The following is a 57,671-nucleotide window of genomic DNA, read 5'->3' as shown; positions in this document are numbered from 1 at the left end:
GGCGAGTTCGCGCAGGCGGGCGATGTCCTCCGCGTCGAACGGCCCGGCCCGCCAGGTGTCGTACCCGGCCGGGGACACCCCGGGCAGCAGCCGCTCACGGGCGGTCAGGTGCAGCGCGCACGCCAGGACGGCCCCCCAGTACGCGGCAGCGGGATGCACGGCCCGCCCGTGCGCGGGCGAGCGCGCAGGTGTCCCGTCGCCGGTGGGCGCCTCGGGGGCGGCGGTGGCAGGGGCGGCGATGGCGCTGGCGGTGGCGCTGGCGGTGGCGCTGGCGGGGTACAGGCGGCGGGCGAGGGCCAGCACGGGCAGGGCCTCGGTGAGGGTGAGGCGCAGGACGGGCCGTGTGCGCAGGGCCACCCCGCCTTCGTGGCGGACGACCAGGCGGGCCTCGCCCCGCTCGCCGCAGGGCACATCGGGCGGTGCGTCACCGGCCGGATCCCAGAAGACGATCCGGCCCGTGCGGGCCGGATCACCCGGTTCGAACACGGCGGCACACCGCGTCAGCGGCGCCGCCTGCTCCGGCGTCATCCACACCATGCGTTCCCGACTCTCCCTCACCTGGTCGCGGGTACACCCCGGTCGATCATCCCGGACGCCACCCGTCCCGTGGTCGACAACCGCTCGAGAACGGCTCGAGGCACGCAGTCGGCGGCGCGGGTACGCGGGCGGACACCGCCCCGGGGCCGTGCGCCGCGCTCGAGCCCGGCTGGGGAGCCGGTCGTGACGGGGCGGACGCCCCGTCGAGACCGGGTCCACGAGCGGCCCCGTTCGCCGCCGCCGCTGGCACAGTCACCACCCGGCGGCTGACCGGACGACAGTTGAGGAGAGGGCATGAGCGAGACGGAGAAGGACCAGCGGATCGCGCTCGTGACGGGTGGCACGAGCGGCATCGGCCTGGAGATCGTACGGCGGCTGGCCGGCGCCGGTGTCCCGGTGCACCTGTGCGGCCGCCACGACGACACCGTGAACGGCACGGTGAAGGAGCTGGCGGACGAGGGACTGCCGGTCACCGGCAGCGTGTGCGACGTGCGGGACCCGGGGCAGATCCACGACCTGGTGCGTACGGTCGTCGAGCAGCACGGCCCGGTGCGCATCCTGGTGAACAACGCGGGCCGCAACGGCGGCGGCACCACCGCCGAGCTCGACGACGAGCTGTGGACGGACGTCATCGAGACCAACCTGACGAGCGTCTTCCGTGTGACCAAGGAGGTCCTGACGACGGGCGGCATGCGCGCGGCGGGACACGGCCGGATCGTCAACATCGCCTCGACGGGCGGCAAGCAGGGCGTGGTCCTCGCCGCCCCCTACTCCGCGTCCAAGCACGGCGTGGTGGGCTTCTCCAAGGCGCTCGGGCTGGAGCTGGCCAAGACCGGCATCACCGTCAACGCGGTCTGCCCCGGCTTCGTGGAGACGCCGATGGCACAGCGGGTCCGCGAGGGCTACGCCGCCGCGTGGGGGGTCACTGAGCAGGAGGCGTTCGATCGGATCACCACCCGGGTGCCGATGGGCCGGTACGTGACCGTGCGGGAGGTCGCCGCGATGGTCGAGTACCTGGTGAGCGACGACGCGGCAGCAGTCACCGCCCAGGCCCTGAACGTCTGCGGCGGCCTCGGCAACTACTGACCCGAGGCCGTGCCGATCTGGCGCGGCGCCCGGACCCGGGTGACGGCACCGGCCCGAGCGGCGGCGCCCGGACCCGGATGACGGCACCGGCCCGAGCGGCGGCGGCCGGACCCGGATGACGGCACCGGCCCGAGCGGCAGCGCCGAGCCGGACCGACGGCGCCGAGCGGCCGTGCCGGGCACCCACAGGGCCGCCCCGTGGTCACTCGGCCCACGGGGCGGCCCCATGGCCGCTCGCCCGCAAGGCGGGACCCTGACCGCCCGGCCCGCCAGGCGGGCCCGTGGCCGCTCGGCCCTGACCGAGGGCGAGGACCCGGCCGCTCGGGCCGCAGGCAGAGCCGATGGCCCCGCCCGCAGGGCCGACCGTAGCCGCTCGTCCGCAGGGCAGAGCCGTAACCCCCCGACCGCAAGGCAGAGCCATGGCGCTCGGTCCTGGAGTCGGCCCAGTGGGGCTCGACTCCGCTTCCACTTCGTTGGCGCAGGGTCGGGGGGTGCGCGTGGGCGCCGTGTCGCCGGTGGCGCGGGTCCGCGACCGAACAGACCCCAGCCGTGACCCGGGAGGCCCCGTGACCAGCCCAGCAGTGACCAGCGCGCCGACGCCCGCCCTCGCCGGGATCTATCCGCGCGTCCAGCAGTTCTACGCCGCCCAGGTGCGCCACCTCGACGGCTTCCGCGCCGAGGAGTTCGCCGCCACCTTCACCGAGGACGGCGTCTTCGACCACCGGCCGGGCACCGAGCCGCTGGTGGGCCGGGAGGCGATCGCCGGGGCGGTCCTCGGGTACCAGCGGACCCGGCACGCCGCCGACCCCGTGCAGCGCCGCCACTGGTTCAACATGCTCGAGGTCTTCCCGCAGGACGACGGCACCCTCCGTACGGAGTACTACGCACTCGTGCTGCACACCCGGCCCGGGACGCCCGAGCCGCAGATCGGCCCCAGTTGCTTCGTCACCGACATCCTGACCGTCACGGACGAGGACGGTGAACCCCGGCTGCTCACGAAGTTCCGCCGGGTGCGCCAGGACCACCTCGTCTGACGTCCGCGTACGGCACCACCCCACGCCGCACGGGGCGACGGCTCACGGACACCGAGCCGCCGCCCCGTGCGGCGTCGGCGTTCACGCCAGGCAGCAGGGCAGCCCGCCGTGGTGCCGGATCATCTCCTGAAGGGCGGTCTCCATGACCGCGTACGGCAGCGGGTCCGCCGCCGGGGTGCCGTTCAGTTCGGCGTAGGCCCGGTGCAGGTTGGGCACGAGCCGCTCGGGGTCGGTCAGGCCGGCGTGGCGTCCGAGGTCCGCGCCGACGGCTGCCTGAGCCGGCGTCAGTCCCGCGCGCAGCCCCTCCTCGGCCAGCCGCAGTACCGTGCGCAGATAGTCCTCGACGGCGTCGAACACCTCCGGTCCGCACACCGGCCCGTGCCCGGGTACGACGGTGGTGGCGCCGAAGGCGCGCAGCCGCTCCAGGGCCTTCAGGGACCCGGTGACGGAGCCCATCAGACAGAACGGCGTCACCCCGTTCATCACCAGGTCGCCGGTGAACAGCACGCGCTGGGCGGGCAGCCACACCACGGTGTCGTTGGAGGTGTGAGCGGGCCCGATGTGCTCCAGTTCCGCCCGGATCGACCCGACGTGCAGCGTGAGCGCGTCACGGAACGTCAGCGTGGGCGGCGCGAGTTCGATGTGGCCCCACTCGACGTCGGGCCACAGCCCGGTCAGGTGCAGCCCCGCCGAGATCATCTCCGTACGGGTGGCCTCGTGGCCCACGACGACCGCCTCGGGGAACTCGTGGTTGCCGAAGACGTGGTCGCCGTGGAAATGGGTGCTGACGATCGTGCGAGGGGCCGCACCCGGGTTCAGGCGCAGCGCGGTGCGGCGCAGGTGGCGTGCGCGGGACTGGGTCGCGGCGGTGTCGACAAGAGCGCTCTCTCCGCCGGAGACGATGACGCCGGCGTTGTTCAGACACCATCCGCCCGGGGCCTGGACGTAGGCGTGGACGCCGGGGGCGATCTCGGTCACCTCGGCGAACGGCGCGGGCGCCTGGGCGCGGACGGCGGGGATGGACGGCACGGACGTTCTCCTCGCGGCAGGGTTCAGGGCGCGAACGAGTCAAGCGGCGCCGCCTCGCGGCCCGGTCGAAGGCCCGCGGAACACGGCGCGCACGACCCGTTGGGGGAGGTTCTCGAGCCGTCCTCGACCCGGCGTCAGCCGGTCGTCGACCGGGTGGCCGGAGCGTGGAGCGCCACGACTGTCCCCGAGCGCCAAGGAGCAGGGATGACCGAAAGCCCGCCGCCGCGCGCGTCCGAGCCGGTGCGAGCCCGTGCCCGGCGCGCCCCGCACCTCGCCCCCACCGGGCGCCGCCGCACGAGCGGTGCGCCCGTCGCGGCCACGGCCGCGCACCCGCCGGCGCGGGGGATGTGACATGGCGTCCCTCGGCCCGTGGCGGGTGCGGCGACTGCGCCGGATGATGGTCCTCTATGTGCTGGGCCCGCTGTGGCGGGGCCTGGTCGAGTTCGGCTCCGTGCACTTGACGGGGGAGGCGGCCCGTGCGGACGCGGGACGGCCGGCGGGCGGGACGTCCACCCGCCGTCGGCTTCTGCAGCAACCGCCCGCCGGCCATCCGGAGCGGCTACGCCCGGAAGTCCCCCTGACCGCACTGGAGCTGGCCCTCCTCAGCGACCTGAAAACCGGCCGCTGACCCGGCGAGCGACTCGCGGTGCCGGCCCCACGCCGTCCCTCCCCGGCCGCTGCCCCGGCGAGCGGCCTGGGCGGCAGCCGGCGCCAGCCCGCCCCGGCGACTGACCCGGCGGACCGCTTGCGGTCCCAATCCCGCACCGGCCCCCGGCCACTGACCCAGCGGGCGGCCGTGGTCACAGCCAGCGCCGGCCCACTCCGGTGACTGCCCCGGCGGACGGCTTGCGATGCCAACCCCGCACCGGCCTCGCGGCCACTGACCGCCGCGGCCGCCCGTCGTGGCAGCCGCGGCGGTCAGTGGCCGTCGCGGCGGTCAGTGGCCGTCGCGGCTGTCGGCTGCCGCGGCTGTCGGCTGCCGTAGCTGTCGACCTCGGGCCCGCCCTCCCCGCGCCCGGGCCAGGAAGGTCAGCCCGGGTGGGCGGGCAGGGGCGTGTCCCTGGTGAACAGGTCGGTGCGCACCGGTGGGGGCCTGCGCCCCTCGGCGACGCGTGCGGTGACGCGCGCGCCGAGCGGTGTGCGCATCACCAGGCCGGCCGCACCGGCACGGGCCAGGTCGGCGGCCCGCCCGCCGGTCCCGAAGAACGCCTTGGCCTGCACGCGCTGCATGCGTGTGACCGCGTCGGAGACGGGTTGGCGCAGCCGTTGGAAGGGCAGCAGCCGGGCACGGGAGAAGTCGCCGTGCTCCAGCGCTCCGACCAGGACGGGGTGCAGCGCGGCGGCGTCCTGAAGGGCGAGGTTGATGCCCTGGGCGCCGAGCGGACCGTGGGTGTGGGCGGCGTCGCCCAGCAGGACCAGGCCGTCGCGCACCCACTCCGGCGCCCGGGCGGCGAAGGTGTCCAGCAGCCGCAACTGGGAGGCGGTGCGCAGCCCGTCGTGGATGAGGTCGGCGAACTCGGGCACCGCGTCGGCGAGTTCGGTACGGACGGCGTCGATGCCGCGGGCCGCGACCGCGGCGCGGGCGCGGGCGCGGTGCGGCAGCGTCCAGCCGATCCTGAGCCGGTCGGGGTGCCGGTCGTGGACCAGTACGGCCGTGCCGGCGGCCCGGTGGACGGTGACCCGCCCGGGGCCGCGGCCGTGTGCGGGCAGCGAGATCCACACCACGTCGTGGTCGAAGGCCTCGGTGCGGCCGGCGTCGATCCCGGCGAGGGCGCGGACGCGGGAGAAACGGCCGTCCGCGCCGACGACGACAGGGGCCCGTACGGTGGTGCGGCGGCCGTCGGGACCGGTCGCCGTCACCCCGGAGCACCGGCCGTGCTCGTGCGTCAGCGCGTCCGCGCGATGACCGGGCAGTGAACGGAAGCCGGGCAGCCGCCCGCAGGCTTCGGTGAGTTGCTCGAGCAGGTGCTGCTGGGGCAGCGCGAGAAGGTGGTCGTAGGGGGCGGGCAGCCGGCGGTAGTCGATGTCCAGCAGGACCCGGCCGCGGTCCAGTACCCGGAAGCCGTCGAGGACACGGGCGCCGCGCTCCCGGGCCGCGTGCAGTACGCCGAGCCGGTCCAGCACCCGCTGGCCACCGGGCTGGAGGATCTCTCCGTGGAAGTCGCGCCGGTAGGAGGTGGACTTCTCCAGCAGCGTCACGCGCACACCGGAGCGCAGCAGCATCAGGGTCAGTGCGAGGCCGGCGGGGCCGGCGCCGACGACCGCGACGTCGGTGCGCAGCACGGTGGCGGGCTGGGTGCGGCCCGCCCCGGCCTCAGGCGGCGGCGCCGACGGCGAGGGCACGGTTGACCAGCGCCAGGTAGGCGCCCGGCGTCTCGGCCTCGTCGAGGGCCTCCTCGTCGAGGGCGATGTCGTAGTCGCGCTCGATGCGTCCGGTGGTCTGCAGAATGGCGAGGGAGTCGTAGCCGAGCTCGGCGAACGGCACGTCCATGACGTCACCGTCGAGGTCGACACCCTCCTCCTGACCCGCGCACTCGCGCAGCAGTGCCTTGAGGTCGTCCAGTTCGAACTGTCGCATGATGCTCTCCGTCTCTCTTCGGCCTGCGCGCGGGCTGCGGGAGGCCCGCAGCCGCGTGACGGGCCGCCGCCGGCGACGCGCCGGCGTACGGCCGCGTGTCAGGGCGAGCCTCGGCCAGTCGGCTCGAGAACCACTCGACATGGGCACGACCGGCCGCCGCGGGGCCCGCTCACGGCGGGCCGAGGGGCGCGGGCCGTCAGGCGGCGTACAGGTCGAACGTGGACGTACGGCGGGGGCCGGCCATGACGTCGAGTTGCGGGTCGACGGCGAGCATGGCCTGGTGCAGCCGCTGCAACTGCGGTGAGGGCTCCACACCGAGTTCGTCGACCAGGCGCCGGCGCAGCCGGTGGAAGACGTCGAGGGCGGCGGCCTGCCGTCCGGACCGGTAGAGCGCGACCATGGCCTGCGAGTGCAGGCCCTCGTGCTCGGGATGGCGGGCGATCAGGTCCATCAGCTCGGCGGTCACTTCCGCGTGCCGGCCGAGGCGCAGGTCGGCGTCGATGCGTCGCTCGCGCGTCACCAGCCGGCTCTCCTCCAGCCGCATCGCCTCGATCTCCAGGATCGGACCGACGCGCACGTCGACGAGGGCGGGTCCCTGCCACAGGTCCAGTGCCTCGCGGTAGGTGCGGGCCGCCCGTTCGTCGTGGCCCTCCTCGAAGGCCTGCTGGGCCTCGGAGACCAGTCGCTCGTACTCGTGCACGTCCACCGCCTCGGCCGGTATCTGCAGCAGGTAGCCGCCGTGCCGGGTGGCGAGCACCCCCTTCGCGGCGCCCGGTGCGCCCGGTCCCATGGCGGTCCCGAGCCGCCGCCGCAGCTGGAGGATGTACGTCTGGAGCGTGGTGAGAGCACTCTGGGGAAGCTCCGTGCCCCAGATCTCCTCCATGAGTGTGGGCACGGGCATGACCCGGCCCGGGTAGAGCGCGAGCAGGGCCAGGATCTGCCGTGGCTTTCCGGCCGTCGGAACGATCGACATGCCGTTGACGTCAGCGCTCAGTGGACCCAGAACACGAATCTTCATGGTTTCCTCCCCGTACCTCGACGGCTGAACTCGGCCGAGCCGGTGGGCGAATCGGTATCCGAGGCTCGTCGATGTTGCGCCACGCGGGGATCCGCTGTCCTTACCCCACGATGCGTGCACGAGGCGCACCGTATCCCGGCCCAGTCTTTCCCACCGTAATTCTCGAGTCATCATCGAGCACTTCTCGGCCCCCTGTGGTCTGACACGGCTCTGACACACGGCTGACCATCCGGAAAGGGAACCGTTGACCGTCTTCCGCGCGATTACGGCCGCTGTTAGTTTCCCGGCATGGAGACCAGCGAAAGCACCGAGCGGGACCCGAGGTTGCACGTGCCGCCGGACGCGGACCCGGTGACCCGGCAGCTGCTGCGGCAGATGGTCGCGCGCTGCATGCGGCTGGCGGAGTCCGAACTCCCGGGGGACGACGACGATCTCGTGGACCACGGGCTGGATTCGATCACCGCGATGGAGCTCATCTCCGCCTGGCACCGGCGCGGTGTCGAGGTCGGCTTTCCCGAGCTGATGGCGCGTCCCACGCTCGGCCACTGGTGGCAGCTCATTTCCCGCCGGGACGCGGCGAACGCCGCCTGACGGCAGCTCAAGGCTTCACGGACGGCCGCTGGAACACCGCTCGCGCGGACCGCGGTCCTTCGCGCAAACCGTCTATGGTCCGATCGCCGAGGAATTCAGCACCTTGGTTTTCCGGCGAGCCGGAATCGGATCACCAGACGGAGCCACCATGGAATTCGGCGTGAACTTCTTTCCGGTCATCGATCCGGAACGCAAGAGCGCGAGCACCTACTACGACGAGAGCCTGCGCCTGGCCGAACTGGCCGAGGCGCTGGGTTTTGAACATGTGCAGACGGTCGAGCACTACGGGTCCCCCTACGGCGGCTACAGCCCGGACCCGGTGGTCTTCCTGACGGCCGTGGCGGCGCGCACCAGCCGCATACGTCTGGTGACCGGCGCCGTGATCGCCGCGTTCGCCCACCCGGTGCAGCTCGCCGCCCGGCTCGCGCAGCTGGACAACCTCTCGCACGGCCGGCTGGACGTGGGCTTCGGACGCGGTTTCCTGCCCGACGAGTTCGAGCTGTTCGGTGTGGACATGGCCGAGAGCCGTACCCGGTTCGACGAGGTCGTCGACGCCTGCCTCGCCCTGTGGAGCGGCGAGGAGGTCCGCTTCGAGGGTCAGGTGCACCGGTTCGGCCCGGTGACCGGCTTCCCCCGCCCCCACCAGCGTCCGCATCCGCCGGTGTTCGTGGCCGCGGCGACCAGCCCCGACTCCTGTGCGCGCGCCGGTGAGCGCGGCCACCATCTGCAGGTCGTGCCGTCCGTCACCAGCCGCGAGCAGCTCACGGAGATGGTGGCGGCCTACCGCGCCGCGCGCGCTGCCGCCGGACACCAGGGGCCGGGGCGTGTGCAGATCAAGTACACGTGCTACGTGGGCGAGGACCGCGCGAGCACCCTGGCCGACGCCCGCGCCCAGGAGCAGAACTACGTGACGACGATGGCCGGCGCCGTCGCCTCCTGGGCCCGGGCCCGTTCCGGGCAGTACCCGGGCTACGAGGCGTTCGTGGACAAGGTGCGCCGCTACGACTTCGACCGGGCGCTCGCCGATCACAAGGTGCTGGCCGGCACACCCGAGGAGGTGGCCGCGCAGATCGACACCGTCCGCGGCTGGTACGGCGACGACCTGTGCCTCAGTCTCCAGTTCAACCCGGGCCACCTGCCCTACGGGCGCGCCGAGCGGGCCATGGAGCTGTTCGCCGCCGAGGTGGCCCCCGCCGTCACCGGCGGCCTGGCCACGGCCGCGTGAGCGCGGGGCCACAGGAGGGAGCAACGATGTACGGCACCTCGGGAGGGCTGCGGCTCTTCGTCTTCCACCACGCGGGTGGTTCGCACCTGCTCTACCGCTCCTGGCCCGGGCTGCTGCCCGCCGACTGGGACGTACGGCTGCTGGACGCGCCCGGCCGCGGGCGGCTGTCGGGCGAGCCCCCGCTGGACGACGCGCGCCGGCTGGCCCGCTTCTTCCTGCACCGCCTGGAGGGGGAACTGAGCGGCCCGTTCGCGTTCTTCGGGCACAGCATGGGCGCCCTGGTCTCCTACGAGCTGACCCGGCTGCTGGCCGCCGAGGGCCGCGACCTTCCGGCGTGGCTGGGCCTTTCGGCGCGGGGCGCGCCCCGCCCGCAGGGCGACGGCACGCGGCGCCACGCACTGCCCGACGACGAACTGCGCGCCCACCTCGCGGCGATGGGCGGCACCCCGCTGGAAGTCCTCCAGGACGCCGATCTGTGGGCCATGTTCGCCCCGGCGATCCGCAACGACCTGCGTCTGGTGGAGAACTGGCGTCCGCTGCCGGGTCTGGCTCCGCTGCCTGTGCCGACGGCCGTGTACGGCGGCACCCAGGACGTGGTGGTCGCTCCGCCCCGGCTGGCGCAGTGGGCGGAGCACACCGAGCGTTACCAGGGGCTGCATCTGTTCGACGGCGGGCACTTCTACTTCCAGCCCGACCCCGTGCCGTTGCTGCGGCTGGTCACCCGCCACGCGACGGCCGCGCTCGAGGAGGCGTCCGCGGTGAGGCCGTCGTGACCGGGACCGACGCGGACGTGGTGGTCGTGGGGCTGGGCGCCTGGGGCGCCGCCGCGCTGTGGCAGCTGGCCCGGCGCGGTGTGCGGGCCGCCGGCGTCGAGCAGTACGGCCTGGCCCACGACCTCGGTTCGTCGTACGGCGAGAGCCGGATGTTCCGCACGGCCTGTCTGGAACACCCCGGCCTGGTGCCGCTGGCCCGGCGCTCGCGCGAGCTGTGGCGGCAGTTGGAGACCGAGACGGGCACGCATCTGCTGGATCCGACCGGGGCGATGCTGATCGGCCCGCGGGACGGCAGGATCGTGGGCGGCGCGCTGCGGGCCGCCCGGGAGCACGGACTCGAGGTGCGGGTTCTCGACCGGGACGCGCTGCACCGCAGGGCACCCGCCCATGCCGGTCTGGCCGACGGCCATGTCGCCGTCGTCGAGCCGGAGGGCGGGCTGACCCTGCCCGAGCGGACCATCGAGGCCGCGGTCGGCGCGGCGCGCGCCGCCGGTGCCGTGGTGCTGACCGGCACCCGGGTGACGGCGGTGGAGCGCACCGGCGGCGGGGTCGCGGTGCACACGGCCGAGGCAGGGGTGCTGCGGGCCGGCCAGGCGGTCGTCACGGCGGGGCCGTGGCTGGCCGACTTGGTGCCCGACCTGCCGCTGGAGGTGGTGCGGATGCCGGTCACCTGGTTCACGCCCACGGCGCACGACGAACGGTTCGGCCTCGGCCGCCTGCCCGTGTTCATGCGGGAGCTCGACGGCGGGGACGTGATCTGGGGACACGGCGCGCTGCCCGGCCGCACGGACGTGAAACTCGGCCTGGAGGACGGGGGCCGCGGTCATTTCGCGACCGTGGACCCCGCGACGATGGACCGGTCGGTCGCACCGGCCGACTGGGCCGTCCTCGCCGAGCATCTGGCCCGGGCGGTACCGGGTCTGGGCGAGGCACCCTCACGCGCCACCGCGAGCCCGTACGCGCGCACGCCGGACGGCCAGTTCCTCATCGGGCGGCCGCGGCGCGATCCGGCGGTGCTGATCGCGGGCGCCTGCGGCAGCCACGGCTTCAAGCACTCCCTCGGCATCGGGGAGGTCCTGGCCGATCTGGTGCAGGGCAAGGAACCGGCGATGCCGCTGGATTTCACCGACCCCGACCGCTTCTGAGTGACATGCGAGGAAGAGATGCAATTCCGCATCCTCGGTCCCGTGGAGGTCCACGACGAGCGGACCGGACTCAGGATCCTGCCCACGGGTGCCAAACAGCGCGCCCTGCTCGGCGCACTGGTGGTGAAGTCGGGGCAGATCGTCTCCGTCCACCGGCTCATCGACGAGCTGTGGGGGGAGCAACCGCCCGCGAACGCCACCAACGCCCTGCAGGCGCACGTGGCCCGGCTGCGCCGGCTGCTGCCGGTGCCGCCGGCCGCCGCCGGCGAACCGGACCACGAGTGGATCATGACCCGGTCACTCGGTTACGTGCTGCGGCTGGGTCCGGCGACGACCGACGCCGAGCGCTTCCACCGGCTGGCGGCGCAGGGCCGGGCGGCCACCGTGAACGATCCGCAGCACGCGGCCGACCTGCTGCGCCAGGCGCTGGCGCTGTGGCGCGGCCCGGCGCTGGAGGGCAGTGTGCGCGGCGACATCTGCGCGGCCGAGGCGGCCCAGCTGGAGGAGAACCGGCTGATCACCCTGGAGGCGCTGTACGACGCGTGCCTGCGCGCCTGCCGGCACGACGAGATCACCGGTGAGCTGGAGGAACTGACCACCGACCACCCGATGCGGGAACGTTTCTACGACCTGCTGATGGTGGCCCTGTACCGGTGCGGCCGCCAGGCGGAGGCGCTCGGCGTGTACGAGCGGGCCCGCAAGCGGCTGGTGCACGAACTGGGGGTCGAGCCGGGGCCGGCGCTGCGCAGCAGGATGGAGGCGATCCTCAGCCATGATCCCGGTCTGGCCGTCCCCGGGGCGGCCGAGCCGTCCTCCTCCCTGCACCTTCCGCCGCCGCCCGGGCCGGTGGACGTCACCGGCGAGGACGGGGACGCGACGGTGCTGAGCCTCACCGACGAGATCGCGCGCCTGCGCCGCCGCGTGGAACGCCTCTCGCTCGAGCAGGAGGCCCTGATACGCCGCTTCGACCGGCTCACGGCCGAGGCCACCGCCCGCTGACCGCCCGGCCCGCGATCTCGGCCGGCGGCCTCGGGGGCCGCCGTCAGGCCGGTGCGGGCGGCGCGGCGACGGGGGTGTGGAACGCGCGGCGGTACCACAGCAGGGGGGCGCCGGCGGGGTCGCCGGTGCGGGTCTCGAGCACGGTGCCGAGGACGAGGTCGTGGTCACCGGCGCGTACGACGTCCGCGGTGCGGCAGCGCAGCAGGACCGTGGCCCGGGGCAGGAAGGGCGTCCCCGTCCCGTCCCAGGCGGCGAAACCGCCCTGTGCGAACCGGTCGATGCCGTGCGTGGCGAAGCGCCGCGCGACGTCCCGGTGTTCCTCCCCGAGCACGTTCACGACGAACTCCCGCGCCCCGGTCAGCACCGCGTGACAGCTGGAGCTCAGACCCACTCCCACCAGCACCAACGGCGGGTCCAGGGACACCGAGGTCACCGAGCTGGCGGTGAAGCCCCGGCGGCGCCCCGCCTCGTCCAGCACGGTGACGACGGTGAGCGGCGCGGCCAGCAGCGCCATCGCGTCCCGGAACGCCTGGGCCTGCGTGCCCGGCTGTTCGTCGCCCGGCGGGGTACCGGGCCCCGCCATCGTCCGTAGCGCCTGTCCCGTCACTGTCTCCTCCTCGTTCTCGGCTCAGCGCCCGGCACCGGCCGGCACCGGAAGGTCCGGATGTGCCTGGGGCAGCGGCAGTTCGCGGGGCCTGGCCCGGCCCCAGGGGAACCCGTCGTGCACGAGCAGCCGTGACGGCGCCGGGGTGCCGCCGGTGCCTTGTTCCAGCGCCAGGGACACCAGCACCTGCGGCCGGGGCTCCAGTTCGGCGAAGACCCAGCGCCCCTCCGTGTCGCCCTCGGGCGGGCGGAAGCCCAGCACGCCGCGGTCCTCGGCCAGTTCGAAGGAGAACGAGTCGAAGGGCAGGCCCAGACCCAGGCCGCGGGCCTTGGCGTACGCCTCCTTCAGCGTCCACAGCCGCAGCGTGGCCCGGTCGCGCTGGCGGCCCGGCGGCAGCGTGGCGAGGTAGGCCCGCTCCTCGGGGGCGTAGCTGCTGACGATCCATTCGAGCCCGCGCTCGTCGGCCCGGTCCAGCCGCTCGATGTCGACGCCGACGCGCCGGCCGTGGCCGACGGCGACGACGTTGCATCCGTGGGTGTGCGACAGGTTGAAGTCCAGCGAGGGCCGCGTCGGCGCGCCGCTGGGCACCTGGAGGAAGGGGCGCCCGCGTGCGGAGCGCCAGATCGTCGCCTCCGCCTCGGGCACCCCCGTGACCAGGCTGAGCACCCGCCGCACCAGGATGTGGGCGACCAGGTACTGGCGCCGGTCGCGGGGGAAGACGAAGCGGCGGGCGACGTCGTGTTCCTGCTCGTCGAGCCAGTGCTCGGCGAGCATGTCACCCGTCGCCTCGTCCAGTGCCTCGTTGGGACAGAACCACAGGTGGACGGTACCGGGGTCCGGCCCGGCGGTGGCCGCGCTCATCGTGAGCCCGCCGTGGCCACCGCCGCGCCCCGCTCGCGCCGGATCTGACGCAGCATGCCGGTCAGGACGGTGCCGGTGCCGATCTCGGTGAATTCGGGCTCGGGGCCGTAACGGCCGTCCAGGATCGCCTGGACGGTCTCGTTCCAGCGCACCGGCTGGTGGATCTGCTGCAGCAGCAGGTCACCGATGCGGCCGCTTTCGTAGGGGCGGGCGGTGGCGTTGGCGATGACGGGGAAGGCGAGCGGGCCGAAGCCGGTGCCGGCGACGACCGGGTAGAGCCGTTCCGCGGCCGGCGCCATGTACCGGGAGTGGAAGGGCCCGCTGACGGCGAGGCGCCGTACCGCGCGGGCTCCCGCGTCCTCCAGGATCGGCCCGGCCTCCTCCAGGTCCTCGACGGGGCCGGCCAGCACGATCTGACCGGGTGTGTTGAGGTTGGCCAGGTCGAGCGAGCCGAAACCGGCCCGCATCAGCAGGAAGCGGAGCTGGGCCTCGGGCAGGCCGATGACGGCGCTCATGCCGCCGCCGCCCGTGCCGGCCATGGCCTCCGCACGGGCCGCGACGAGCCGCAGGCCGTCGGTGAAGCCGAAGGCGCCCGCGGCCTGGAGGGCGTTGTACTCCCCGAGGCTGTGGCCGATGGCGAGATCGGGGCGCTCGCCGCCGTCCTCGAGGTGGGCGCGCAGGGCGAGGGCGTTGACGGCGAACATGGCGGGCTGGGTGTAGCGCGTGTTGCCGAGCTGCCCCTCGGGGTCCTCCACGCACAGCCGGCGCAGGCTGTATCCGAGTACGTCGCTGGCCTCCCGCTCCAGTTCGGGGAAGCGCTCGAACAGCTCCCGGCCCATGCCGACGTGCTGGGCGCCCTGTCCGGGGAACATGAAGATCCGGGTCATGGTGATCACTGCCTGTCAGACGGTGGTGGCGGTCGGGTGGGCGGGATAGGCCGCCTCGGCGAGAGCCCCGAGGTCGGCCGCGGTGAACAGGACCTCCAGGGGGAGTTCACGGCCGCCGTCGGCGGCGACGCGCGCGGCGATGCGCAGCAGTTGCTTGCTGGTGGCGCCGAGCTGGAACAGATCGTGGTCCGGTGCCAGCCCCGCGGGGTCCGCCCCGGTCTCCGCCGCGACGACCACCGCGAGCCGCCGGAACGCGGAGTCGTGCACGGGGACGGAGTCCGGTGCGGGCGCGGAGTGGTGCGCGGGTGCGGAGTCCGGTGCGGGCGTGGAGTCCTGCGCGGGTGCGGAGTGGTGTGGAGTTACGGCCTCCGGTGCGGGCGCGGGCGCGGCGTGCGGTGCGTGCGCCGGGTGCGGTGCGGGCGTGGCCTGCGGGGCGGGGGTCGGGTGCGGGTCGGGCAGTGGATGCGGGTCGGGGGTCAGGCCCCAGACCCGCTCGAGCCGGGCGGACAGCCCCGCAGGGCCCGGCCCGTCCGGCCGGGGCGTCGCCGTCCCGGCCGCGTCGCCGCCGGGTACCGGTGCGGGCCCGTACGGCGTCCGGGGCGCCGGGAGCGGGAGGGTCACGCGGGTCAGCGGGGTGGGCGGCAGGCAGGCGCGGGGGGTGTCCAGGGGCGGCCAGGTTGCGGCGGCTCCGGCCAGCCACGGGGTGACCGGGGAGAGTTCCGTCGCCGGGGCGGCGGCGGTGACCTCGATGATGCCCGCGCCCTCGTCCCGCACCCGCTCGGCGAGGGCGCGCAGGCCGGCCACCGCCCGCCGGCGGTCCGTGACCAGGACGGCGCGCGCCGGGCGGTCGGGGCGGCCCTCGCGCAGGGCACGGGCCACCGGGCCGATACCGGGCGCCGGATCGCGTTCGAGGGCGTCGGCGAGGAGGCCGGCGAGCGCGGCCAGGTTCGCGGGCGTGTCCGCGGACAGCGGCAGGGCGTGCACCGCCTCCCCCTCCGGGTCCGTCACCGCCGCCGGGGGCTCCTCGACGACCAGGCTGCCGTACGAGCCACCGCCCGCGAAGCCGTTGACGAGGACGCGCCGGGGGCGTCCGGGCGCGGTGCGCCAGTCGTCGGCGCCCGGCCCGGCCAGGGCCACCGCACCGGACGAACGGGCCAGCGCCGGGTTCACCGCCGAGGTGAGCAGCGTCGGGTACAGCTTCTCGCGCCGGAACTGCGCGACGACCTTGGCCAGTTGTGCGAAGACCGAGGCGGCCTCCAGGTGACCGGTGTTCGGCTTCACGGTGCCCACCGGCACCGGCCCGGCGGCGTCGGCGGCAGCGGTGTCCTCACCGAAGAGTCTGCCGAGCGCCGTGTACTCCAGGGCGTCGGCGAGCGCGGCGCCCGCCGCGGCGGCCTCCACGTAACCGATGTCCGCGGGTTCGAGGCCGGCGTCCGCGAGCGCGGCGCGCATCGTCTGCTCCTGCCGCTGCGGGTCCGGGATGCCGAACTGCCGTGTCGTGCCGGAGTGCTGGAGCGCACCGCCGCGCAGTACCGCGTGCACGGGGTCGCCGTCGGCGAGCGCCCTGTCCAACGGCTTGAGCAGGACCGCTCCGACGCCCTCGCCGACCAGCCAGCCGCTGGCCCGGTCGGTGAAGGCGCAGGACGCGGCGTCCTCGGCGACGAGCCCCATCTCGGACAGCACGTCGAGGTGGTCGGGGTGCAGGACCAGGTTGGTGGCGGCGGCGAGCGCGGCCGGGCAGCGGCCGTCGGCGACCGCGCGGTAGGCGGCCTCCACGGCGGCGAGGCCGGACACGCACCCGCTGTCGAGGAGCACGCTCGGCCCGGTCAGTCCGAAGGCGTGCGAGGTCCGGTGGGCGAGGCCGCCACGGGTGGCGTGGGTGCTCCCGCCCGCGTCGTCCCCGGCCCGGGCCGCGACACCGTACAGGGCGTGGTCGTGCCACATCGAGCCGACGAACACTCCCACCGGGCCCTGGGCGGCCAGCCGCGCCGGGGTGACGGCGGCGTCCTCGAGGCAGCGGCGGACCACGGACAGCAGCAGCCGCTCCTGCGGGTCGACGGCCGCGTCCAGGCCGAACTCGTCGCGCTCGGCGGCCAGGACGTCGTCCAGGTAGCCGCCGACGGCCGCCCCGGCGCGCTGTGCCCGGGAGCGCAGCGGTGCCCACCGCTCCGCCGGGACCGGCCCGGTCGCGGTGCCGGCCCGCGCCAGCAGCGCGTCGAACTCCGCCGGTGTGCGCGCCCCGGGCAGGTCGGCGGCGAACCCGACGACCGCGACGGCCCGCTGCGCGCCGTCCCGCTTCGCGGCCGCCCGCTTCGAGGCGGCCCGCGGGGTGTCCTCCGGTTCGGCGGGTGCCGGTGACGGGCCGGCGGTCATGAGGGAAGCGCGGCGGGCGCGCGCTTCGGCGGTGAGGCCACCGCCCCACAGGGACAGCAGCAGCTCCTGGTCGCCGTCGAGCCCGAAGTCCCCGCGGATGGCGTCGAAGTCCATCTCGCCGACCGCGCACAGTCCAAGACCCCGCTCCGGGGCGCCGGTCAGCAGCAGCTGCGCGATGTGCCCGGCCTCGACGGTGGAGAAGCGGGCGGCGTTGCGCTCACCGTAGGCCGGGGCGATGGCGGCCGGGGTGGAGACGAGGAAGACACCGAACGCCGAGCCCGAGACGAGGGCCCGGTTGTGGAAGACGTGCAGGTCGGTGCCGTAGCGGGCCTCTGGCGCGAGCGCTATCAGGGCGCGCTCGGCCGGGTGCAGGTAGTACAGGCCGGGGTCGGTGCCGTCGACGGCACCGGGCGCGATGTAGACGTACACCTGCACCGGGTAGAAGCCGCCGCCGGACGGGTAGCGCCGCTTGGCGCGGCCGTCGAGGTCGCCCCAGGTGACGGTGGAGAGCAGGCCGAGCAGATCCGCCGCGGGCAGCGGCCCCTCGGCGAACTCCCGGAACGAGGAGGCGTCGAAGAGGGCGCGTGCCTCACCGGGCCCGGCGGCCGGAACGGGTACCCGCGCCAGCGTGGCGGGCAGCCGGCGCTCGGCGATTTTCGCCTCCTTGAAGGCGGCCTTGGCCGCCGGATCGAGCGCGATACGCACATCGGTCGCACCGGCCGGGGCGGGACCGGGGGCCGCGGCCGGGTCGGGGGTGAGACTCTCCGCCACGGCCCGCGGGGTCGGGGTCTGGACGAGGACGTCCACGGGAACGGGCCGTCCGGTGGCCGCCTCGATCTCCTGGGCCAGCCGGATCATGCTGAAGGAGGTCGCGCCCAGGTCGAACAGGTCGGCGTCCGGGTCGACTTCGGTCAGGTTCAGGATCCGTGCCGCCGTACGGGCGACGTCCGCGGCGGTCAGCCGCCCGCTCCCGTGCGGCGCGGGCGCGTCCGAGGGGGCCGACGCCGCCGAGGGCTCGGCCGGCGGGCCTGCCGTCGCCGGTGCCGCGGCCGCGGTGAGCGCGCCGAGGGTCGGGTGGGTGATGAGCGCGTCGACGGGCAGCGCGGTTCCGGTGATGCGCTCGATCTCCTGCGCGATCCGGATCATGCTGAAGGAGGTCGCGCCCAGGTCGAACAGGTCGGCGTTCTCGTCGAGACCGGCCGCGTCGGCCACCCCCAGCACCTCGGCGACAGCCGCACGGATCGCGGGGGCGTGGCCGAGGGACGCCTCCTTCCCCGCGTCGCTCACCGCCTCCTCGCGGACCGCCCCGGGAGTGTCGCGGACGGCCTCGGGAGTGAAGAGGGCCGCCGCGGCGGCACGGTCCAGCTTGCCGTTGGTCGTCAGAGGCAGCCGGTCGACGAAGTGGAAGCGGCTGGGGACCAGGTAGGGCGGGAGGACCTCGCCGAGCGCGCGGCGCAGCTCCGCGACGCCCGGGACCGGCTCGCCCTCGCGGGCCACGCACACCGCGGCCAGCGCCTGCTCGCCGGAGGGCTCCTCACGCACCGGCAGCACCCGGGCTTCCGCCACGGCGGGCAGAGTGGTGAGCGCGGCCTCGATCTCCTCCGGCTCGATGCGCAGCCCGCGCAGCTTGAACTGGGAGTCGATCCGGCCGAGATAGCGGATCTCGCCGTCCTCCCCCAGCTGCCCGAGGTCGCCGGTGCGGTACAGCCTCGGGGACGGGTCCAGTTCGGGGAACGGGGAGGGCACGAACCGCTCGGCGGTCAGCTCCGGGCGGGCGTGGTAGCCCAGGGCCACCTGACGGCCGCCGATGACGATCTCACCCGGTGTGCCGGGCGGCACGGGGCGCAGTGCCTCGTCGACGAGGTGGATGCTGGTGTGGGCCACGGGCCGTCCGATCGGTACCGTCGGCTCGTCCCAGTCCGGGCGGCACGCCCAGTGCGTGACGTCGACGGCGGCCTCGGTGGGCCCGTAGAGGTTGTGCAGTTCGGGGGCGCCGCGACCGGTGCCGTACACCTCGTAGAAGTGGCGCATGGCCGCCACGGGCAGGGCCTCTCCGCTGGCGAAGACGTAGCGCAGGGCGTCGCAGCCGGAGGCCGCCGGGTGGCGCAGGAACATGCTGAGCACCGACGGGACGAAGTGGGTGACCGTCACCGACTCCTCGCGCAGCCAACGCGCCAGGTAGCCGGGGTCGGTGTGACCGCCGGGCCGGGCGACGACGACGCATGCCCCGGCGACGACCGGCCAGAAGAACTCCCACACGGAGACGTCGAAGCCGTACGGCGTCTTCTGCGCGACCCGGTCGGACGGGCCGAGGGGGAACCGTTCCTGCATCCACAGCAGACGGTTGGCCACACCCTGCTGGGTGTTGCGGCAGCCCTTGGGCTTCCCGGTGGTCCCGGAGGTGTAGATCGTGTACGCGGGGTCGTCCGGACCCACGGCCGGGGCGGGCGGTGTGGTCGGGTACGCGGCCAGCGCCCGCCAGTCCTCGGCCCGGTCGGGGCACACGACGAGCGCCCCCGTCCCGGCCGGTACGGCGGCGCGGGCCGCGTCGGCGACGACGACACGGGCGCCGCTGTCCCGCAGCAGGTAGCGGACCCGCTCGGGCGGGTTGGCGGGGTCGACGGGGACGTAGACGGCCCCGGCGCGGACGATGGCGACGAGTGCGGCGACCAGGTCGTCGGAGCGGTCCATGTGCACGGCGACGTGGTCGCCGGGCCGGACACCGACGGCGTGCAGATGGTGGGCGAGGCGGGCGGTGCGGTCGGCGAGCTCACGGTAGGTGACGGTGCGCCCGGCGAACCGTACGGCGGGCCGGTCACCGCGCCCGGCGAGCCCGGCCTCGACGAGCGAGGCGAGCGTGACGGCCGCCCCACGCCCCTCGGCGGCGCGGTCGCCCGCGCCGGAGCCGGAGCCGACGCCGGCGGCGTCGTGGCCGTGGTCGTGGTCGTGGTCGTGGTCAACGGGAAGCCCCCCGGCCGGGCGGACATCCGCCGGCCGGGCCTCCACCACGCCGGCATACGCCGACCGGCCCTCCCCCGGACGGGACTCCACCGCGCGGGAATCCGCCGGCCGGTCCTCGGCCGGTCGGGCGCCCGCCGGACGGGCCGCCGCCACGCCGGCATCCGTCGCGCGGACCTCCGCCGGACGGGCATCCGCCGCGCGGACCTCCGCCGGACGGCCCTCCGCCGCGCCGTCATGCGTCGGCGTCGCGTCGTCGCGCGCCGGCACGGCGTCGTGCATCAGTTGGCCGGTGCCGGCCAGGACGTCGCGCACCCGGCGGGCGTAGCGGTCGAACATCGTGTCCAGGCGGGCGGGCTCGACGGCGCCGTCGGCCGCGTCCCACTGGCCCCTCAGGTCGTCGCCGACCAGCAACGGCACGTGGTCGAGCGCGACCTGGGCGGTCTGCGACTGACTGGTGCGCAGCCGTACCCCGCTCGGGTGCAGCCGCGGATCGATCTCGGGCACCCGGGTGAACACCACCGGCAGACGCAGCGCCCCGCCGGAGCGGAACACCCGCGTGCGCAGCTCGGTGAGCCCGGGGCAGCGCTGGGCGCGCTCCAGGTCGGCCCGGACCCGGGCCCACAGTTCCCGGGCGCGGGGCGCGAAGTCGGCGGGCAGCCCGTCGTCGACGACCACCCAGGCGAGCTGGGTGAAGTCGGCGACCATTCCGGCCGCACCGGGCAGATCCGCCGGCCGGTCCCAGGACACCACGGTGACCGTGAACGGCCCCTGGCCGCCGTACTCGGCGCGCAGTTCGTCGGTGTACGCGGTGAGCAGCACCATGTCGGCGGGGACGCCGATCTGCGCGGCGCGGTCGGTGAGCGCGCGCCAGGAACCGAGCGCGGCCGAGCGGTGCACCCGTGGTGCGCCGGGCGCGGGCTCGGGCAGCCCGGGCCCGGACGGCAGCGCCGCGAACTTCTCCCGCCAGGCCGCCCGCGCCTGCTCGCTCGCTTCGCCGCGCTTCCGCTCGGCGAGGCCGCGCAGATGGGGCAGGGGGTCGGCGGAGCCCGTCAGGACCCCGTCGTCACCGTCGTGCAGGGCGAACAGCTGACCGAACAGCAGCGCGAAGCTGCGGGCGTCGGCGAGGAGCGCGTCGAGTAGGACGTGCAGCACGGCGGTGCCGTCGGGCAGGGTGCTGGCCTCCAGCGCGTACATCGGCCGGGTGCCGAGGGGGAAGGTCCGGGCCCGCATCCTCGCTGCGACCGCGGCGAGTTCCGCCTCGGTCTCGCGCCCGCCGGTCAGGTCGTGGCGGGCGATGCGGTAGGGGGGCGTGTCCGCGGGCGCGGCGACGGTGAGGGTCCCGTTCTCGTGCACGGCGGCCCGCAGGACGGGGTGGTGTGCGACGAGCCGGTTCCAGCACCGCTCCAGCCGGTCGAGGTCGTGCCGCTCCAGCAGGAACTCCTGGTACACGCGGGTCTCGGCCTCCCCGCCGAGTCCGCCGACCCGGCCGACGAGGTAGGCGGACTGCACCTCGGTGAGCGGCACGGCCTCGGCGGGGTCCACGGGCGGCACCGGCCGGGCACCGGACGGCAGCGGGCCGGCCAGGGCCCGGTCGCCGTCCCGGGCGATCTCCTCGAGCAGGGCGCGCAGCGCCTCGAAGGCCGCCTCGGTGCGCGAGGCGTCGAGCACGGCCGGCGCGAAGTCCCAGGACACCAGCAGCGCGCCCGCGCGTTCCTGTACGCAGATCTCCAGCTGGACGCCGGAGGTGAGCGTCGCCGACCCGGCCAGGTCCACGTGCGCCGCCCAGTGGGCATCATCGTCGGCGGCCGCGGAGGGCAGCGCCGCAAGGCTGCCGAGCAGACTGGTGAAGACCGTCGGGACGGCCCGCCGACGGCGGTCGGAGCGTTCCCTGGCGTACTCGCGCAGGGCGCGCACTCCGCTGACCGCGGCGTGCTCCAGGTCCTGCCACAGCCGTCCGCGCACCTGCTCGACACGGGCTTGGAGCGTGCCCTCGCACGGCGGTGCCACGAACACGGAGGTGGAGATGAACGGGCCCACCAGGCGCGCCACTTCGGGGTGCACGGGGCGCCGGTTGTACGTCGTGAGCACCACCGGCAGCGGCTCGCTGTCCCCTGCCTGCACGACGGCCGTGCACAGGGCGAGCAGCAGCGCGGTGGGGGTGGCCCGGGCCTTGCTCGCCACCGCCTTCACCCGTTCCCAGCGGTCGGGCTCGAGGCGCAGGGTGAGCCGGCGGTGGGCGGGTGCGGCGGAGTCGGGCCGGGCCGCGGCGAGCGGCAGGGGACGTTCGAGGTCGAGCCCGGCGAGTTGCTCGCGCCAGTAGGCCAGGGAGGCGTCGGGCACCTCGGCGGTCGCCGTGGCGGCGGTGTACTCGCGGAAGGAGATGCCGGGCGGGCGCGGAACCTCGCCGTGGGCGTAGGCCGCGTACCACTGCTGGAGCAGCAGGGACACGCTGGGGCCGTCGGCGATGAGCTCGTCCACGGTGAACAGCACCCGCGACCGCCCGCCGGGCAGCTGGGCCACCCGCACGGCGAACAGCGGCCAGCGGTGCGGGTCGAAACCGCTCAGCGCCTCCTCGCGCAGGCGTTCGAGGCGGGCGTCGGCCTCGGCGGGCGGCAGGGCGGTGAGATCGGCCGTGACGATGTCGTAGCGCGGGACCTCTCGCCGTACCGCCTGGCGGCCGTCCGGCAGGAGGTGGGCGCGCAGCATGTCCGTGGCGGCGACGACGTCGTTCCAGGCGGCCTGCGCGCGTTCGGCGTCGAGGCCGTCCGTCTCGAACTCGAGGTGGATCTGCGTCCCGGCACCGGTGCCGCCACCGAGTGTGCGGCCGACGTAGAACGATTCCTGGACTTCGGTGAGCCCGAAGGGCTCGTACCGGGCGGCGGGGTCGGTCTGCGGCATGGCTGAAGGTCTCCGGTTCCCTCTACAGGGCGGACAGGTGGGCGACGAGTTCGTCGACGGTGGACTCGCTGAGCTGCTGGAGCGGGAGGGTCTGGCCGAAGCGTTCGGCGATCTCGAAGCGCAGGTTCATCGCGCCGATGGAGTCCACGCCGAGTTCGACCAGGGTGCGCCCGGTGTCGACGGCGCCCGCGGCACCGTCTCCGGCGGCGAGTTCGCCGATGAAGTCCACCAGCCGCCCGATCCGTTCGTCGTCGGGCAGGGCGGGCCGCGTGACGGGCTCGTTCGCGGGGACCGACGGTGTGGCGGCCGGTTGCGCGGGCGGCGAGGCGGGCACGGCGGCGACGGGGTCGGGGTCGGGGAGCCAGTGACGCGTACGGCACAGGGGGGTGGGCGGCAGCGGTACGACGCCGCCCGCGGCCTCGTCCCGCGCGATGCGGTCGAAGCGCCGTCCGGCCGCCCACAGGTCGGCGAGCTCCTCCAGCCGTCCCGCGCGCCACAGAGCGGCGACGAGTTCCTCGCTCTGGGACGCGTCGCGTGACGTGTCGGCGGTACCGGTGCGCAGTGCGGCGGAGTCCTGGCCGTCACGGGCGAAGCGCTCCAGCTCGGCGGCGAGTTCGCCCGTGCTGGCGGCGACGACGGCGAGGCGGCCGGGGAAGACCGCACGCCCGGTGCGCAGCGTACGGGCGAGATCGGCGAGCGGCGTGGTGCGGCCGGGGCCGGCCAGCCACTCGGCCAGGCGCCCGGCGAGCGCGCGGAGGTGATCCCGGGTCGGCGCGGAGACCAGGACGAGCTGCGGTGCCTGCGCCGCGACGCCGCCAGGGGTGTCGGTGACGGGGGCGGGGGCGAGGGCGGTGCCGGCGGGGGTCGCGGTGCCGGCGGCGGTCGCGGCGGCGGTGCCGGCGGCGGCACCGGTGACGGTCTCGGTGGCCGTGGCGGTGACGGTCGCGGTGGCCGTGGCGGGGGCGGTCGCGGTGGCCGTGGCGGGGGCGGTGCCCGTGAGGTGTTCCTCCACGATCGCGTGGGCGTTGACGCCGCCCGCCCCGAACGAGCTGACGCCGGCCCGGCGCGGCTGCGGCCGTCCGTCCGCGTCGCGCAGCCGGGGCCACGCCCCTGCCTCGTGCTGGAGCGTGAAGCGGCTGCCCTCGATGCCGAGGCCCGGGTTGACCGGGTCGGCATGCAGGGTCGGCGCGAGCGTGGCGTGGCGCAGTTGCAGCACCACCTTGGTCAGGGCCGCGATGCCCGCGGCCGACTCCCCGTGTCCGATGGCCGACTTGACCGAGCCGAGGGAGCACGGCACGGCGGCCGCGGCGCCTTCGCCGTAGACCTCCTTCAGGGCCGCCACTTCGACCGGGTCGCCCAGTTCGGTGCCCGTGCCGTGGGCCTCGACGACGTTCACGGTCGCCGCGTCCACGCCGGCCCGCTCCAGCGCCGCGCGCAGCACCCGGGCCTGGGCGCGGGGACTGGGCGCGGTGAAACCGTTGGTGCGGCCGCCGTGGGAGACGGCGGTGCCGCGGATGAGGGCATGCACGGTGTCACCGTCGGCGAGCGCCCTCGAGAACGGCTTGACGACCAGTGCCCCGGCGCCCTCGCCCGGTCCGAACCCGGTGCCGGAGGTGCCGAAGCTGCGGCACCGGCCGTCCTCGGCGAGGAAGCCGGAGCGGCGCAGCATGCGGAACCGGGACGGGTGGAGGTAGAGGTTGACGCCGCCGACCAGGGCCGCCGCGCACTCGCCGGCGCGCAGCGACTCGACGGCCAGGTGCAGGGCGACGAGGGAGGAGGAGCAGGCGGTGTCCACGGCCTGGCTGGGGCCCCGCAGGTCCAGCAGGTACGACAGGCGGTTGGGCGGTGACCAGTGATGGCCGGAGGGCGTGTCCCGGTGGCCGGCGGCCCAGCGTTCCGCGCCCAGCAGGGCGTAGTCGGCGGAGGTGATCCCCGCGAACACGCCGACGCTGCGCGGGACACCGTCGCGTGCGGTGAGCGCGTCGAGCCGGACCCCGGTCAGGCCGGCGTCCTCCAGTGCCTCCCAGGCGACCTCCAGGAAGAGCCGCTCCTGGGGGTCGATGTAGGCGGCCTCGTGGGCGGACATCCCGAAGAAGACGGGGTCGAAGGCGTCGACGTCGTCGAGGAAGTGGCCCCGGGCGCGGACGCCGCCGGTGTCGTGCCAGCGGTGCGCGGGCAGGTCGCCGACGGTGTCCTTGCCGACGAGGAGGTTCTCCCAGAAGGCGTCGAGGGTGTCGGCCCCCGGGTAGCGCCCGCTGATCCCGACGATGGCGAAGACCTCGTCGTCGGCGGGGGTGGAGGACCGTCCGACGGCCACGGCGCGCTCCCCGGCCACGGCGCCCGGGCCGACCCCCGCAGGCTCGACTCCGCGCTCGTCGGCCCCCGCGGGCTCGACTCCGCGCTCCCCGGTCACCGCGGGCTCGACGACGCGCGCCTCGGCCCCCGCCGCCTCCGTCACGCGCGGCCCGGCCTCCGCCGCCCCTGGTGCCGGTGTCGGCGCCGGGACGTGCTGTTCGGGCAGCAACCGCTTCAGGTGGTCGGTGAGTTCGGTGAGGTCGCGCAGGCCGAAGAGCATCTCCGGTCCGACGGGGGCGATGCGGCTGCTGAGCCGGGCGGCGAGCGTCCGCATCATCACCGAGTCCAGGCCCAGGGCCTCCAGCGAGGTGCCGGGCCCGATGGTGGCCGGGTCGTGCCCGAGCGTCGCGGCGACCGTACGGCAGACCAGGTCGAGCAGGGCGTCCGGGGCGTCGGCGCGCGCGGGCTCCTGGACGGGCGCCTGCGCGCCGGCGGGTTCGGGCGTCCGCGCGCCGGCGGGTTCGGGCCTGCGCGCGGTCGCGGGCGGGTCGTCCGTCGACGCGGCGGGCGCGTCGTCCGTCGCGGCGGCGGGCAGCAGTTCCAGCTCGCCCAGATGGTGCCGCCAGGCCCCGGCGCGGCCGTGGAACAGGGAGACGACCTCGGTGTCGCCGCCCAGCAGCCGTTCCAGCGCGCCGATGCCGAGCCCGGCGGGCAGCGGACGCATGCCGACGCGTTCCTCGACCACCTGGCGGACCGGTTCGGGGATGGTCATCCCCGGCACGTCCCACAGCGGCCACTGCACCGACAGGGTGCGTCCGTGCCGCTCCCCCGCCGCGATGAGGGCCGCGCGCCGGTGGGCGAGGCCGTCCAGCAGGCCGTTGGCGTAGGCGTAGTCCGCCTGGCCCAGGTTCCCGGTGACGGCGGCCACCGAGGAGAACAGTACGAAGACGTCGAGGGGCAGCCGGGCCGTGGCGTCGTCCAGAGCCGTCGCGCCCAGGGCCTTGGGCGCGAGGACGGATGCCACGTCGGCGGCGCTCTTGCGCAGCAGGTACGCGTCCTTGACCACTCCGGCCGCGTGGAAGACGCCGTGCAGGGCGCCCTCGTGGCCGAGGATGTCGCCGATCAGGCCGGCCGCGCCGCCGGGGGCCGCGACGTCGGCCCGCACGTAGCGCACCCGTCCGGAGCCGTCGGCCGGGGGCCGCACGGCGGGGTCGAGGTCCTCCCAGGGGGTGCGCCCGCACACGACGACGCGGACACCGGGCGTTTCCCGCAGGTGCCGCACGAGCGCGCGCCCGATGCCGCCCATGCCGCCGGTGACCAGGTACACCCCGTCCGGGCGCGGTGTGAACCGGGTCCCGGGCATCGGGGCCGGCCGCAGCACGCGCCGTGTCCTGCGCTGCCCGCGCATATCCGCCAGGTGCCCGAACTCCGCCTCGGGTGCGGCCAGTTCGCGGCGGACCTGGGCGGCCGCCGGGGCACCGTCGTCGGTGACCAGCAGTGCGCGCCCGGACAGCCGCGGATTCTCCTGGCGCAGGGTCTGCACCAGGGCGCGTGCGGCGTCGGCGCGCAGCGGATCGGCGGTGACGGCGAGCACGGTCAGCGGCTGGGTGCGGTGGGCGGCGAGCACCTGCCGAACGGCGTCCACGGCGGCCACGTCGGCGTCCACGGCCCCGGTCAGCCGCAGTACCAGCGCGGCGGCCGGGGGCTGTGCCGCGGTGGCGGCGTCCTCGGGCGCCGTGCCGCCGAGCGCTGCGGCGAGGTCTCCGGGCCCGTCGTGCACGTAGAGCGCGGTGCCGGGCTCGAGGACCCGGTCCGGCAGCGGGCAGTCCTCCCAGTCCGGGGTGTGCAGCACCAGCTCGGCGAGCCGGTCGTCGGCGTCGTCGTCCGCCGGGGCCGACGCGACCCAGTGGCGGTCGTCGGCGTCGTCGTCCGCCGGGACCGGCGCGACCCAGTGGCGGTCGGCGGCGAAGGCGTAGCCGGGGGCGGAGATGCGGCGGTGCCGGGTGGGCGGGCAGACGCGGGCCCAGTCGACGCGGTGGCCGTCCGCGTGGGCCTCGGCCACCTCGCGCAGGGCCGCCGGCTCACCGGCGGCCGCTCGCTCGAGGAGCGGACCGAGCCGCGCGGTGTCGACGGGGCGGTGTCCGGAGCCGGGTGTGGCGGTCACGCGCCGCTCGTCCGGGGCGCCCGACACCAGCAGGTCCAGCGATAGGAGGAGTTCGGCGCGGTCGGCGACCAGCAGGACGGTGCGGTGCCGGTGGTGGTCGCGGGCGCAGGCCAGGGTGTGCGCGAGGTCGGTGAGCGCGACGTCGGCGCCGGCCGGCGAGCGCAGCCAGCGGCCGAGTTCGGCGGCGTACGCCGGGACGGAACCGGGCCGGCGGCCGGACAGGGCGACGGCCACGCGGCGGACGGCGCCGGACGGGGACACCCGCCCGGGGCCGGCCTCGGTGGGCGCGGCCTCGGGCGGGGTCTGTTCCACGACGACGTAGGCGTTGGTGCCGCTGAAGCCGAAGGAGCTGACCGACGCGCGGCGCGGCCGGTCGCCGCTGGGCAGGGTGCGGCGCTCGGTGGCAACGGTGAAGGGGCCCTCGTCGAACGGGATGCGCGGGTTGAGGGCGGTGCAGTGCAGCGACGGCGGCACCTGCCCGGTGCGCACGACACCGATGGCCTTGAGCAGGCCGGCGAGTCCGGCGGCGGCCGAGGTGTGGCCGACGTTGCCCTTGACCGAGCCGATGGGGACGCTGGCCGGGGGCAGGCCGGCGGGTGCGAACACCTCGTTGAGCGCGGTCACCTCGATGGGGTCGCCGAGCGGGGTGCCGGTGCCGTGGCACTCGACGTAGTCGATGCCGGACGCGTCGAGACCGAAGCGGTCGAGGGTCTGTGCGACGAGGCGGGCCTGCGAGGCGCCGCTGGGTGCGGTGATGCCGTTGGTGCGGCCGTCCTGCCCGATGCCCGCCGCGCGGATCACCGCGTGGACGGGGTCGCCGTCGGCCAGGGCCCTCGACAGGGGTTTGACGACGACGACGGCGCACCCCTCGCCGGGGACGATGCCGTCGGCGGCGGCGTCGAAGGGGCGGCAGCGGCCGGTGGGCGACAGCATCCCGGCGCGGCTCATGAACACGTGCGGAAGCTCGGTGAGGTACAGGGTGACACCGCCGACCAGCATCATGTCGGCCTCACCGAGCCACAGGGCCTGGCAGGCCTGGTGCAGGGCGACGAGCGAGGACGAGCAGGCCGTGTCGACCGTGACGGCGGGGCCCTTGAGGTCGAGGTGGTAGGCGATGCGGGCGGCGAGCAGGGAGTTGGAGTTGCCCTGCATCACCTGGGCGAGGCGGGCGTGCTCGCTGACACGTTCGATGAGGTCCTGGTAGTCGTTCATCATGACGCCGGCGTAGACACCGCAGCGGGTGCCGGCCAGCGCGGACGTGCGCTGCCCCGCGTGCTCGAGCGCGCGCCACGCCTCCTGGAGGAACAGGCGGGCCTGCGGGTCCATCAGCTCGGCCTCGCGCGGTGTGATGCGGAAGAACTCGGCGTCGAACCGGTCGACTCCGTCGACGTACGCGCCCCACTTGGACACCGACTTTCCTTCGGCCTCGGGCCGCGGGTCGTAATGGTCGTCGATGCGCCACCGCTCGGCGGGCACCTCGGTGACGAGGTCGTCGCCGTCCAGCAGCCGCTGCCAGAAGCCGTCGGCGTCCGGAGCTCCGGGGAAGCGGGCGCTGTAGCCGATGACGGCGACGGGCTCGGGCACCCCCGGCCCACCCGCCGGCTGTGCGCCGGCCTGCTCCGCGCCGGTCCGCCGCCCCCGGTCGGTGCGGGCCTCGGCCGGCGCCGTCTCCGCCCGCCGCTGCGGTGCCTGCGCCGCCGCCGCGCGCAGCAGCGCCTCGGCCTGTGCCCGGGGCACCGCCGTCCCCGACGGCTCACCGCCCCGGACCCGGCGCGCCGGGTCCTGACCGGCCGGCGGCGCGGGGACCGCCGAGGCGGCCCGCACCCCCGTGTCCGGCCCCGCGCCGCTCACCGCCGCGCGCAGCAGCGCCTCGGCCTCGGCGAGCGGCACCCGGCCGGACTGGGGCGGGGTGCCGGCGGGGCGGGCGCGCAGCAGCGCGGCGGCGGACGCGGCGTCGAGGGCGCCGGTCTGCACACGGGTCAGGATCTCTTTCGCGTCCATGGGGTATCGGTCCTCGCGGGGTTGCAGGTGCGGACGGTCGCGGGGCGGGGCGGCGGTCAGGCCGTGTGGTCGCCGTAGCCGGCGACGATGCGTTCGAGCACCTCGGGCAGGCGGAAGGAGGTGCGGTGCAGCGCGGCTTCGCGGGCCACGGCGGCCCCGGTGGCCACGAGCACCGGCGTGGCCAGCTCCCGCTTGAGCAGTTCCAGCGACGCGCGCGGCGCCATGCTCACCGAGCGCGCCAGTTCGCGGGCGGTGGCGGGCACGTCCGCGTGCGGTACGACACGGATCGGCGCCCCGCGCTCGCGCAGTTCGGCGCCCCGGTAGTTGCGCGCGGAGAACAGCATCTCGGTGCCCAGCTCGCGCCCGAAACGCTCGGGGAGGAGATGGGTGGCCCCCATGCCGGGGGTGAAGCCGTAGCGCATGAAGTTGGCCGCGTACACCGAGCGTTCGCTGAACACGGCGAAGTCGGCGTACAGCGCGAGCACCAGTCCGCCGCCGATGGCGTGTCCCTGCACGGCGGCGACGACCGGCAGGGGGCAGCGGGCGAAGACCCGGAAGAAGTCGTCGGTGTCGAAACTGCCGTTGCCGCGGGCGAAGTTGACCAGCTCTCGCTGGGTACCGCCCGCGCAGAACAGTTCGGGGCGGCCCTCGACGAGCACGACCCGGGTGCGGGGGTCGGCGGCGGCCGTCTCGACGCAGTCGACCAGCCCCGCCGTGAGACCGGGCGAGAAGGTGTTGCGCCCGTCGGGGTCGTCCAGGGTGACGACGGCGACGGCGTCCTCCCAGGACAGCCGTACGACGGACGTGGCGGCGGGTGCGGTCATGCGGCACGCTCCGGGGCGGTGATCCGGCCGAGCAGCCGGTGGACGGCGGGGTCGGCGAGTCGGTCGAGGAAGGTCCGGCCCGCGTCCCGCCCGAGGTCTGCGTCGCGCGGGAACAGCCGGGCCCGGTACTCCTTGAGCGCTCCGGCCGTGGAGCGGTCGAGCCGGCTGAGGGCCACGAGGGTGCGGCGCAGCGCATGTCCGGGCTGCTCGGCGACGGCGTCCGCGAGCCCCGCGGCCACGGCGGCGGGTGCGTCCAGGTCCTCGGCGAGCAGGGTCGCGGTGAACGCGCGCTGTTCGCCCGTGCGGCGGGCCACGAAGGGCAGGGCCATGGCGGGGACCAGGCCGACCAGCGCCTCGGTGAGCCGGAAGCGCGCGCCGGGCCCGGCCAGCACCAGGTCGCAGGCCGCGGCCAGCCCGACCCCGCCCGCCGTGGCGCGGCCCTCGACGAGCGCGACGGTGACGACGGGCGTGCGGGTGAGCCGGTCCAGCAGCGTCCAGTACGGCAGCTCACCGGAACCGGCGCCGGTGGCCGAGGCGGAGGCCGAGCCGGAGCCGGAGGCGGAGGCGGGAGCGGTGGCGGGGGTGGGGGCGGGTTCCGGTGCGCCGTCCGAGAGGTCGGTGCCCGCGCAGAAGTCGTCCCCTGTCGCGGACAGCACCAGCACCCGGCACTCCGGGTCCGTCTCGGCCGCGTCGACGGCGGCGTGCAGCCCGGCCAGCAGGTCCGCGTCGATGGCGTTGCGCCGCTCGGGCCGGTCCAGCACCGCGCGCAGCACACCGCGCGCCCGGTCGAGCCGGACGGCGGGGGCGGAACCGGAGGCGTCGGTGGTCATCACGCGGCGCCCCCGTCGAGCCACACGTACTCACGGTGGTAGTCCCGCACGGCCTCCAGCACGAGCCGGCGGCCGCCGGTGAAGCGCTCCTTGGTGATCTGCGGGAAGCGGTCGAGGTCGAAGGTGAAGTCACGGGCGCCGAACTTGAGTTCGGCGGTGGCGGCGAGCAGTTCGTCGTACTCCTCCATGCCGAGCGCGTAGCGCGCGTCGAGCGCCTCGCGGATGCCCATGGCCCGCACCGCGCGCTGGGAGTCGGGTGTGACCACGGCGCTGTAGAACTCCGAGGCGCAGCCGGAGCCGTAGGAGAAGACGCCGATGCGGCGCTCGCCGTCGATGACGGCGTTGTCGATGGCCGAGGCCAGGGAGAGGAACACCGTGCCGGCGTAGATGTTGCCGACCTGCTGCGGGTACGTCACGGCCGCGCCGAGACGGGTGGTGAAGTCGTCCTCGACGGCCTGCGGGGAGATGCCGCGGCGCAGCGTGCGCAGCGCGGCCCGGTGGGCGCCCTTGACCATGCCGGGGAACGGGGTGTGCATGGCGAGCAGGTCGAAGCTGTCGATGAAGTCGGCGCCCTCGACCTTGCTCGCGTAGTCGGTGAAGGAGCCCTTGAGGCATTCGATGTACGTCAGCAGGGACAGGTCGGTGTCCCCCGCCTCCGCCTCCGGGTCGGGGCGGCAGGTGTCCATCACCTCGAAGCTGTGGAAGCCGTTCGCGCCCGGGTCGAACGCGGCGACCACCGGCCGGTCGCCGACCAGCATGGCCATGGCGCCCGCGCCCTGGCTGGGCTCGACGTAGGTGTGCGGCACGGGGCGGGCCACGTCGCTGCTGATGACCAGGGCCTTGGTGCCCTCGAAGGGGCTGGCGGCCACCACGGCGGCGGCCATCTGCAGGGCGGCGGTCCCGCTGTAGCAGGCCTGCTTGGTCTCGAAGAGGCGGCAGGTGCGCGGCAGCCCGAGATGGTCGTGGACGTACGTGGCGAGCGACTTGCCGAAGTCGACGCCGGACTCGGTGCCGACGATGAGCAGTTCGATGGAGGCGCGTTCCTCCTCGGTGAGCGCGTCGACGATCGGCTTGGCGGCGTTGACGGCGAAGGACACGGCGTCCTCGCAGTGCAGCGCGACGCTCTTGCGCGCCATCATCAGGTTGCCGATCCGGCTGTCGTCGAGGCCGCGCGCCGCGAACAGGGTCGGGACGTCGATGAAGGTCTCGCCGCAGTAGGCGTTGATGGCTTCGATGCCGACCTGCTTCATGGTCTTCTCCGTAACTGGCGGGCAACTACAGGGGCTGGGCGGGCGGAACGCGGAGGACGACGGAGGCGTTGATGCCGCCGAAGGCGAAGCTGTTGCTCAGCGCGGTGCGCAGCGGCCGCCGTTCGGCGGTGCGTCCGGCGAGCGGCAGCGAGGCCGCCGGGTGTTCCAGGTTGGGGTTGGGGTGGACGGCGCCTGCCCGTAGCTGGGCGATGGCGGCGACGGCCTCCACCAGGCCGGCCGCGGACAGGCAGTGCCCGGTCAGCGCCTTGGTGGAATTGACGCGCAGCGTGGTGCGGCCGGCGAACACCGCGTGCAGGGAGGCCGCCTCGGTCTCGTCGCCGAGGACGGAGCCGGTACCGTGCGCGTTGACGTAGTCGATGTCGCCGGCGGTCAGGCCGGCCGCGTCCAGCGCCGCGCGCATCGCCGCTTCCTGGCCCCCGGCGTCGGGCTCGGTGCCGCGCCGGGCGTCCAGACGCTGCCCGCACCCGGCGACCTCGGCGAGCACACGGGCGCCGCGCGCCCGTGCCGCGGCGGGCCGCTCCAGTACGACGGCGGCGGCGCCCTCGCCGCGGACGAAGCCCTGGCGGTCGCGGTCGAAGGGGCGGCACATACGGGCCGGTTCGTCGCGGAAGCGTTCGTGTGCCAGGGCACCTGTGCGGCGGAACGCCTCGGCCTCCACCGGGGACAGTTCGGCGGCCGGGGCGACGACGAGGACCCGCTCGGCCCACCCGGCGGCGACCGTGCGGGCGCCCTGGATCAGGGCGAGGGCGCCGGCCGCGGACGCGCCGCCCACCAGCCAGCCCTCGCCGTGGATACCGGTGAGTTCGCTGACCGTGCCGACGACGTCGGCGTCGAGGTGGGTCAGGGCGTAGGAGGCCCGCAGCCGGCCGGGGGCCCGGTCGTGGCCGAGGACCGTCTCGGCCTGGTGGGCGAGGGCGAGGTTGCCGCCGGCGACGATCAGGGCCGTGCCGTCGGCGAGGTCTTCCGGCGTCAGTGCCGCGTCCCGCACGGCGCGCAGGGCCACGCACGCGGCGGTGCGGGCGGGCAGCGCGGCCCGTCCCGCGACACGCCGCAGCCGGGCGGCGGTGTCCGCCTCCCCGGGGAGGTGCCGGTCGGCCCACCCGGCGAGCGTGAAGCCGTCGAGCGCGGCGACGGGCAGGGCGTGCGGCCCGTCGTCCGCGAGGCCGACCGCGCTGCGACCGGCGAGCAGGGCGGCTGTGAAGCCGTCCAGATCGTCGGCGAGCGGGGTGAGCACGGCGGCGGCCGTCACGGCCACGGCGTCGCGGGACGCGGAACTCATGCGCGGGCGCCCAGGTGTTCACGGAACACGGACACGAGCGACCTAAGGTCGTTGGCCCCGGTCAGGGCCGCGTTGGGCACGGTGATGCCGAGTTCTTCCTGGGCGGCGATGACGACGTCCATGCGGTCGATGGAGTTGGCCCCCAGGTCCCGCATGCTGTGGTCGAGTGTGATCTCCACGTCGGCGGCCTCGGGCAGCACGTCGATGATCTGGGCGCGCAGGACGGCGAAGATCTCTTCCTCGGTCACGGTGTTTCCTTTCGGGCGGTGTGGTCAGCTGTGCTGCGGCAGGAGCCGGAGGGCCTGCTCGACGGTGAGCCGGTTGTCGCGCACCGCGGCGAGCAGGGCGTCGAGGTCGGCGCTCGGCACGCCGTCGGCCGGGGCGGCGGGCTGGGGAGCCGGAGTGCCGGTGCGGGAGGCGATGTAGGTGGCGAGGGCGGTCAGACTCGGCTGGTCGTAGAGGACGCCGGTCTTCTCCTTGAGGCCGTAGGCGTTGTTCACGAACGCCACGAACTCGGCGCCGAGGATCGAGTCGACGCCCAGGGCGTTGAAGCTGGCGTGGGGGTCGACGTCATGGATGTCGCAGTACAGCGTCTCGGCGAGCTGCTCACGCAGGGTGGTGAGCACACCGGCGACGCGCTCCTCGTGCCCGGCTCCCGCGGGGGCGGGCACGGCGGCCGGGGCGGGCACCGGCGAGGCGGGCACAGGCACCGGCGAGGCGGGCACAGGCACCGGCGAGGCGGCCACCGGAGCCGGGGCGGCCACGGGCACGGGAGCCGGGGAGGCGGCGGGGACCGGAGCCGGGGGTGCGGCGGGCGGGGTCTGCCCGGGCACCGGCCGGTGTGCCGCCGTGCCGCCCAGCTGAGCGGCGACGTGGCGCGCGAACGCGGCCGGCGTCGGGTGGTCGTACAGCTCGGTGGCCTTGACGTCGGTGGCGAAGCGGGCGTTGACCAGCGCGACGAACTCGACGCTGAGGATGGAGTCGACGCCGAGCGTCTGGAAGGTCTGCTCGGTGTCCAGGTCACCGGGCTCCATGTACAGCACGCCGGCCAGCACCTCGGCCACCTCCCCCGACACCCGGGCGGCGAACGACTCGTCCAGGGCCTCCGGCGCGACGGCGGGCACGGCCGACGGACGGGACGCGGGAACGGCCACGGGCGCGGCGGCGGGCGCAGTCAGGGGCGCGGGCGCGGAGGCGGTCAGGGGCGCGGGGGCGGGGGCGGTCCGGGGCGCGGGGGCGGCCACGGACGCCGCCGCAGCGGGCGCGGGCGCCGGTGCCGACACGGCCGCCGGGGGTGATCCGGCCGCCGGCGCCGCGGCGGGCTGCGGTGCGGCAGGCGCGCCGCCCAGCGGCCTCAGTGAGATCTTGCGGTCACGGGTCATGACTGGCTTCTCCTGGGAATCGGACGGGTGGGGCACGGCTGCCGTGGCGACGGCCCCGGTCTCACCGGATCCGGCCGTCCGCGCGTCGGCCGCCGGCGGCACGGAGACGGCCGGCGAGGCCGGCACCGCGGGCGCGAGCGGAGCCTGCGGCGACGGCGTGGGGTGGGGGTGGCCGAAGTCGCGCAGGTGCGGCCGGGACAGGGCGGGTTCGGCGGTGGCGGTGCCCAGTCCCTGGCGGTGCAGATGGGCGATCTGCAGGTCGTACCAGCAGCGCACCCGCTCGAAGGGGTAGTGCGGCAGGGGCACTCGGCGCGCCTCGGGTCCGGCGCCGCACACCGCGACGCGATCGACACGGCCGCCGTCGAGCCACTGCCCGACCGGGTCGTCCGCCGTGACCTCGCTGCGCCGCCACGGGCGCGGCCGGCCCTGCGCCACCGCCTGGAGACCGTCGAGGAGCGCGTCCATCGTGTCCGCCGGGACGGCCGTGCGGTGTTCCAGCTCCGCACGCCCGGCCGCGAAGGTGTGGGCGACATCGGCGAGCGCCGGCTCCTCCCCCCGCTCCCGCGCCGCCAGCAGGTGGGTGCGCAGGTCGAGGGCGTAGGCGGCCAGGGCCTTCGGAGTACGGGCGGACAGCAGCACCACCACCGGCTGCGGGCGGGGCTCGGGCCGGGGCGGCAGCGGCGGCGGGCCCTCGACGACGATGTGCGCGTTGCCGCCGCCCGCCCCGAAGGAGCTGATGCCTGCCCGCAGGGGACGCGACGAGCCGTCCCGGGTGGTCCAGGGCGCGACGCTCTGCTGCACCGTGAACGGCACCTTCCCGAAGTCGATCTCGGGGTTGGCGGGGGTCGCGTGCAGCGACGGCACGAGGGTGCGGTGCCTCAGCTGCAGCAGGACCTTGGCCAGGGCCACCGCGCCCGCCGCCGACTCCAGGTGACCGACGTTGGACTTCACCGAGCCGATGGGCAGGTCGCCCGCGCCCTTGATGCCGTCGCGCGCGAACGCGGTGGCCAGTCCCCGGATCTCGATGGGGTCGCCGAGCGCGGTGCCGGTGCCGTGCGCCTCTATGTAGTCGAGGTCGGCCGCGGTCAGACCCGCGTCGCGCAGGGCCTTGGTGATCAGGTCGGCCTGGGCACGCGGGTTGGGCACGGTGTAGCCGTTGGTCCGGCCGCCGTGGTTGGCGGCGGTGCCCCTGATCACGGCGTGGACGTGGTCGCCGTCGCGCAGCGCGTCCGCGAGCGGCTTGAGCACGAACGCGCCCACGCCCTCCCCGGGCACGTAGCCGTCACCACCCGCGCCGAAGCTGCGGCAGCGCCCGTCGCTGGAGGCGAACCGCCCTTGGCCGAGCATGAAGTACTTGTTGGGGTGGATCAGGACGTTGACCCCGCCCGCGATGGCCACCTTCGAACTCCCCGCCCGCAGCGACTCCACCGCGAGGTGGATCGCCGTCAGCGCCGACGAGCACGCGGTGTCCACGGCGGTGGAGGGGCCCTGGAAGTCGAAGAAGTACGACACCCGGTTGGCGATCGACCAGTACGCGCTGTTGGCCAGCACGGGGTTGCCGCGCAGCCGTTCCTCGGCCTCGTGCAGCTGGTACTCGCCGTACATGGCGCCGACGAAGACGCCGACGTCCTTGCGGTGCACCGGGTCCCCGGCGGTGACCAGCGAGCCGGGGGTGTACCCGGCGTCGTCGATGGCGGCCCAGCAGGCCTCCAGGAAGAGCCGGGCCTGCGGATCGACGGTGCCGGCCTCGCGCGGCGAGATGCTGAACAGCGGCGCGTCGAACGTCTCGACGCCGTCGACGAAGCCGCCCCATTTGGTGTAGGTGCGGTCGGTGCGGGACTTGTCCGGGTCGTAGAGGGCCTGCGCGTCCCAGCGTTCACGCGGGATCTCGGTGATGCTGTCGCGGCCCGCCAGCAGGTTGTCCCACAACTGCTGGAGCCCGTCGGCCTGCGGGAAGCGCCCGGCGACGCCGATGACGGCGACGGCCCGTGGGTCGATGTCACCGGCCGTGCCGGCTTCCGTGGCCTCGGTGGCTCCGGTGGCGGGCGAGGCGGCGGGCCGGGCGGCCGTGAGGGGCGCCGTCGAGGAGGCGGCCGGTCCGGGGCGGGCGGACGCGGCGGCGGACTGTGTGCCGGTGAGTTCGGCGCAGCGGGCGGGGAACTCCTCGGCCAGGTGCTCGGCGAGTTCGGCCACCGTGCGGCACTCGAAGAGCAGGGTCTTGGACAGCCGCCCGAAGTCCGCCTCCAGCAGTTCGACGATCCGTATCGCGAGCAGCGAGTCGATGCCGAGGTCGTCGAACGGCCGGTCCGCGGTGACGTCCTTCAGCGGCGCGCGGGTCGCCTCGGCGACGACGGCCCGCAGCCGCTCGTGCAGCGCCCCGGACACGTCGGCGCCCGCAGTCCCCGCGACAGCGGCCTCGTGGGGTGCGGCAGGCTCCGCGGGCGCGGTCACGCCGGGGGCCGGAGACGCGTCGGCCGCCGTCGTCTCCGGCTCCTCCCCGGGTACGGCTGGCCCTTCCTGGAGCAGCGGGAACGACGCGAGGAGCCTGTCCCGGTCGCCGTACAGGGCCACGGGTGCGGCAGGCGGCTCACCGGCGCCGGACGGCGCGGCGAGCAGGGCCTCCAGGACGGCGAGGCCGGCGTCGGCGGGCAGAGGCCGCATGCCGAGGTCGCCGAGGACCTGCTCGGCGTCTCCGCCCGTGCGCATCCCGCCGTCCGCCCAGTAGGGCCAGCCGACCGACAGGGAGCGCCCGTGCCGCAGGCCGGCCCGGACCCGCCGGGCCCGCAGCGCGGCGAAGGCGTCCGTGGCGGCGTTGGCGAACGCGTAGTCGGCCTGTCCGGGGCTGCCGAGCGCGCCGGAGACCGACGAGTAGACGACGAAGCAGTCGAGCGGCCAGTCGGCGGTGGCCTCGTCCAGCGTCACCGCCGCGGTGAGCTTGGCCGCGATCACCTCGGCGGCGTCGGCCGGGTCCTTGCGGAGGATGTAGGCGTCGCGCAGCACCCCGGCGCAGTGCACCACGCCGTGGACGGCGCCCTCGGCACCCAGCCGGGCGGCGCACTCCCGCACCGCCTCGGCGTCGGAGCCGTCCAGGCGGTGGTACGTCACCGAGCCTCCGGTGCGCTCGGCCCGCGCGCGCAGATCGGCCAGTTCCCCGGCGTGCGGGCCGTCGGGGGCGGAGCGCGCGGTCAGCACGACGTCGGCGGCGTACCGGTCGAGGAGGTGGGCGGCGAGCAGCGCGGCCAGCCCGCCCATGCCGTTGATCCAGTAGCGTCCGCCCTGCCGGAAGGGTTCCCGGGCGGCGGCGGGCAGGGACAGCGGGCGCAGGGCGGTGGTGGTGAGCGTGCCGTCACGGCCCGCGGTGAGGCGGCGGGCGGCGGGTGCCGGGCGGCGGATCACCTCGGCGAGGGCGGCGGGCGGGGCCGCAGCGTCCAGGGCCACGGCGGTCAGTTCGAAGCGCGGGTTCTCCCCCGCCAGCGAGCGCCCCAGCGCGGCGATGCCGGCGGTCGTGACCGCGGCCGCGTCGTCGAGGGGGTTGTCCGGGCAGGGCACGATCACACGGGCGCCCAGGCGGGCGAGCGGGCGCAGCAGGGCACGCAGCAGCGCGAGCATGCGCTGCGCGGCGTCGGAGGCGCCGCGGGCGCCCGCGGTGATCGGCCAGACGATGACGGGGGGTTCCGTGGCCTCGCCGAGCCGTGCGGCCAGGCGGTCCCCCGCGGTGGCGGCGGCCGCGGGGTCCGCGGGGTCCTCGATCACCAGGTCGGCGTCCTGCACGGGGGCGTCCCCGACGGCGACGAGCATCCCCGGCCGGCCGGCCCGGTCCCCGGGCGTGAACGGCACGGTGGCGGGCGCGAACAGGTGGACGTCGGCGGGCAGTTCGCCGGCGGCGAGGGGCGGTTGCTCCGGGGACGCGGTGCGGGCCGCGGCGCCGTCGGCACCGGGGCGCGGCACCGGACGCAGGGTCAGCCCGGTCAGCGTCAGGACCACCTGGCCGTCGGGACGGGCGACCGTCACGTCGTACCGGCGCACGCGCCGGCCGCCGCCGGCCAGGCGCAGCGGGCGGATGCGCACCCACACCTCGGACGGCAGGTCGCCGTACAGGGTCAGGGCGTCCACGGCGAAGGGGATGAACGTCTCGCCGCCGAGGTCCTCACGCAGCACGCAGCCGATCACGGTCTGCAGGGCGCCGTCGAGGACGTACGGGGAGACGGTGTCCCCGGCGCCCGCCGGGGAGGCGACCCGGGCCAGGGCGCCCTGGTCGCCGTGGCGCAGTTCGCGCAGCACCTGGAAGGCGGGCCCGTAGGCGACGCCGTGGTCCTCGAACCAGCGGTACAGCTCGGCCGGTTCGGCCTGGCCGGGGTGGGCGGCACGCAGCGCGGCGATGTCGAGGGGGTCCACCGGGTCCGGCGTCGCGGTGGCGAGGCGGGCCTCGGTGTGGGTCTCGTGCGAGGCCACCCGGACGCCGCCGTTCGTGACGGAGGCGCTGAGGGTGACGGGCCCGGTGACCTCCACCGGGCGGTGGAAGGCGATGTCGGTGAGCGAGCCACCCCGCGGGTCGGCGTGCCGGACGGCGGTGAGGGCGAGGTCGAGCTGCGCGGCGGCCGGCAGCACGGGCCGGCCGGCCACCACGTGGTCGGCGGCGAGGGGCTCCTCGGGGCGTACGGTGCGCACGAGCGGGGCGCCCGGCCTGGGCCGCAGGGTGCGGGCGAAGGGGTAACCGGGCAGTCGTACCCGCCGCGGGGCGCGCGCTTGCGGTTCCGCCTCGGGCAGGGGGCCCTCGCCCGCCGCCCAGGCGCGGTAGCCGTCGGGCGCCTCCGGGTCGGCGGCCGGCCCGTGCGCGGCCAGCTGCCGCAGCCGCTCGCCGAGTTCGGTGGTGTCCACCGCGCCGATCACGGCGCGCACACGGCGGTGGCTGCGGCCCTCGCGCAGGGTGTGCACGACGTCCGCGAGGGGCAGCGGTCCGACGGCCTCGGCGAGTGCGCCCGCCAGCTCCCGCAGCGCGGGCTCGGTGTGCGCGGACAGGACGGCCCACCGCCGGTGTCCGTCATCGGCGGGCCCGGGCACCGGGGCGGTGTCGGGGGCCTGTTCGAGGACGACGTGCGCGTTGGTGCCGCCGATGCCGAAGGAGCTGACGGCGGCGCGCCTGGGGCCGTCGGGCACCGGCCAGCCGCCCTGCGCGGTGTCCGCGTCGGCGACGCGCAGCCCGCCGCTGTGGCGCAGGGCACGGTTGGGAGTACGGAAGGGGACCTGGCGGGGGACGGTGGCGTGCTCCAGGGCGAGGACGGCCTTGACGAGACCGGCGATGCCCGCGGCGGTGTTCAGGTGCCCCAGCACGGACTTGACCGAGCCGACCGCCGCCGGGTACGGCCGTTCGCCGCCGTAGACGCGTTCCAGCGCGGCGAACTCGACCGGGTCGCCCAGGTGGGTGCCGGTGCCGTGGGTCTCCAGGAAGCCCACCGAGTGCGGGTGGACGCCCGCGACGGCGAGGGCCTGGCGGATCACCGCCTCCTGCCCCTCGGGGGACGGCGCGTGGTAGTCCATCTTGCGGGCGCCGTCGTTGTTCACGGCGCTGCCGCGCAGCACGGCGCGGATCGGGTCGCCGTCGCGCACCGCGTCGCCGAGGCGGCGCAGCACGAGGGCGCCGCCGCCGTTGCCGAAGATCGTGCCGTCGGCGGTGTCGTCGAAGGGCCGGCACTCGCCGCTCGGGGAGAGGATCATGCCGGGTGCCGCGAGGTAGCCGGCCTGCGGGAAGTGCAGCGAGGCCGCGGCCACCACCGCGAGGTCGCACTCCTCGCCGAGCAGGGCCTCCGCCGCCAGGTGCACGGCGACCAGGCCGCTGGAGCAGGCGGTCTGCACGGTCAGGCTCGGGCCGGTCAGACCGAGCTTGTACGACACGCGGGTGGCGGCGAAGTCCTTGTCGGCGGAGGAGAAGCGGATCATGCCGGCGGCGTCCAGCTCGGTGATGCCGACCGGCGGCAGGGTGGGCTGCCCGACGGAGACGTACGCGGCCGTGGTCAGGCCGGTGCGGTCGGGGGCGAACCCGGCGTCCTCCAGGGCGTGCCAGGAGGTCTCCAGCAGCAGCCGCTGCTGCGGGTCGAGCCACTCGGCGTGCTGGGCGCTGTAGCCGAAGAACTCCGCGTCGAAGGCGTCGGCGTCCTCGAGGACCACCCCGGCGGGCACGAACGTCTCCCGTCCCACGGTGTCGGGGTCGTGGCCGAGGGCGACGAGTTCCTGCGGAGCGTACCGGCGGACGGCGCTGCGGCCCTCCGCCAGCAGCCGCCACAGCCGGTCGACGGAGGTGGCGGGCCCGAACCGGCAGGCCATTCCGACGACGGCGATGGCGTTGGGGTCGAGGTCCTGGGGCAGTTCGGTCATCGTTGTTCGTCTCCGAGTCGGAACGCGCGCCGCAGCTCACGGCGGGACGGCCGGGCGGGGGCTGCGGCGGTCCGGGAGGGTTCGGGGGCAGGACGGGGGCGGGTGCCGAGCCGGGTGGCGAGCAGCTCGGCGAGGTCGGCCACGGTGGGCCTGGCGAACAGGTCGGCCAGTTCGAGGCCGGTGTCCGGGTAGGCCTCCTCCAGCCGCACGAAGAGCTGTCCGAGCAGCAGCGAGTTGCCGCCGAGGTCGAAGAACCGGCGGTCCTGGGGCACTTCGTCCAGTTCCAGCAGTTCGCCCCACATCCGCGCCACCTCCCCTGTGAGCCGCTCGTAGGACACGGTCCCGTGCTCCGCCTGTGTGCTGCTGGAGCGGCCGGGCAGGGGCGCCGTTCCGGGGGCGGACGTGGCCCCGGCGGCCGGCCGGTCCGTGCCGGGCGCTGCGGCCGGAGCAGGGTCCGGGACGGGCGCCGGGGCGGCGAGCGACGCCGTCGCCGGGCCCTCTTGGGACGCCGTGGCCGGGTTGCCGTTAGACGCGGTCGCCGGGTCCACGTGCGACGCCGTGACCGAACCCGAGACGGCACCCCGTCCCATCGCGTCGGCCGGCCCTGCGGGGTCGGTGACCGGCCCGGCGGCGTCGGCGTCGCCGGCCGGACCGGTGGCCTCGGCGACCGGTCCCGCGGCGTCGGCGGCCGGTGTCCGGTCCGGGGCCGGTGTCCGGTCCGGGGCCGGTGTCCGGTCGGCGAGGGCCAGGGCGGCCTTGCGGTCGGTCTTGCCGTTGGGGGTCAGCGGCAGGTCCGGCACACCGGCCAGGCGGTCCGGCAGCATCCACGGCGGCAGCGTCGCGGAGGCGTACTCCCGCAGGTCCGGCAGATCGGGCAGGCGGGCCCCGGCGCGCGCGACGGCCACGGCGACCAACCGCGCCGAGGGGCCTTCGCCGCGGACCGCCACGACGACCCGGGCGATCGCCGGGTGGCGGCCCAGCACCTCCTCGATCTCGCCCAGTTCCATCCGGTGCCCGCGGACCTTGACCTGGCTGTCGGCACGGCCGAGGAAGACCAGCCGGCCCTCCTCGTCCCGGCGCACCAGGTCACCGGTGCGGAAGAAGCGTCCGCCGCCCTCCGGCGACAGCGGGTGCCCGGTGAACCGCTGCTGCGTCAGTTCCGGCTGCCGCCAGTAGCCGCGGGCGACGCCCGCGCCGCCGATCCACAGCTCTCCGGCCTCGCCGGGCGCGGGCGGACGGTGGCCGTCCACCTCGGTGAGCAGCAGCTCGGTCGCGCCGATCGGGTCGCCGAGGTGCACCGGTGCGGTGCCGTCGATGCGGGCGATGGTGGACCAGATGGTCGCCTCGGTCGGGCCGTAGACGTTCCACAGCGCGGCGGTCCGCTCGACGAGCGCGGTGGCCAGGTTGGGCGGCAGCGCCTCTCCCCCGCACAGCGCGGTCAGGGAGGGCCGCCCGCTCCAGCCGCCCTCCACGAGCAGTTGCCAGCCCGCCGGGGTGGCCTGCATGAGGTCGATGGCGCGTTCGGTGAGCAGCCGGCCCAGGCGCCGGGCGTCGACGACATCGGATCGTTCGGCGACGACGACCGTGCCGCCGAGGAGCAGCGGCAGGAAGAGTTCCAGGACGGAGATGTCGAAGCACACGGTGGTGACGGCGAGCAGCCGGCCCGGCGTGTGCTCGTCGACGCCGATGCGTGCGGCGATCGCCTCCAGGGTGTGGACGACGTTGCCGTGGGTGACGGCGACGCCCTTGGGCCGGCCGGTGCTGCCCGAGGTGAACATCAGGTAGGCGAGGTCGGCGGGGGTGCAGCCGGCGGCGTGCGCCTCGGCCGCGGTCTCCTCGTCCGGGTCGGGGGCCGCCGCGAGGTCCGCGGTGTGCGGGTCGATGACGCGCAGCCGCTGCGGCAGCAGCCACGTCAGCTCCCGGTCGGCGACCGCCACCTCGCAGCCCGCCTGTTCGGTGACGAGCCGCAGGCGCTCGCTCGGGTAGGACTCGTCCAGCGGCACGTACGGGCGTCCGCTCTTGAGGATGCCGAGGAGCACGGCGGGCAGCAGCGCGGTGCGGTGCATCAGGACGGCGACGGGCGCGCCGGGCCGCGCGGCGGCGGACACGCGGCGTGCGACGTCGTCGGAGAGCGCGTCGAGCCGGGCGTAGCTGAGGGTGCCGGAGTGGTCCTCGACGGCTGGAGCGTCGGGGCACCTGCGCACGGTCGCGGCGAAACGGGCCACGAGCGTGCCGGCGGCCGGGTCGAGCAGGTCACCGACCGTTCCGCCGTCGCCGCGGGAGAGTTGGGCGGCCATGCGCCGTACGTCGTCGACGAGCGTGTCGACCGCGGCGCCGTCCAGCACGGCCGGGCGGTGGTTGGCGAGGATCTCCACCCCGTCACCCGTGTCGGTGACCTCCAGGCCGAGGTCGAAGTGGCCGCGCTGTCCGCGCCGGTGGACCGGCTCCCAGCCGGGCGCCGGCCGGGAGGGGTCCGTGTCGCGGGCCCAGTTCTGGTAGGCGAGCGTGATGGTGGGGACCGCGTCCTCGCCGCCGGCCGCCCGGCACAGTTCAATCAGGCGCGGGTAGGGCACGGCGGACCGGCCGAGCGCGGCACGCACCTCCTGGCCCAGGGCGCGCAGCCAGTCCCGGACCGGGAGGCCGGTCGTCAGGTCGACGCGCAGCGGCACGGTGTGCACGAAGCAGCCGACGGTGTTCTCGTCGCCCGCCGCGTCCCGCCCGTAGGTGGGGACGGCGAGGAGGAACGACCGGTGGCCGGTGGCCCGGGACAGGGCCGCGGCGAAGGCGCCGAGCAGCGCCGTGAACGGCGAGACGTCCGCGTCGCGCGCGACACCGGCCAGGGCGCTCGACAGCGCGGCCGGCAGCCGGTACTCGCGGTGGGCGCCCGCGGCCTCGGCCCGTGCGCCGCCGCCGCCGGGGAACAGCACTCCCGCGGCCCGGCCGTCGGCCAGGCGCTCGCTCCAGCACAGCTCGGCCTCCGCCCGGCCGTCCCGGTCGCGCTCCGCGCGCGCGTGTTCCCGGCGCAGCGCCTCGGCGAAGGGCGGGGCCGGTGCCAGGGTGCGGCCCTCGTACAGCGCGGCGAGGTCGTGGCCGAGCCGGTCGGCGGAGTGTCCGTCGACCACGAGGTGATGGCTGGTCAGCTGGAGCACCGGCCCGTCGCCGTCCTGGGGTTCCCACAGCACGGCGCGCAGCAGCGGCTCGGCGGACAGGCGCAGCCGCCGGTCCGCCTCCTCGCGCACCATCCGGTCGACGTCGCCGGCGGCGACGGTGCGGGTGACGAGCGCGGGCGCCTCGGGCGCCGGTACGAGCGCGGGACGGCCGTCGTGGGGGCGGACCCGGCAGGCGAGCACCGGGTGCCGGCGCACCAGCGCGTCCACGGCCGCCGACAGCGCCGCCCGGTCCACGGTGACCGGCAGCCGCCAGGCCAGGGAGACGTTGTAGGGAGCCTCGGGAGCGGCCGCCTGATCGGCGGCCCACATCCCGACGAGCCGCTCGGTCAGAGCGACGGCGACGTCGTCCGGCCGGGCTTCACCGTCCGGCGCGGTCGCGTCCTGCGGCGCGATGGCCGGTGCGGGCGCCTCCTGTGGCGCGACGGCCGGCGCGGGCGCATCCTGCGGCGTGACGGCCGGCACGGCAGCGCCCTGCGGCGCGGTGGCCGACGTAGGCGCGTCCTGCGGCGCGATAGCGGGCGCGGGCACATCCTGCGGCGCGACGGCCGGCACGGCAACGCCCTGCGGCCCGGTGGCCGACGTAGACGCGCCCTGCGACCCGGTGGCCGGCGTAGGCGCGTCCTGCGGCGCGGTGGCCGGTGCCGCCGAGTGCGGGGCGTCGTCGTGCGCCGGGCGGGCCGTGGCGGTCAGGGCCGCCAGACGCGGGCCGTGGTCCCGCTCGAGACGGCCCGTCAGGTCACGCAGGCTGACGCTGTCCAGCAGGACCGCCAGCGGTACGCGTCCCAGGTCGTCCTCGAGGAGGCGGCTGAGCCGCATCAGCGCGAGGGAGTCGACGCCGTACGCCGTCAGCGAGGCGTCGGGGTCGATCGAGGCCGCCTTGACGCCGACCGCACGGGCGACCCGCTCCGACAGCCAGCGCAACGTTTCCCCGCCCTGGTCCGCCGCCGCGGCGAAGCCTTCCGCCGGGGCGGGGCCTTCCGCCGCGACAGGGCGTCGCGCCGCGACAGGGCGTCGCGCCGCGGCGCTCGCGGCCGCCGCCGGTGCCCGGCCGGGCGCGGGGGCGCCGACGGCGCCTTCGCCGCACAGCGGCTGGTCGCGGTCGCTGTCGCGCACGGATGCCCGCGCACCGCCGCCCGTCGCGGCGCCGGGCGCGTCCGGCGCGGCGCCCGCCGCGCGTGTGGCCCGCTCCCACTGGCGCGCGTCGCCCGCGACGAGCGCCACGTACGCGGCGTCCGGCGCGGTCGCCGCCGCCAGGCGCGGCCAGACGGCGTCGACCGCCGCTCGCGTGGCGACGGGACGCAGCCCGTACGTCTGCGCGAGGTAGTGCAGGGCGTACGGTTCGAGGGTCATCCCGGCGTCCGCGAGCACCGGCCAGCCCGCGGACAGGGTGCGCCCGGGACGCAGCCCGCGCGCCGCCCACCGGGCACGGGCCCGGGCGAAGCCGTCCAGGAAGCCGTTGGCGAAGGCGTAGTCGGACTGGCCCTGGTTGCCGACCAGCGCGGCCAGGGAGGAGCACAGCAGGAAGAAGTCCAGCGGATGGCCAGCCAGCGCCGCGTCGAGGTGGAGCGCGCCGAGCACCTTGCCCCGGCACACCTCCTCGACGCTCTGCACCGACTTGCCGCGCAGGAAGCCGTCGCGCAGCACACCGGCGGCGTGGACGACGCCCCGCAGCCGGATCCCCTCGCGCGCCAGCCAGTCGGCGAGTGAGGCGACCTGCGCGCTGTCGGCGACGTCGCAGCGCCGGTAGTCGACGGTGCCGCCGCCGGGCCCGGCGGCGCGGCGCAGCACGGCGAGCGTGGCCTCGTCCGGCTGCGAGCGTCCGGCGAGGACGATCCTCGCCGACGGCCGGCGCCGCAGGATGTCGGCGGCGATCTGCCGGCCGAGCCCGCCCAGCCCGCCGGTGACGAGGTAGCAGCCGCCGTCGGCGAGGAGGGTGTCCGGGCCGGCTCCGCCGGTGTCCGGGTCCGGGGCCGGGGTGAGGTCCGCCGCGCTGCGCCGGTCGCCGTCCAGCCGCACCCAGTCCGCGTCCCGGCGGACCGCCTCGGCGAGCAGCGCGCGCGGGTCCGTGCGGTCCGCGTCCACGGTGGCCAGGCGCACGGTGAGACGGCCGGTCTCCCCCGCGATGGTGCGCACCAGGCTGTGCAGGCCGTACGCGACGGGTGTGGGCTCCTCGCCGTCCGCTCCGGGCGAGGTCACCAGCAGCACTCTCGCTCCGTCCAGGGCGCGGCTGCGGACGAAGGCGCGCAGTACGCCGAACACCGTGGCGAGGGTGTCCCGCGCGAAGCGCGTCCAGTGCTCCTGCGTCTGCCCGAGGGTGAGGGGCTCGGCGCCGCATGCGCTCCCGTTCTCGCCGGGGGCGCCGGTGAGGTCCACCAGGACCACGGCCGGTGTGCCGGTGGCCGCGGCCGTGTCGGCGAGCACCGACTCGTCGGCCGCCTCGGCGGATGTCAGGACGGCCGCGGCGCTCACTCCCGGCCAGGCGGCGTCCGTGCCGCCGACCAGCCACACGGGCCCGTCGGGTGCGGCACCCACCGGGTCACCCACGGGGGCCGCGCGCCAGCCGAGCCGGTATCCGGCGACGGCGCCGTCCTCGCGGCCTCGCGGCGTCCCGGCCCGCGCGGCGAGGCTCGCGGCACCGCCGGCCGTCGCGGCGCGGGTCTCGCCGCCGGCCTCGGCGGTGTCGTCCACGCGGATGCGGAAGTTCTCGGCGACGGCGACGACCGTGCCGCGCTCGGGATCGATCAGCGTCAGGTCGAAGACGTGGACGCGGGCGGTGTCGTCCCGCCGGACGCGCCGCGCGTGGACGTACACGCGTCCCGTGGCGGGTTCGTGGACGGCGAGCCGGTCGACGGCCAGGGGCCGCAGCCGGCGACGCGGTCCGCCGGCCGGCTCGCCGAGCAGCAGCCGGGCCGCGCTCTGGCAGGCGCCGTCGAACAGGGCGGGATGGAGGACATGGCGGCCGTCCGGGTCCTCGCCCTCGGGCAGCCGCACCTCGGCGACGACCTCCTCGCCGTCCACCACGGCGCGCCGCACGGTGCGGTACAGCGGGCCGTAGAGGAATCCGTGCGCGGCGAAGGCCTCGTAGAAGCCGGCCGGTTCGGCGTCACCGAGGTGCCGGTCGAGGTCCTCGGGCCGGTAGACGAGCACGGGACGCACGCCTGCGGCACCGGCCGGACCGGCCGCGGGCTCGGTGCGGCCCTGGGCCACCACCTCGCCGCCGACGAGGGTGCTGAAGCGCCGGGCGCCCTGTGTGTCGGGCTCCCCCAGTTCGGTGCGGATCTCCATGGGCAGCCCGACGGCCGGCCGGGGCCAGACCAGGTCGCGCAGGACGGTCCGGTAGGGGCTGTCGTCCACGCTCAGCAGCGCCTCGTACACGAGTTCCGGGTGGAAGGCGCCGGGCAGCAGCGGTTCGCCGTCGACGACGTGGTCGGCGACCCAGCGCGACGCACCGCCGAGGCGGGCGGTGACGGTGCGGGAGGCGGGCGTGTGCACGGTGTCGGTGAGCGGCATCGGAGAGGAGGCCGCGGCCGGCGGCACGCACCGCTCGCGGGCGAACGGCGTCACCGGCAGCGGTACCCGCCGCCCGGCTCCCGAGGGGGTGTACGTGCCGTCCGTGACCCAGGCGCGGGCCGCGGGGCCGGCGTGCTGCTGTCCGGGGTCGGTGACCAGCGCCGGGTGGGTGGCGCCGTCGGCGAGGGCGAGCAGCGCGGTCCGCAGTTCGGCGTGGTCGCGCGCGACGACGGCCGCGCGATGCGGCCAGCGGTCCCGTCCGGTGTGCAGGGTGTGGGCGATGTCGGTGAGGGAGAAGCGGCCCGCGCACTCGGCGAGCCGGCGGGCCACGCTCCGCAGCCGCTCCGGGTCCGGTGCGGCGAGCGGCACCAGGACGGGCCCGCCCACGGCCGGTTCACCGGTGGGCTGCGAACCGGCCGGGTACTCCTCGAGGACGACGTGGGCGTTGGCCCCGCCCGCTCCGAAGGAGCTGACGGCCGTCCGGCGCGGCCCCCGGCCGGCCGGCCAGGGCTCGGCGGAGGTCTGGACGCGCAGCGCGGTGCCGTCCAGCGCGAGCTTGGGGTTGAGCCGCTCGGCGTGCAGCGTGGGCGCCAGGCGCCCGTGCCGCAGCTGGAGGAGGGCCTTGGTGAGACCGGCGATGCCGGCGGCGGCCTCCGCGTGGCCGATGTTGGACTTGACCGACCCGACGCGCACCGGACCGGCGCGGCCCGCGTCCTCGAACGCCAGGGCCAGGGCGCGCAGTTCGATCGGGTCGCCGAGTTCGGTGCCGGTGCCGTGCGCCTCGACGTAGCCGACGCTCCCGGGGTCGACCGCGGCGCGCCGCAGGGTCGCCTCGATGAGGGCGGCCTGCGCGCGCGGGTTGGGGACGGTGTAACCGCCCGTACCGCCGCCGTGGTTGACGCCGGTGCCGCGGATGACGGCGTACACGGTGTCGCCGTCCGCCTCGGCCCGGTCGAGCCGTTTGAGGACGACGGCGCCCGCGCCCTCTCCGGGTACGAAGCCGTCGCCGCCGGCGCCGAAGGCGCGGGTGCGGTCTCCGCGGGAGGGCATGCCGAGCGCGCACAGGCCGGCGAACCGGTCGGGGTGCAGGTAGAGGTTGACGCCTCCGGCGAGCGCGAGGTCGGCCTCACCGTCCAGCAGCGCGCGGCACGCCAGGTGCAGCGCGGTGAGCGAGGAGGAGCACATCGTGTCGACGGTGATGCTGGGGCCGCTGAGGTCGAAGGCGTGCGAGACCCGGTTGGCGACGGAGGCGGCGGCGGTGACGGCGTACTCGGGGTTGTCCGCGCCCGCGAGGCGGGCGTCGCGCTGCGCGAGCAGGTGGCTGTTGGCGGTGACGCCGGCGAACACGCCCACGCGTGGCCCGCCATGGCTGCCCGCCAGGGTGTGCCGGGCGTAGCCGGCGGTCTCGAACGCCTCGCGGGCGATCTCCAGGAACAGCCGTTCCTGAGGGTCCATCAGCGCGGCCTCGCGCGGGGTGATCCGGAAGGCGGCGGGTTCGAAGGCGTCGATGCCGTCGAGGAAGCAGCCCCAGCGGGCGTAGCCTCCGCCCCGGGTCCTGGCGGTACGCCAGTCCCAGCGTTCCGCGGGCACCTCCCGCACGGGGGTGTGCCCGGTGCTCAGCAGCTCCCAGAAGGCGTCGACGTCGGCGGCGCCGGGGTAGCGGCCGGCCAGCCCGACGACGGCGACGGCGGGCGCCTCGGCGTGCTCGTCGCCGGGCGGTGGCGGGGCGGGCACGGCCTGCCGGGACACGGCGGCGCTCGGGGACGGCGCCGAGGCCGTTTCGGTGCGCGCGGTCCCGGCGACGGAGGCCGGGGCCGGCCGGGTGGGCACCGAGGGTGCGGCAGGGGCCGGTGCGCCGGCCGGCTGCGGGGTGACGGGGGCCGCCGCTGCGAGGTGCCGGGCCAGGGCGCGCGGCGTGGGGTGCTCGAAGAGCAGGGTCGCGGGCACGGGCAGCGCGGGGAACATGCGCCGCAGCCGCTCGCAGAACTCCTCGTTGAGCAGCGAGTCCACGCCGAGGTGCGGGAAGGAACTGTCGGGGTCGAGGGCCTGCGGGTCCTGCGCGGTCAGGTCGGCGACCAGCCGGACCAGCCGTGCCACGAGCTCCTCGGCGGCGGTGTCCCCCGCCCCGCCTGCGGGCGGCGCGGGCCGGCGGCTCGCGGTGAGCGTGCGGGCCAGTTCGTCGACCGTGCGGTGCTCGAACAGCGCGGTCGCTGTCACCGGTGCCAGCCGCCGGGACACCTCCTGGACGAACTCCATGTTGAGCAGTGAGTCGATGCCCAGTTCCTGCCACGGCACCCAGCCGGGCACCTCGGCGCGGGGGTCGCCGAGCAGCTCGCGGACGATGCCGCGCAGCGTCTCGGCGACGGCCTCCACGTCCTGCCCGTCACCTGGGACACGTACGTCGCCCGCGGCACCCACCGCATCCGCGCGCACATCTCCGGCGCCACGGACGTCGTCGGCGGCACGCATGCCACCCGCGCCGCGCACATCACCCGCGGCGCGCGCCTCGTCCGCGGCGCCCGCGCCGGCGGGCGGCACACAGGTCAGCAGGGCGACACAGCCGGGCGCGTCGCGCAGCAGGTCCGTGGTGTGCAGACGCCAGCCGCAGGCGTCGAGCAGCGCCCGCCAGCGGTCCACGTCGAGCAGGGGGCCGTGCGGAAGGCGCCAGTGCTCGTCGACGTACCGCCACCAGCCGTCGGTCAGCCCGAACGTGAGGGTGTAGACGGCGGCGGGGACGACCATCTCCACGAGCACCAGCCGGCCGCCGGGTGCCAGGAGCTGCCGTATGTGGTCCAGGGTGCGGGTCAGGTCCCGGGTGGCGTGCAGCACGTTGCTGGCCACGACCAGGTCGACGCCGCCCGCCTGGAAGCCCTGGGCGTGCGGGTCCTTCTCGATGTCCAGCAGTCGCGTCGTGACCCGGTCGCCGAAACGGCGCCGGCCGTGCTGGAGGAACGCGGGCGAGACGTCGGTGTAGAGGTAGGAGAAGCCGGTGACACCACGGTCGTCGAGCGCGGCGAGGACCGAGGCGGTGGTGCCGCCCACTCCCGCGCCGATCTCCAGGACGCGGGCGCCGGGGCCGATGCGGGCCGCCGAGTCGGCGAGCGTCTCGGCGGCGGCCTGGTTCACCGGGTCGAAGAGGCGGTTGCCGCTGTAGACGGAGGTGACCGCGCCGAGGTCGCCGCCGGGGAACAGCACGGCGGTGGGCGTGAGTTCGCCGCGCAGCAGCGGCCCGTACGACGCCAGGGCCCGGTCCAGCAGGTCGACGTGCCCGAGCAGGTCGGGGTGGTCCGCCAGCAGCGCCTGCCGGGTGGCGGCGAGGCCGGCGGGGCCGGGCACCGGCAGTGCGGACCGCCCGTGGGCGGCGAGCAGTTCGTGTACGGCGGCCAGCAGCCTGCGGTGCTCGGGCACGACGCCCAGCCGTCCGGCGGCGTCGTCCGCGACGGCGCCGGGGCGGGCGGCGAGCGAGGGCGCGTACCCCAGTTCGCTCATGCGGTGTGCCAGCGCTGCGCGGGCGTACTGCTCGAGCCGGTGCGCGGCGTCGTCCGCACCGCGCCGCGCCGCGTCCGGGGTCACGGCGTGGTCCGGCGCCGGGCGTGCGGTGAGGGCGCGCAGGGGTTCGGGGTCGCCGCTGACGGCGACGGTGTGCGGATGGTTGCCGGACATGCCCGCTTCCAAGGCGGCCACACCCCTTTCCGGTGGGAAGTCGGTGAGCCCGGGGTACTCGCGCCGGACGTGGCCCGCGTAGCGGCGGGCCAGGCCGGTGCCACGCCACAGCCCCCAGTCGAAGGTGCGCACGACCGGCCGGGCGTGGTCGCCGACGGCGGTGGCGTAGTGGCCGAGCCAGGCGTTGGCGGCCGCGTAGTTGAGGCCGCCGACGCTGCCGAAGAGCCCGGCGACGGAGGAGAACAGCACCAGCGACGCGGGCCGGGCGGAGGCACGGGCGCGCAGGGCGCGGCGCAGGCCGATGACGGCGGTCACCTTGGTCGCCAGGACCCGGTCGAGATCGGCGGGGGTCAGTTCGTGCAGGCGGGCGGCGCTGACGGAGCCGACGCTGTGCAGGACGCCGTCGAGCCGGCCGTGCAGGTCCTCGCACTCGGCGAGCACGCGGGCCACGGCGGCCGGGTCGGTGACGTCGGCGCTGCGATAGCGGGCGCGGGCGCCCAGGGCGGTGAGATCGTCGAGCAGGGCCCGGGTGCGTTCGTCGGCGGGTGAGCGGCCGACGAGCAGCAGACCGGCGCGATACCGCTCGGCGAGGTGCCGGGCGACCTCGGCGCCGATGCCGCCGGCGCCGCCGAACAGGACGTAGCCGCCGCCGTGTGTGAATCCGTCGCCCTGGTCCGCGGGGCCGGGCGCGGGGAGGTCGGTGTACACCTGCCGCCACCGCCGCCCGCCGCGCAGCGCGGTCAACGCGACGGTGGAGGAGCCCGGTTCGGCGAGCGCGGTGGCGAGGTCTCCGGGAGCGGCCGCGCCGTCCAGGTCGACGGCGGCGGCCGACAGCTGCGCGCACTCCCCGGGCAGCGTCCGCAGGGCGCCGAGCAGTGCGCCCTGAAGGGCGGCGCCGGGCGCCGGGGTGCCGCCGTCGGGGGCGGTGAGGCCGGTCGTCACCAGGGTGACGGTGGCGGGTCGTCCGTCGGCGGCCAGGGCCTGGCCCGCCGTCAGCAGCGACCGCAGCCAGCCGCGCAGGGCGGCCACGCCCGCCTCGTCCTCGGTCCAGGCGGAGCCGTCGACGAGCAGGGCGACACGGACCGGGCCGTCGCCGACGGTGCCGAGGCAGGCGGCGAACTCCCGCCGGTCGAGCCCCTGCGACCGAATCGCGCAGCGCACGGCGTGGGACGGTGCCAGGCCGGCCAGGCGCGCGCTGTCCTCGTCGTGGACGACGATCAGTCGCTGCGGCCCCGGATCGCCGGCGCGTTGTCCCCGCGGTTCCCACCCGGGCGCGAGCATCCGCACCGCGTCGCCGGCGGCGGCCCCGGCATGCACGAGCGTCCGCGCTGCGTCACCGCCGGGGGCGTGCCCGGGCACGGGCGCCGGCACGGCGTCCTCGGGGGCGTTCGTCCCGGTCGGCGGCAGGGCGTCCGGCGCCGGTGTGCCGCCCTGCGTTGCCGTGCGCGTGGCCACCGCGGGTGCCGGTCCGCCGGCACCGCGGCCGGCGTCCGCCGGCGGGTGCAGACGCAGGCCGTTCACCCGCAGGACGACCGTGCCGTCGGGGGTGGTGGCCTCCAGGTCGGCGACCGTGTGCCGGGTCCCGCCGCCGACGCGGTGGACGGTCAGCCGGGACTCCTCGGGGACCTGCCCCGACCAGGTGATGCGGTCGATGGCGGCGGCCACCCGCGGCGCGCCCTCCTCCAGCAGCGCACACGAGGTCTGCAGGGCCGCGTCCAGCCAGGCGATGCGCCGTTCGCGCCGCTCGCCGCCTGCCGGGGCGAGGAGGCGCGCGGTGACCCGTGCACCGGCCCGCCGCACGTCGAGCGGTATCCGGTAGACGGGCCCGGTCTCGATGCCGTGGCGGGCGAGGTGCCCGACGAGGTCGACTTCCTCACCGGCACCGCCGCCATCGCCGTCCCGCCCCGGTGACGGCTCGTCGGTGGGGCGCGGTGGGCCGGCGGGCTGGGAGGAGGGGGTGGCGCGGGCGCAGACCCGGCCGTCGTGGACCACGGTGAGCGTGTCGCGGTCCCCCGGTGCACGCGACAGCCGCACGTCGCTGCCGGCCGGCACCGGCACGGGCCGCAGGAAGCGGACCCCGCTCAGTGTGACGGGCCCGCCGTGCGCGAGTACGTCGACGAACGCGGCCCCGGGCAGCACCCGCTCCCCGCCGACCCGGTGCTCGGCCAGCGGATCGGTGGAGCGGACGGTCAGGGCGGCGGCAGGCCGGGGCCGAGCCGCCGTACCGGGCAGCCAGTACGACTGCCCGTCGAAGGGATACGGCACCAGCGGCACCCTGCGTGGCCGCCGGTCCCCCGGCCACCGGGCGGCCCAGTCGGCGGCGGACATCGCCGCGCCCGCGAGCCAGTCCCGCAGTCGGCCGTCCGCGGGCTCGGGCACCCCGCGCCCTTCGGCGAAGTCCCTTGCCTGCCGGGCCAGTTCGGCCAGATCCGATACGACGAACAGTGCCCGGTGGGCCAGGTGGCGCCGCCCCGACTGCAGGGTCCAGGCCAGCGCGTCCAGGGCGGGCGCCGTGTCACCGCCGGCATGGGCCGCCAGTCGGCCGGCGAGCCGGGTGAGCGCGGCGGGGGTCGCGGCGGACAGGGGGACGGCGTACGGTCCGCCGCTCATGTCAGGGACGTCCTGGGGCATGCGCGGCGCCTCCTCCAGGACGGCATGGGCGTTGCTGCCGCCGAAGCCGAACGCGCTCACCGCCGCCCTGCGCGGCGCACCGCCGGGACGTGCGGGCCAGGGCACGGGGTGCTCGGCGACGGCCAGGGGCGCTCCGTCGAGTTCGATGTGCGGGTTGAGCCGGCTGAAGCCCGGCGTACCGGGGATCAGTCCGTGCCGCAGGGCCTGTACCGCCTTGATGACACCGGCCAGCCCGGACGCGCCCTCGAGGTGGCCGATGTTGGCCTTGGCGGAACCGACCCGGATCCGGCCGCCGGGACCGGCGGCGCGGGCGGGCATGCCCTGCGGGTCACCGGCCAGCACCTCGCGGAAGGCGTCGAGTTCAATGGGGTCGCCGAGCGGGGTGCCGGTGCCGTGGGCCTCGAGGAATCCCAGGTCGGCGGCGTGCAGCCCGGCCCGGTCGAGCGCGGTGCGGATCAGGTCGCTCTGGGCCCGCGGGTTGGGCGCGGTGAGAGCAGCGGCGCGGCCGCCGTGGTTGACGGCGGTGGCGCGGACCACGGCGAGGACCGGGTCGCCGTCGTCGACGGCCCGGTGCAGCGGTTTGAGCACCAGCCAGCCGGCGCCCTCGCCTCGTACGAACCCGTCGGCGCCCGCGTCGAAGACACGCAGGTCGCCCCGCGGGGAGAGCATGCCCGCCGCGCGGTAGGCCCGGGCGTTGAAGGCGTTGCTCAGCAGGTTCGCCGCGCCGACGAGGGCGATCTCGCAGTCACCGCGGCGCAGCGCGCTCTCGGCGAGGGCGAGCGCGGTCAGGGCGCCCGAGCAGGCGGTGTCGACGGTGATGCTGGGTCCGGTGAAGTCGTACAGGTGGGACACCCTGTTGGCCAGGAACGCGGGGAACGTGCCGGTGGTCGCGTAGCCGTCGGCGGCGGTGTCCTGGGCGACGAGCTGTTCGCGGTAGTCGTAGCTGCACGCGGACGCGTACACGCCGACGGGCCGGCCGGCGAGGTCGTCGGGGTTCAGTCCGGCGTGTTCCAGAGCGTGCCAGCTCAGTTCGAGCAGGGCCCGCTGCTGTGGGTCCATGGAGGCGGCCTGGCGGGGCGTCACCTCGAAGAAGGCGGCGTCGAAGAGGTCGACACGCTCGAGAAGCCCGGCGCGGAAACCTTCCGGCACCTCACCGGCGAACCGGTCGGCCGGCACCTCGCCGATCGCGCACCGCCCCTCGGCGAGCAGCTCCCAGAACGCCTCCACGTCGTCCGCCCCGGGCACCCGGCAGGCCATACCGATGACCGCGACGACCCCCTCGTCACCTCCAGCCACCGGAGACACCCCGGTCCCAGGGGCGGACGCGGCTGCGGTGGGGGGCGCGGCCGGGGTGGGCGCCGCCGCCACGGTGGACGCCGCCGCCGAGGCAGGCGCCACCGCCGGGACCTGCGGCGTCGCCGGGATGTACGGCGCCGCAGGGGCATGCGGCGTCGCCGGAGCAGGTGCCACCGGCGCAGCCGACGCCGCCGGGCCAGACGCCGCCGCCGCAGGCGCATGCGCCGCCGCCACGGTGGGCGCCGCCGCCGAGGCAGGCGTGTCGGCCGAGGCGGGCGCTGCCGGCATGGGTTCCTGCCCGGACGCGGCGGCCGGCACGACTCCGGGGGCCGTGTCCTCCGCCCCGGAGTCCACCAGCCGGGCCGCGAGGGCGCGCAGCGTCGGATGGCGCCACACGGCCGTGGCCGGGAGGTCGACGCCGAAGGCGGCCCGGGCCTCGCGGACCAGCCGCAGTGCACGCGCGGAGTCCAGTCCCTGTTCGCCCAGGGGCCGTTCGGGATCGACGGCATGCCCGAGGATGCCGGAGGCCAGAGCGGTGAGCCGGTCGAGGACGGCCGCACCGGCGGCCGCTTCCGGTGGAGCCGACCGTTGCGCCGGCTCCTGCGCTTGCGCCGGCACCCGCGGGTGAGCCGGCTCCTGCGCAGGCTCCGACAGCTGCGCGTGCGCCGGCTCCCGCGACGGGCCGGTCGCGGCAGGAGCCGTGTGCCCCGCCTCGGCCAGCGCGTCGTGCACGGCGTCGAGATAGGCCGCGGCGTCCTGGCCGTTGAGCAGGGTGTGGTCGAAGGCGAGCACGAGGCGCCGCACGCGGGAGGCGCCCGTGTCCTCCACCGCGCCGAGGAAGAGCGTGGCGGCGGCGGGCGGTACGACCACGGGCACGGCGAGGGTGGGGCCGTCGTCGCCGAGGTGGGACAGGATCAGGGTCACGCTGCCGTCGGCCTGCGAGGATCCGGCGAGCGCCCCCTCGACCGCCTGCGCGTACCGCTCGTCGAAGCTCCGCGCGTCCAGGGTGTCGGCGGCCCGCACGACGGCGACGGTGAGGTCACCGCTGGGGGTGGCACAGGCGATACCGAGGTCGACGTGCTCGTACACGCGCAGGGTGCGTTCGGTGAGCCGGCGCGAACGCAGCCGGGGTGCGTCGGCCGCGGCTCGCGCGGCGATCCGGGCGAACGCCTGGAACGCGGTGGAGAACCCGGAGCCTCGGTGCGCCGCCAGCGCCCGTGCGAGGACCTCCTCGGGGACGACGCGGGAGACGGCGGCCGGTACGACCTGATCGCGGGAGGCCCGCAGCGCCCGGTTGAGTTCCACTTGCCGTGCGGACTGCTCCACCTGCGTGAACGCGTTGTCCCCGGCCTGCCGAGCGGCCCGGTACCGCTCCAGGTCGGCCGGCATGAGGCTGGTCCCGGCCGCGGGGATGGACGGCAGCAGTGCCTCGTCGATCCCGAGCCGCCGCGCGTGCGCCCGGGTACGCGGCGGAATACGCCGCCGCCCGCCGCCGTCCCATCCGGGCACGCCGCGCACGGAAGCGCCGGGAGCGGCCGGCACCGTCGCGCCATCCCGGACCACGTCTTCGTCCACCGCCACGCCCGCGTCGGCCGAAATCCCCCGGCCCACCGGGATCTCCTCGCGCACCGGGATCTCCTCGCGCACCGCGATCCCCCGGCCCACCGAGACCCCTTCGTCCACGGACACCGGCCCGCCGCCCGCAGCGACCGCGCCCTCGACCGCGTCCGCGCCCGTCTGCACGCCCGACGCCGCGCCCGTCTCGCCGCCCTGCTCCGACGCCACGTCCGCCGACGACACGTTCCCCGCCGGCACGTCACCCGCGCCGCTCCCCGACCCCTGCTCCCCGCCGGACGGCGACACCCGGGCGACCGCCGCGCCGATCGGAACCGTGTCGCCCTCCGCCACGAGCCACGCCTCGAGGACTCCGGCCACGGGAGACTCGATCTCGACGGCCGCCTTGTCGTGTTCCATCTCGTAGACGACCTCGTCCTTGCCGACGGGCTCGCCCGGCTGCTTGAGGAGCCGGACGATGCGCACCTCGACGATCCCCTCGCCCAGGCGCGGGACGGACAGCACGGACTGCGTGGGCATCTGCGGTTCCTTCGTCATGCGTCGGAGATTCAGACCAGAACGGAACGGACGGCCGCCACCACGTCGTCCACGCCGGGCAGCACGGCCCGCTCGAGGTCCGGGTGGAAGGGAACGTGCACGTCCTCGCGCGTCACCAGCCGCGGTGGGGCCAACAGGGCGTAGAACTCCTCGTCGGAGCCGAGGAGTTCGGCGATGAGACCGGCGCCGAAGCTGCTGGTGCGGTTGTCCTCCTGCACCACGACGAGCCGCCCGGTGCGGCGCAGCGACGCGGCGACGGTCTCGCGGTCGAGC

27 protein-coding genes (2 of these 27 running past the window's edge) are annotated in these 57,671 nt (G+C 76.1%); 9 read left to right on the top strand and 18 right to left on the bottom strand.

Annotated features, from left to right (window positions below; translation table 11 throughout):
• Window positions 1-537, bottom strand: partial view of a DEAD/DEAH box helicase gene (locus AB0E88_RS00465; RefSeq protein ID WP_361621318.1) — the 5' portion only. 2,382 nt of this gene lie to the left of the window's left edge; 537 of the gene's 2,919 nt are visible here — the first part of the coding sequence; its start codon is at window positions 535-537; its stop codon lies beyond the left edge, outside the window.
• Between the two features lie 294 nt (window positions 538-831).
• Here AB0E88_RS00465 and AB0E88_RS00460 point away from each other — a divergent pair, with 294 nt between their 5' ends.
• The gene (locus AB0E88_RS00460; RefSeq protein WP_361621315.1) at window positions 832-1,623 is read left to right on the top strand and encodes an SDR family NAD(P)-dependent oxidoreductase; all 792 of its coding nucleotides are present in this window, start codon (window positions 832-834) and stop codon (window positions 1,621-1,623) included.
• A gap of 565 nt (window positions 1,624-2,188) precedes the next feature.
• The gene (locus tag AB0E88_RS00455; protein WP_361621312.1) at window positions 2,189-2,656 is read left to right on the top strand and encodes a nuclear transport factor 2 family protein; all 468 of its coding nucleotides are present in this window, start codon (window positions 2,189-2,191) and stop codon (window positions 2,654-2,656) included.
• 81 nt (window positions 2,657-2,737) lie between these two features.
• On the opposite strand, the gene AB0E88_RS00450 is transcribed toward AB0E88_RS00455, so the two are convergent.
• Complete coding sequence (locus tag AB0E88_RS00450; protein WP_361621309.1) at window positions 2,738-3,685, bottom strand: MBL fold metallo-hydrolase; 948 nt, start codon at window positions 3,683-3,685, stop codon at window positions 2,738-2,740.
• 204 nt (window positions 3,686-3,889) lie between these two features.
• On the opposite strand from AB0E88_RS00450, the gene AB0E88_RS00445 reads away from it, so the two are divergent.
• On the top strand, window positions 3,890-4,036 hold the full coding sequence (locus tag AB0E88_RS00445) for a hypothetical protein (protein ID WP_361621306.1): 147 nt from the start codon (window positions 3,890-3,892) through the stop codon (window positions 4,034-4,036).
• Between the two features lies 1 nt (window position 4,037).
• Window positions 4,038-4,313: a DUF6059 family protein gene (locus tag AB0E88_RS00440; protein ID WP_361621303.1), complete on the top strand. Its 276-nt coding sequence runs from the start codon at window positions 4,038-4,040 to the stop codon at window positions 4,311-4,313.
• Between the two features lie 401 nt (window positions 4,314-4,714).
• On the opposite strand, the gene AB0E88_RS00435 is transcribed toward AB0E88_RS00440, so the two are convergent.
• The 3 genes from AB0E88_RS00435 to AB0E88_RS00425 form a co-directional block, all read right to left on the bottom strand.
• Window positions 4,715-5,968: an FAD-dependent monooxygenase gene (locus AB0E88_RS00435; protein WP_361621300.1), complete on the bottom strand. Its 1,254-nt coding sequence runs from the start codon at window positions 5,966-5,968 to the stop codon at window positions 4,715-4,717.
• Window positions 5,969-5,999: 31 nt separating this feature from the next.
• On the bottom strand, window positions 6,000-6,263 hold the full coding sequence (locus AB0E88_RS00430; RefSeq protein WP_361621297.1) for an acyl carrier protein: 264 nt from the start codon (window positions 6,261-6,263) through the stop codon (window positions 6,000-6,002).
• A 196-nt stretch (window positions 6,264-6,459) separates the two neighbouring features.
• Complete coding sequence (locus AB0E88_RS00425; RefSeq protein WP_361621294.1) at window positions 6,460-7,281, bottom strand: AfsR/SARP family transcriptional regulator; 822 nt, start codon at window positions 7,279-7,281, stop codon at window positions 6,460-6,462.
• A gap of 288 nt (window positions 7,282-7,569) precedes the next feature.
• Here AB0E88_RS00425 and AB0E88_RS00420 point away from each other — a divergent pair, with 288 nt between their 5' ends.
• The 5 genes from AB0E88_RS00420 (at window position 7,570) to AB0E88_RS00400 (ending at window position 12,014) form a co-directional block, all read left to right on the top strand.
• Complete coding sequence (locus AB0E88_RS00420) at window positions 7,570-7,872, top strand: phosphopantetheine-binding protein (RefSeq protein WP_361621291.1); 303 nt, start codon at window positions 7,570-7,572, stop codon at window positions 7,870-7,872.
• 148 nt (window positions 7,873-8,020) lie between these two features.
• Window positions 8,021-9,097: an LLM class flavin-dependent oxidoreductase gene (locus AB0E88_RS00415; RefSeq protein WP_361621288.1), complete on the top strand. Its 1,077-nt coding sequence runs from the start codon at window positions 8,021-8,023 to the stop codon at window positions 9,095-9,097.
• Window positions 9,098-9,123: 26 nt separating this feature from the next.
• Window positions 9,124-9,870 (top strand): thioesterase domain-containing protein, encoded by a 747-nt coding sequence (locus AB0E88_RS00410; RefSeq protein ID WP_361621285.1) that lies wholly within the window; start codon window positions 9,124-9,126, stop codon window positions 9,868-9,870.
• A complete protein-coding gene (gene solA / locus AB0E88_RS00405; RefSeq protein WP_361621282.1) occupies window positions 9,867-11,015 on the top strand; it encodes an N-methyl-L-tryptophan oxidase in 1,149 nt (382 codons plus the stop codon). The genes AB0E88_RS00410 and solA overlap by 4 nt, the downstream gene beginning before the upstream one ends.
• A gap of 18 nt (window positions 11,016-11,033) precedes the next feature.
• Window positions 11,034-12,014, top strand: coding sequence for an AfsR/SARP family transcriptional regulator (locus tag AB0E88_RS00400; RefSeq protein ID WP_361621279.1), 981 nt, complete (start codon window positions 11,034-11,036; stop codon window positions 12,012-12,014).
• 43 nt (window positions 12,015-12,057) lie between these two features.
• Here the strand turns inward: AB0E88_RS00400 and AB0E88_RS00395 are convergent, their stop codons facing one another.
• The 13 genes in view from AB0E88_RS00395 to AB0E88_RS00335 are tightly spaced (at most 56 nt apart) and all read right to left on the bottom strand, a layout consistent with a single transcriptional unit that may run on beyond the window.
• A complete protein-coding gene (locus tag AB0E88_RS00395; RefSeq protein ID WP_361621276.1) occupies window positions 12,058-12,621 on the bottom strand; it encodes a flavin reductase family protein in 564 nt (187 codons plus the stop codon).
• Window positions 12,622-12,642: 21 nt separating this feature from the next.
• Window positions 12,643-13,479, bottom strand: a complete 837-nt coding sequence (locus tag AB0E88_RS00390) for a 4'-phosphopantetheinyl transferase superfamily protein (protein WP_361621273.1) — start codon at window positions 13,477-13,479, stop codon at window positions 12,643-12,645.
• Window positions 13,476-14,366, bottom strand: coding sequence for an ACP S-malonyltransferase (gene fabD / locus AB0E88_RS00385; RefSeq protein ID WP_361621270.1), 891 nt, complete (start codon window positions 14,364-14,366; stop codon window positions 13,476-13,478). The genes AB0E88_RS00390 and fabD overlap by 4 nt, the downstream gene beginning before the upstream one ends.
• Window positions 14,367-14,381: 15 nt before the next feature.
• Entirely contained in the window at window positions 14,382-22,598 is an 8,217-nt protein-coding gene (locus tag AB0E88_RS00380; RefSeq protein WP_361621267.1) for an amino acid adenylation domain-containing protein, read from the bottom strand.
• Window positions 22,599-22,620: 22 nt separating this feature from the next.
• Complete coding sequence (locus AB0E88_RS00375) at window positions 22,621-29,058, bottom strand: SDR family NAD(P)-dependent oxidoreductase (protein ID WP_361621264.1); 6,438 nt, start codon at window positions 29,056-29,058, stop codon at window positions 22,621-22,623.
• A gap of 56 nt (window positions 29,059-29,114) precedes the next feature.
• On the bottom strand, window positions 29,115-29,882 hold the full coding sequence (locus AB0E88_RS00370; RefSeq protein WP_361621261.1) for a polyketide synthase: 768 nt from the start codon (window positions 29,880-29,882) through the stop codon (window positions 29,115-29,117).
• The gene (locus AB0E88_RS00365) at window positions 29,879-30,712 is read right to left on the bottom strand and encodes an enoyl-CoA hydratase/isomerase family protein (protein WP_361621258.1); all 834 of its coding nucleotides are present in this window, start codon (window positions 30,710-30,712) and stop codon (window positions 29,879-29,881) included. The genes AB0E88_RS00370 and AB0E88_RS00365 overlap by 4 nt, the downstream gene beginning before the upstream one ends.
• Window positions 30,712-31,962: a hydroxymethylglutaryl-CoA synthase gene (locus AB0E88_RS00360; protein ID WP_361621255.1), complete on the bottom strand. Its 1,251-nt coding sequence runs from the start codon at window positions 31,960-31,962 to the stop codon at window positions 30,712-30,714. The genes AB0E88_RS00365 and AB0E88_RS00360 overlap by 1 nt, the downstream gene beginning before the upstream one ends.
• A gap of 25 nt (window positions 31,963-31,987) precedes the next feature.
• On the bottom strand, window positions 31,988-33,262 hold the full coding sequence (locus tag AB0E88_RS00355; protein ID WP_361621252.1) for a beta-ketoacyl synthase N-terminal-like domain-containing protein: 1,275 nt from the start codon (window positions 33,260-33,262) through the stop codon (window positions 31,988-31,990).
• Window positions 33,259-33,510, bottom strand: coding sequence for a phosphopantetheine-binding protein (locus tag AB0E88_RS00350; RefSeq protein ID WP_361621249.1), 252 nt, complete (start codon window positions 33,508-33,510; stop codon window positions 33,259-33,261). Before AB0E88_RS00350 ends, AB0E88_RS00355 begins: the two co-directional genes overlap by 4 nt.
• 24 nt (window positions 33,511-33,534) lie before the next feature.
• Window positions 33,535-41,016, bottom strand: coding sequence for a beta-ketoacyl synthase N-terminal-like domain-containing protein (locus tag AB0E88_RS00345; RefSeq protein ID WP_361621246.1), 7,482 nt, complete (start codon window positions 41,014-41,016; stop codon window positions 33,535-33,537).
• Entirely contained in the window at window positions 41,013-57,398 is a 16,386-nt protein-coding gene (locus tag AB0E88_RS00340; protein WP_361621243.1) for an amino acid adenylation domain-containing protein, read from the bottom strand. Before AB0E88_RS00340 ends, AB0E88_RS00345 begins: the two co-directional genes overlap by 4 nt.
• 11 nt (window positions 57,399-57,409) lie before the next feature.
• Window positions 57,410-57,671, bottom strand: partial view of a thiamine pyrophosphate-dependent enzyme gene (locus AB0E88_RS00335; RefSeq protein ID WP_361621240.1) — the 3' end only. 1,727 nt of this gene lie beyond the right edge of the window; only the last 262 of its 1,989 coding nucleotides appear in the window; the start codon falls outside the window, past its right edge; it ends in the stop codon at window positions 57,410-57,412.

It is taken from the genome of Streptomyces sp. NPDC028635 (assembly GCF_040637635.1).
Classification (GTDB): Bacteria; Actinomycetota; Actinomycetes; order Streptomycetales; family Streptomycetaceae; genus Streptomyces.
Note: the sequence above shows the minus strand (reverse complement) of the source record. Positions and strands in the feature narration are given on the sequence as shown.

Coding starts and splice junctions, on each gene's coding strand:
- AB0E88_RS00460 (WP_361621315.1), top strand. CDS start 832: ATGAGCGAGACGGAGAAGGACCAGCGGATCGCGCTCGTGACGGGTGGC.
- AB0E88_RS00445 (WP_361621306.1), top strand. CDS start 3,890: ATGACCGAAAGCCCGCCGCCGCGCGCGTCCGAGCCGGTGCGAGCCCGT.
- AB0E88_RS00440 (WP_361621303.1), top strand. CDS start 4,038: ATGGCGTCCCTCGGCCCGTGGCGGGTGCGGCGACTGCGCCGGATGATG.
- AB0E88_RS00430 (WP_361621297.1), bottom strand. CDS start 6,263: ATGCGACAGTTCGAACTGGACGACCTCAAGGCACTGCTGCGCGAGTGC.
- AB0E88_RS00425 (WP_361621294.1), bottom strand. CDS start 7,281: ATGAAGATTCGTGTTCTGGGTCCACTGAGCGCTGACGTCAACGGCATG.
- AB0E88_RS00420 (WP_361621291.1), top strand. CDS start 7,570: ATGGAGACCAGCGAAAGCACCGAGCGGGACCCGAGGTTGCACGTGCCG.
- AB0E88_RS00415 (WP_361621288.1), top strand. CDS start 8,021: ATGGAATTCGGCGTGAACTTCTTTCCGGTCATCGATCCGGAACGCAAG.
- AB0E88_RS00410 (WP_361621285.1), top strand. CDS start 9,124: ATGTACGGCACCTCGGGAGGGCTGCGGCTCTTCGTCTTCCACCACGCG.
- AB0E88_RS00400 (WP_361621279.1), top strand. CDS start 11,034: ATGCAATTCCGCATCCTCGGTCCCGTGGAGGTCCACGACGAGCGGACC.
- AB0E88_RS00390 (WP_361621273.1), bottom strand. CDS start 13,479: ATGAGCGCGGCCACCGCCGGGCCGGACCCCGGTACCGTCCACCTGTGG.
- fabD (WP_361621270.1), bottom strand. CDS start 14,366: ATGACCCGGATCTTCATGTTCCCCGGACAGGGCGCCCAGCACGTCGGC.
- AB0E88_RS00380 (WP_361621267.1), bottom strand. CDS start 22,598: ATGCCGCAGACCGACCCCGCCGCCCGGTACGAGCCCTTCGGGCTCACC.
- AB0E88_RS00375 (WP_361621264.1), bottom strand. CDS start 29,058: ATGGACGCGAAAGAGATCCTGACCCGTGTGCAGACCGGCGCCCTCGAC.
- AB0E88_RS00370 (WP_361621261.1), bottom strand. CDS start 29,882: ATGACCGCACCCGCCGCCACGTCCGTCGTACGGCTGTCCTGGGAGGAC.
- AB0E88_RS00365 (WP_361621258.1), bottom strand. CDS start 30,712: ATGACCACCGACGCCTCCGGTTCCGCCCCCGCCGTCCGGCTCGACCGG.
- AB0E88_RS00360 (WP_361621255.1), bottom strand. CDS start 31,962: ATGAAGCAGGTCGGCATCGAAGCCATCAACGCCTACTGCGGCGAGACC.
- AB0E88_RS00355 (WP_361621252.1), bottom strand. CDS start 33,262: ATGAGTTCCGCGTCCCGCGACGCCGTGGCCGTGACGGCCGCCGCCGTG.
- AB0E88_RS00345 (WP_361621246.1), bottom strand. CDS start 41,016: ATGACCGAACTGCCCCAGGACCTCGACCCCAACGCCATCGCCGTCGTC.
- AB0E88_RS00340 (WP_361621243.1), bottom strand. CDS start 57,398: ATGACGAAGGAACCGCAGATGCCCACGCAGTCCGTGCTGTCCGTCCCG.